The sequence below is a fragment of the Pseudonocardia asaccharolytica DSM 44247 = NBRC 16224 genome, assembly GCF_000423625.1.
GTDB lineage: Bacteria > Actinomycetota > Actinomycetes > Mycobacteriales > Pseudonocardiaceae > Pseudonocardia > Pseudonocardia asaccharolytica.
Genome location: NZ_AUII01000005.1, coordinates 226,370 through 281,191, shown reverse-complemented (window position 1 = coordinate 281,191; position 54,822 = coordinate 226,370). Strand labels below are relative to the sequence as shown.

The following is a 54,822-nucleotide window of genomic DNA, read 5'->3' as shown; positions in this document are numbered from 1 at the left end:
CGTAGGTAGCGGTGCTCGAATTGGGTGAGGACGAGGGCGGCGTGGACGATGTCGCTGATTCGGCCAGGGCCGGCGGTGATGTGGTGGAGCGCTCTCCAGCGTCCGACCAGCAGGGCGAAGCCGCGTTCGCCGCGGGCGCGGGCGCCGCGCAGCAGGGCGTTGTAGGTCTGGTTGTCGGCGCCGAGGGCCTGCCCGTCGCCGGGTTTCCCGACCGGGGTGTGGACGCCCCGACCTGCGCCTTCGTAGCCGCCGTCGGCCAGGGTGGGCAGGTGCAGCCGGGACGCGGCCCAGTACAGGGCGCCCAGGATGTGGTGGTCGCGGGCGGCGGTGAGGTCGTGGGTGTGGCCCTCGGTGACCGCGGAGGTCCAGATCGGCAGGCCGTCCGGGCGCATGACGGCCTGGATGTTGCCGCCGAAGCCGTGGTGTTTCCCGGAATACCAGGCGTGGATGGTGGTCCCCTTCGTGCCGGTGGTGGTCGCGGCGACCCGGTCGGTGCCGAACAGCTTCCCGTCGAGGATCACGTGGGACCAGCCCTCCTCGGCGACCCGCTGCAGCGCCTCGTGCAGGTCCGGCGCCTCGGCGGCGAGCACGGTGACCCCCTCGGCGAGGTAGCGGTAGCTGGTTGCCCGAGAGATCGTGAACCCGGCGCCCAGCAGCGCGATGTCCTCGCGCCTGCGGTACCAGGCCAGCACGAGGATCGCCTGGTACCAGCAGGTCAACGCCCTGGTCTTGGCGCGGGTACCGCGCCGGCGGCGTTCGGCGCGCAGCAGCCCGGCCAGCATCGAGACCAGTTCCCGGGGGACGTCGAGCATGGCACGATAGGCGATCACGTGGGGTCCTCACACACGGTCGGGTTCTTGTGGTGAGAGCTGCTCTACCGGAGGGCCCCACGCCCGCCCCGGACCGTCCGGATCATCCCGAATGTGCGTGTCGCCGCACCCACGCACCGCTTCTTGCTGAGATCACTTCACTGGCCGCGCCCGAGCTGCGGAGGCTGGCCTGCGACGCCGCGGTGATCCCCATCGTCATGAATGGCGCCGGGCAACCGCTGGACGTGGGCCGGTTGACCCGCACCATTCCCGACGGGCTGCGCCGGGCGGTGGCCGCCCGCGACGGCGGCTGCGCCTTTCCGGGATTCGGGAGCACCCCGTCCTGGTGCGAATGCCACCACATCCTGCCCTGGGAACACGGCGGCCCCACCGAACGCGACAACCTGGTTATGTTGTGCCGGGTCCATCACCGGATGATGCATTCCTCCGGCTGGATGGTGCGCATTCGCGACGGCCTACCCGAGTTCATTCCCCCGAAGTGGATCGACCCGGAGCAGACCCCCCGCCGAGGACCACGACCACATCTGATCACATGAGCCACGAGGCCGCTCCGGCCCGGCCGCAGGGTCGTGCCCGGCCCGCCGGCATTATGTACCGGCCGCCCTCAGGTGGCAGTCGAAGAATCCGACGATGCGGCGCCTCGCGTCCCGGATGGCGCCGGGGTCGGGCTGCGTGCGGTGCTATGCCGCTGTGGCGGCCCATCCGTCCGGTGCCAGGTCATATGCGGCTGCCCGTTCGGCCCGATCCCGGATCCCGCGCAGCATCTTCTGATGCATCACGGAACTGACGATCTCGACCGGTTCGACGAGGATCGGCGCCCACCACCGCGTGTAGGTCCAGCGCTCCCGCACGAGCAGCCTGCTCGACCCGTCCGGCCGCTCCCGGACGACGAAGGCCCAGGTGAAATCGTACGGGGGCGGGATGGCATCGATCGGAACCCCGCCGTGGAGGACGAGCGACCGCGGCGCCTCGATCGCGGCAACCCGCAGCGCCATATCGGGATGCAGCGAGACGGGGTCGCCGACCCGGAGGTCCTGCCATTCGGGAACGACGCGGTCGGCGCTGCGGATATCGCAGCCCACGAGGTTCTCGAGGGCTGCGTAGCTGTAGAACCAGCCTCGCCCCTGCCCGATCTGCGCGACCCACGGCCACACCCGATCCGCCTCCTTCCACATTCGGAGAGGTCGAGGCTCGCCCGGGCCGGGCCGGGAAACAGGGCCTGAGATTCACGTGAAGACGGTCGTGAAGGCCTCGTTCAGCTCCCTGCTGATGTACACGATGCCCTTGGCCAACTGGTCCTCCGTCCAGTTCACCGTGGGGAAGTCCGGGAAGGTCCGATATCCCAGACCCGCGAACACCTCGTTGCGGTTGCCCGACGGGTCGAAGAAGTAGATCGTCGTGCCCCGCGTGATGCCGTGCCGGGTCGGGCCGATATCGACGGACACGTCGTCCATGCTCATGATGTCGCCCGCCCGGAGGATGGCGTTCCAGTCCTCGAGGTGGAACGCGAAGTGGTGCAGTTTCGCGTCCGGTCCCTTGATCACGGCGATGTCGTGCGGGGACTCCCCGCACGCCATCCAGGAGCCCAGCACCTCGGGGTGGCTGATGTTCGTGATGGCGCGCTCGGCGACGTGGAAGTCCAGCGCCTCGGTGAAGAACCGCTCCAGCAGGCCCGGGTCGTCGGCGGCGACCAGGGCGTGGTCGATCCAGTGCGCGGCGATCCCGCGGCCGTCGCGCGGCCATGGGTCGGGGTTGAGCGCACCGGTGTCGGTGCCGACGTACTCGATCTCGTCGTAGAGCTCGACCCGATGCCCCGACGGCACCGAGATCGCCACGCCGTCGCCGACCGTGAGGTTCTCCCCGGCGCTGACCCGGCCAGTCGTGCAGCCGAACTGCTGGGCGCGCTTCTCGTAGCGCTCCAGGTCGTCCTTGGTCTGGACCTTGTAGCCGAGCTTGACCAGCCCGACCCCGCCCTCCTCGAGGACGAGGGAGTGGTGGTCGTACTCGTCCCAGCACTTCAGCCACAGCTTGCCGGGCTCCTCATGGACGACCTTCATCCCCATCGTGTTGGAGTAGTGGTTGCGGGCCTCCTCGAGGTCCGTCACTCGGATGTGGACGAACCCCAGCCGCATGACACTCATTTCGGTGTTCCTTCCGGTCCCGTTGTTATCTCGATGCCCGCGTCTATGCGGGGAAGGCGAATCCGAGGACCTTCCTGAGGCGGTCCCCCTCCTGCAGTTCGATGGCGATGCTGGTGATCGGTATGGCCCTGCAGCTCAGGCAGATCCCCTCGATCCGCTCCTCGTCGGAGAGCACGGTGGTGGCGATCGGCCGCTCGTAGGCGACCTCGCCCAGCACGAGCCGCACCTTGCAGATCCCGCATCCACCGCGCCGGCAACCGACCCGGTAGCGGAGGCCTGCGCGGCTCAGCGCGCGGAGCACGGTCTCGCCATCCTCGGCGTCGACGCTCACGCCGTCGGGGAGAACCGTCACCTCCGCGCGCTTTTGCCCTGGATCTTGGCTGATGGGCACCTCCTTTCACCGGCAATGCGCCACGACGGATCCCAGCCCGTCGAACTCGGCCGTCACCACCCCGTAGGTCAGCAGCGGCACCGAGGCGGTCAACCCGCCGGACAGCACGACCGATCCGGCCTCGAGACATTCGCCTCTGGCGCCGAGCGTGTGCACCAGCCAGGCGACCGCGGCTGCGGGATGGCCCATCGCGGCCCCACCCGCGGCGGTCGTGAGCCCGTGCCGATGCCGGAACAGGCAGCCGAGCACGCACAGGTCCTCGAGCTCGTTCGGGCGCCGGGCGTTGCCGCCGAGGACGACGCGGGCGGCACCGGCGTTGTCGGCGACGGAGTCGGGCAGCCGGAACGGCTGGCGGTATCGGGAGTCGCCGACCTCGACGGCGCCGAGGACGGCCTCGGTGGCGGCGAGTACCCCCGCGACCGTGGTCGGCGCCTCGATCCGCCGTCCGATGAGGAACGCGATCTCCGGCTCGGCATGCGGGTGGATGAGTTCGTCGAGCCGCACCGGCTCGCCCGGAGGGATCATCATGCCGGAGGTCAGCCGGCCGTGGACCGGCTCGTCGATGCCCAGGGCGGTGCGCTTGACCTTGCTGGTCAGGCCCAGCTTCGCGCCGATGAGCCGCTCGCCCGCCTGCAGGCGGTGGTCGACCATGATCGTCTGGGCCTTGTATGCCGTCTCCGCGTCCAGGAACGGCAGGGTCCGGGTGAAGGGCGTGATCGGCGTGCGATCGCGTTCCGCCGCGATCAGGGCGTCGGCGATGGCCTGGGGGTCGGTCATGCCGCGCTCCGCTCGCCGAACTGCACGGTCACCGAGCCGAGGTGCGCGAACTGCGCGTGGAAGATGTCGCCGGGGCGGACCGGCACCATCCGGTGCAGCGCGCCCGGCAGCACGATGTCCCCGCGACGCAGCCGCTCGCCGATCGAGCCCAGCCTGTTCGCGAGCCAGGCCACGCTGCGGGCCGGGTTGCCGAGTACGGAAGCGCCCGCGCCGCTCTCGATCGGGGAGCCGTTGCGGTAGAGGAGCATCCCGACCAGGCGCAGGTCGATCGCGGCCACCGGGGTGACCCGGCCGCCGAGCACGACCCGGCCGCAGGATGCGTTGTCCGCGACGCTGTCGACGAGCTCGATACGCCAGTCCGCGATGCGGCTGTCGACGACCTCGATGGCGGGTAGCACCGCGCTGATCGCGATGAGCGCATCCGTGGTCGTGACGCCGGGGCCGGCGAGATCGGTCCCCATCACCAGAGCCGTCTCGGACTCGATGCGCGGCTGGATGAGCGCGTCCGCGGCGATCTCGTCGCCGTCCTCGACGAACATGTCGTCGAGCAGGACGCCGAACCCCGGTTCGTGCACTCCGAGCAGCTCCTGCCACGCCCGCCAGGTCACCCCCGCCTTCCGCCCGCGGGCCACGCTGCCCGTGGCGACGCGGCGCGCGACATTGCGGGCCTGGATCGCGTAGGCCTCCTCGAGGGTGAGGTCCGGTCGGGTGGCGGCGAGGGGCTCGACGGGCGTGCGTTCGTGCTCCGCCTCCCACAGCTGGTTGGCGACCTCGGCGACGGTCGTCGGCTCGTTGCTGCTCATCGATGGGTGATCCCGCCGGCGGTCTTGGGTAGTGGATCGAGCGTGTCACCACCGTGCCCCGTGCGGCGCCGGCCGGCGGTCCGATTCCGCCCAGCGGGAGGTGCACAGGAAAGCACCGAGATCGGCCTACCGTTCGAACCGACCGAAGGACTCGGCCATCCGAAGGACTGCCCGTATGAGCACCACGTTGGACGGGGTCAGGACGAAGATCGAGAATGCCTTGGAGGAGGATCCGGAGCGGGGCATCTACCGCGCACGGCGCGATATGTTCACCGATCCGGAGTTGTTCGAGCTCGAGATGAAACACATCTTCGAGGGCAACTGGATCTACCTGGCACACGAGAGCCAGCTACCCAACAAGAACGACTACCTGACGACGTGGATGGGCCGCCATCCGGTGATCATCTCCCGCACCCGCGAGGGCGAGCTCGCCGCGATCATCAACGCGTGCGCCCACCGCGGCGCCATGGTCTGCCGGCGCAAGAAGGACAACCGGTCGACCTGGACCTGCCCGTTCCACGGCTGGACGTTCAGCAACTCGGGCAAGCTCCTCAAGGTCAAGGAGGCGAAGGGCGCAGGCTACCCGGAGCAGTTCAACACGGACGGCTCCCACGACATGACCAAGGTCGCGCGCTTCGAGTCGTACCGAGGATTCCTCTTCGGCAGCCTCAACCCCGATGTGCTGCCGCTCGAGGAGTACCTCGGGGAGGCCGCGAAGCTCATCGACATGATCGTCGACCAGTCGCCGGAGGGTCTGGAGGTCTTGAAAGGGTCCTCGACCTACACCTTCGACGGCAACTGGAAAGTGCAGGCGGAGAACGGCGCCGACGGCTACCACGTCGCCTCGACCCACTGGAACTACGCCGCGACCACCGGCCGGCGCTCGACCGGTGAGTCGACCACCGAGACCAGGGCGATGGATGCGGGGAGCTACGGCAAGACGAAGGGCGGCTTCTACGCCTTCGAAAACGGGCACGTCCTGCTCTGGACCAGGCGGGCCAATCCCGAGGACGAGCCGCTGTACGAACGGCGCGACGAGTTGATCGAGCGGATCGGTCAGACCAAGGCCGAATGGGCGATCGAGTACGCGCGGAACCTCTGCCTCTACCCCAACGTCTACCTGATGGACCAGTTCAGCTCGCAGATCAGGCACTACCGGCCGATCTCCGTGGACAAGACGGAAGTCACCATCTACTGCGTCGCCCCGAAGGGGGAGAGCGCGCAGGCTCGCGCCGCCCGAATCCGCCGGTACGAGGACTTCTTCAACGCCACCGGCATGGCCACCCCCGATGACCTGGAGGAGTTCCGGTCCTGTCAGCGCGGCTTCCTCGCCGCGAAGGCCCCATGGAACGACCTGAGCCGCGGCGCGACGCACTGGGTCACGGGACCGGACGAGGACGCCACGGCGCTCGGGATCAACCCTGTGCTCAGCGGCGTCCGGGTCGAGGACGAGGGCCTGTTCACCATCCAGCACGGCTACTGGGTGAAAGCGATGCAGCACGCCGTGGACGCCGAGTCGAAGGCACGCGCTCAGTAGCGGATGCCGGAGGTACGCCGATGACTATTTCTCTGCACGACGTCGAGCAGTTTCTCTACCGCGAGGCGCGGTTGCTCGACGACCGGGACTTCGAGGGATGGCTGGAATGCTACGCGCCCGATGCGGAGTTCTGGATGCCGGCCTGGGACGACGACGACACGCTGGTCACGGACCCGCAGCGGGAGGTATCGCTGATCTGGTACCCGAACCGTGGCGGGCTGGAGGACCGGGTCTTCCGGATCAGGACCGAAAGGTCGAGCGCGACGAGCATTCCGGAGCCACGGACGGGGCACAACATCAGCAATGTCGAGATCACCGACCAGCGGGACGACGAGTGTGACATCCGGTTCAACTGGTTCACGCTGTACTACCGGTACCAGAGCGTGGACCTTTACTTCGGCACCTCGTTCTACACGCTGGACACCTCCGGACCGCAGCCGCTGATCAAGAAGAAGCGGGTCATCCTCAAGAACGACTTCATCCACAACGTCGTCGACATCTACCACGTATAGCGGCGACCGAGAAGGCCTCGGGTGGAGAGATGAGCTATCAGATCGCGCTGACATTCGAGGACGGGGTCACCCGCTTCATCGAGTGCAACGACGGGGAGATCGTCTCCGATGCCTCGTACCGTTCTCGCATCAACATCCCGGTGGATTGTCTCGATGGGGTCTGCGGGACCTGTAAAAGCTTCTGCGAGTCGGGCGCGTACGAGCTGGGAGACTACGTCATCGACGAGGCGATGACGGAGGATGAGGAGGCGGCGGGCTACGTCCTGACCTGCCAGATGACCCCGCAATCGGACTGCGTCATCCGGATACCCGTCACCTCGGACATCGCCAAGGTCGCCGCGTCCGCGCACGTGGGCGAGATCAGCTCGATCGACTGGTTGTCGGAGACGACGCTCGGTTTCTCCATCGCGCTCGACAGCCGAGACTCTCTTGGTTTCATCCCGGGCCAGTATGTGAACGTCTTGGTCCCGGGGACCGACCAGACCCGGTCGTACTCGTTCAGTTCGGGACCACGCGCGTCCGACGTCGGATTCCTGCTGCGCAACACCCCCACGGGTGCGCTCGCGACCTATCTGCGCGACACCGCTCAGGTGGGAGACCGCGTCGACTTCACCGGCCCGCTCGGCAGCTTCTACCTGCGCGAGGTCAGGCGGCCACTGCTGTTCCTGGCGGGCGGAACCGGCCTTGCCCCCTTCCTTTCCATGCTGGAGAAAGTCAGCAGCAACGGCACCGAAAATCCCGTTCATCTGATCTACGGCGTGACGAGCGACCCGGATCTGGTGAAGGTCGACGAGCTCGAGGAATACGCCCGACAGCTGCCCAACTTCACCTTCACCTGCTGCGTGGCCGACGAGTCGAGCACACATCCGAACAAGGGCTACGTCACCCGCTATATCGAGCCGGAACACGTCAACGGCGGAGATGTCGACATCTATCTCTGCGGTCCGCCGCCAATGGTGGAGGCCGTTCGCCGGCACCTGGAGAGCAACGGGATCGCGCCGCTGAACTTCTACTACGAGAAGTTCACCAGCACCGGGCTCGTCACCGAGACCGGCGCGATACAGGTGAAGGTCGGTGACTCCGACGAGGCGTTCGACGCCCGCATGGCCTTCGAGCTGGGTGCGGCTCATATCGTGCTGGGACGGCTGGGCCCGGAACAGCTGGCGGAATACCGCAGGCTGGCCGAGGCGACCGGCGCACATATCAAGGACGGGCACTTCGTCGACCCGGCCGGCTTCCGGGACGCCAACACGGCGTTCCACATGTTCCCGATCGAGGCGACGGGCAACGCAACGCTGGCCGAGGCCTACCAGCGGCTGCTGGTGCACGAGTACATGAGCCAGGTCCTCACGCCGTCGGTGACCCTGGTGGGTGATATCACCAAGGACCATCTCGACATGGTCGAGGCGTTCGAGCGCGGCGATATGGAGCGGTTGCGGGCGGTCATCGTCGAGCACACCGAGCACGCGAAGGCCACGATGCGGGCCGGGATCGGGATGTCGGAGAGCGCGGGCTGAGATGGTCTTCGCAGGTCGCTTCGACACCAAGGTCCTGGTGGTCACCGGCTCGGCACAGGGTCTCGGAGAGGCGGTCGCGACCAGGGCGGCAAAAGAGGGAGGGCGGGTCGCGCTGGTCGACCGCTCCGAGATCGTCCACGAGGTGAGCGAGAAGCTGACCGCCGAGGGAGCGCAGGCCATGTCGCTGATCGCCGACCTCGAGCAGTACCCCGACTGCGCGGCCGCCATGACCGCGGCGCGGGAGAGGTTCGGCCGGATCGACATCCTGGTGAACAACGTCGGCGGCACCATCTGGGCCAAGCCGTACGCGTACTACGAGGAGAGCGAGATCGAGGCCGAGATCCGGCGCTCGCTCTACCCCACGCTGTGGTGCTGCCGCGCGGTGTTGCCGCATATGCTCGAACAACGGCAGGGAACGATCGTGAACGTCTCCTCGGTGGCGACCCGAGGGATCAACCGCGTCCCGTACTCCGCGGCCAAGGGCGGGGTCAACGCCCTCACCGCGGCGCTCGCGTGGGAATACGCGGGCCACGGGATCCGGGTCGTCGCCACCGCTCCGGGCGGCATCGAGGCGCCGGAGCGGCGGATCCCGCGGGGGCCCACCGCCCAGCGGTCCGAGCAGGAGAAGCAGTGGTCCCAAGCGGTGGTCGACCAGACCGTCGACTCGTCGCTCATGCACCGCTACGGGACCCTGGCGGAGCAGGCCGCGCCCATCCTGTTCCTGGCCTCGGACGAGGCGTCCTACATCACCGGGACGCGGCTTCCCGTGGCAGGGGGAGATCTGGGCTGACCCGTTGGCCTCCGTGGCCCGCACCGATCGGGAGGAACCGATGGCAGGATCGTACGTCGCGTTCGAACTGGACGATCTCGAGACGAAGCACGCCGCAGCGGCCGGTCCGTACTCGGAGTTCCTGCGGCGCCGGGGAATGTCGCTGGGGATGTTCACCCTGTCGCCCGGCGACGAGGACACCCAGCACCCACACATGGCGGACGAGGTCTACATCGTCCTGAAAGGCCGGGGCACCCTCCGGGTCGTCGACGAGGACGTCGAGGTGAAGGCGGGCAGCCTCATTTCGGTCGACCACGGCGAGGAACACCGCTTCGTCGATATCGCCGAAGACCTGGAGATGCTCGTCGTCTTCGCGCCGCCGGACACGGAGGACTAGCCATGTCCGACAGCACCTACGTCGTGAACGAGATCGTGGGAACCTCGAGCGAGAGCGTCAGCGACGCCATCACCAACGGCCTCAAGCGCGCCTCGTCGACGATCCGCAACCTCGACTGGTTCGAGGTGGTCGAGGTCCGGGGCGCCATCGCCGACGGGAGCGTCAGCCACTTCCAGGTCACGATGAAGGTCGGGTTCCGCCTCGAGGAGAGCGGGCAGTAACGCGGCCCGTCGGGCCGCTTCCGCTGGACGGGACGGTGTTGGCCCCCGCCCGGGCGCTGAGCAGCCTTACAACGGGATGCCTGCCCACGACTCTCCACCAACCCGATGTCCGGCCATCCGCCGGCGGGCCGGCATCCGGCGTCGCGCCCGATCGCGCTGCCAGGGCTGCAGAGCTCCTGTTCCGGTGCGGGTGATGTGCACGGCCGAGAGGAGTGGGGCATGGGGTATGAGTTGCGCACGAACGTCGTGGAGCCGGTGCGGAACGGCTTCAGCTACCTGACGGAGCGGTTCGGTGACCGGCCCGCGACGCGGTACCAGGAGGCGTCGTTCAACGTCCAGCCGATGGAGAACTTCCAGTACCGGCCGACCTGGGACGCGGACCACGAGCTGTACGACCCGAACTACTCGGCGCTCAAGCTGACCGACCCGTACGGCTACACCGATCCCCGCCAGTACTACTACACCCCGTACGTCGCGAACGCCGCCGACCGCCATGAGTCGTTCGCGCAGACGCTCAAGTACATCGAGGACCGCAGGCTGCTGGACAAGCTTCCGGAGAACTGGCACACGGTGCTCACGGGCTTCGTGCTGCCGCTGCGCCACTACGAGCAGGGCGCGCAGCTGATCAGTACCAACGCCAGCCGCTTCGGCTACGGCACCACCGTCACGCAGGCCGCCTGCTTCGCGAGCTTCGACCGGATCGGCAACGCGCAGCTGCTCAGCCTCATCGGCCTGGCACTTGCCAGCGGTGCGGCCGACACGCTGACCGACGCCAAGAAGAACTGGCTCTACGCCCCGCATCTGCAGGGCCTGCGCCGGATGGTGGAGGAGCTGCTGGTCGAGCCCGACTGGGCGGCCGGGCTGATCGGGCTCGACCTGCTCGACGAGCAGCTCTACCCGCTGCTCTACGAGCACCTCGACGAGCGGTCGCTGTTCCGGAACGCGGCGGCCTACAGCCTGCTCGCCCGTCACTTCAACGACTGGTACGCGGGCCACCGCAAGTGGCTCAACGCGCTGATCAAGGCCTGGACGAAGGATCCGCAGCACAGCGACGCGAACACCAAGGTGCTCGGGGAGGTCGTCGACCGCTGGTACCCGCGGGCCTGCGGGGCGGTGCGCGAGTTCGCGCGCGGCCTGGCGGACTCGGCGGGCTCGGTCAGCGTCGCCGGGGCCGCCGAGCGCGGCGTCGCCGAGCTGGCCGCGTCGCTGACCAGAGCCGGGATCCCGGTGAACGCACCCGAGGGAGTCACCGCATGACGAGCAAGCCGAACGTCCGCCAGGTGGGAGTGGACCTGCAGGACTCTGAGGACAGCCGGGCCCTGGTGGAGGCGATCGAGGAGGACAACCCCGACGTCAACCTCATCCGGATGCCGGGTCTGGTGAAGATGCAGATCCCGGGGCAGTTGGTGATCCGCCGCGAAACCGTCGAGCAGCGGATGGGCCGGGAATGGGAGACCCACGAGTTCCAGATGAACATCGTGTCCTATTCCGGGAACATCTCGGAATGGGATGACGACCAGATCGTCATCAAGTGGGAGCACTGAGCTGCGAACGCGGCCCGAATCGTCGGTACTCAAGGAGAAGACGTGGCAAAGGCGAAGCTGTCGATGCGGGAGCGTTACCGGCTGCTCACCCGCGATCTGGACTGGGAGCCCACGTATGTGGACCCGAAGAAGGTCTACCCCTACACCCGCTACGAGGGCATCAAGATTCACGACTGGGATGCGTGGGACGATCCGTTCCGGCTGACCATCGACTCGTACTGCAAGTACCAGGCGGAGAAGGACAAGAAGCTCTACGCCGTCATCGACGGGTTCGCCCAGGGCCAGGGGCACCTCTCACTCACCGATGCGCGCTACGTCAACTCCCTGAAGCTGTTCCTCCAGGGTGTGACGCCGCTGGAGTACCAGGCGCACCGGCACTTCGGCTACCTGGCCCGGCACCTGGACGGGCCGGGCGCCCGGTTCGCCGCGCTCTGCCAGAGCATCGACGAGCTGCGGCACACGCAGACCGAGATCCACACGATCAGCCAGTACAACAAGTACTACGGCGGGCTGCACAACTGGTCGCGGATGCACGACCGGGTGTGGTACCTGAGCGTGCCCAAGTCGTTCTTCGACGACGGGCTCTCGGCCGGCCCGTTCGAGTTCCTGACCGCGATCTCGTTCAGCTTCGAGTATTTCCTGACGAACCTGTTGTTCGTCCCGTTCATGAGCGGGGCGAGTTTCAACGGCGACCTCGCCACCATGACGTTCGGATTCTCCGCGCAAAGCGACGAGAGCCGGCACATGACGCTGGGGCTCGAGGTGCTGAAGTTCATGCTCGAACAGGACGAGGACAACGTCCCGATCATCCAGGACTGGGTCGACAAATGGTTCTGGCGCGGATACCGGTTGCTCGGGCTCGTCGCCGCGATGATGGACTACATGCTCCCACGCAAGATCATGAGCTGGAAGGAGGCATTCGAGCTCTATCTGGAGCAGCAGATGCTCGAGGGTCTCTTCCCCGATCTGGAGTACTACGGGATCCGGCCGCCTCGGCACGTGGAGCAGGCGATCACCGAGAAGGAGTACATGAGCCACCAAGTGTACTGGATTCTCTACCAGTTCAGCTTCGCCGCGTCGTTCAACACGACGGTGCCGACGGACGAGGAGCTCGACTGGATGTCGGGGGCGTACCCGGAGACGTTCGACCGGTTCTACCGGCCGCTGTGGGAGCGCGCCCGGCGGCTCGAGGAGGAGGGCAACCGCTTCTTCTTCCGCGGCCTGCCGATGCTCTGCCAGACCTGCCAGATCCCGATGGGCTTCAGCGAACCCGGCGACCCTTCGACGCTCAGCATCCGCACCAGCCAGTTCCGCGGTGAGCGGTTCAACTTCTGTTCCGACGGCTGCAAGTGGATCTTCGATCGGGAGCCAGAGAAGTACGTCCAGGCCTGGCTGCCGGTGCACCAGATCTACCAGGGCAACTGCGGGGGGACGACGATCCCCGAGGTGCTGAACTGGTACGGCATCCAGGACGGCGTCGACAACGGCGAGTACCTGACGTCTCCGGACAAGGCCAACTGGGACAAGTGGCACACCGGCGCCGTGGTGGGAGGCGCGTGATGACCGCCGACGTCCTTCTTCCCGCGGAGGCGGAATCATGACCGTCAAGGCGCTCTACGACTACAACTACCCTTCGAAGGACCGCCCGGAGTTGTTCGGCGACGACATGCTGGTGCATGTCATGTGGGCGAACAACATGATGTTCTGTTCGGCGGCGTGTTTCCGGGCGCCGAAGGCGATGTCCTTCGCGGACTTCAAGTCGCAGATGGTCGACCCGTGGGCCGCGTCGGATCCCGACTACGACCCGTCGAGCGCACGCGAGTGGCAGGTCAACGGCGAGCCCTTCGGTGCGGACTCCGATGTGTCCCTGGCCGATACCGGCGTCGGGCACAAGGGCCTGTTCAGCTTCCGGACCTGAGGGCGGCCGAGGAATGACCGAGACGTTCACCGTCACCGTCGAACCCCTCGAGCGCGAGGTCGAATGCCGCGCCGACCAGCCGATTCTCGACGCGTGCCTGCGCGCGGGCGTGTGGCTGCCGCACGCCTGCACCCACGGCACCTGCGGCACCTGCAAGGTCGAGGTGCTCGACGGCGACGTCGAGCACAACGACGCGTCGGACTTCGCGCTCATGGAGTTCGAACGCAACGAGGGCAAGACACTGACCTGTGTGGCCACCCCGACCTCCGACGTCATCATCGAGGCGGACGTCGAGGTCGAGGAGGGTGTCGTCCACCACCCCGTGCAGGACTTCGCCGGGCGCCTGGTGTCGATCGAGGACGTCGCCAGACAGACTCGCAGGCTCGTGATCGACCTCGACCGCGAGATGGCGTTCAACCCCGGCCAGTACGTCACGATCGAGGTGCCCGGCACCGACGCCACCCGTACGTACTCGATGGCCAACCCGCCGAGCGAGCCCGGCCGCATCGAGCTGCAGATCCGGCGCACCCCGGGCGGGCTGGCTACCGACGGGTGGATCTTCAAGGACCTCGGGGCCGGCGAGACGTTGCGCCTGTCCGGGCCGTATGGGCGGTTCTTCCTGCGTGAGGCGCGGACCGCGCCGGCGATCCTCATCGGCGGCGGCACCGGGCTGGCGCCGCTCAAGTCGATCGTGCGCCATGTGCTGGAGGGCGGCCTGGCGCATCGGCTGTACCTCTACCAGGGCGCCCGGATGCAGGCCGACCTCTACGATGTCGACTTCTTCCGGGGGCTGGAGGCCGATCATCCCGAGCAGTTCACCTATCGGCCCTGCCTGAGCGACGAGGAGTGGGACGGCCCGCACGGCCTGGTCACCGATGTGGTGGACGCCGACTTCCCCACCTGTCGCAAGCACATGGCGTACCTTTGCGGGCCGCCGCCGATGGTGGAGGCGGCGCTGAAGACATTGATGCGCAAGCGGCTGTTCCCCCGCGACATCTACCGGGAGGACTTCTTCGATGCCTCGGACAAGGCCACCGGCGGCGTCCGCAGCCCGCTGCTGAAGGCGTGAGGACGATGAGAGAGGCTGGCCAGCGCGACGTCGTCTTCACCCCGTTCATGCTCCGGACCCGTGACGTGCTCGACGGCGAGGACCGCTCGACGCCGCTGCGCCTGCGGCCGAGCTGCCTGCACCCGGTGGCGCGGGCCACCGACGAGTGGTTCTACCTGCGCGCCCGGTCCGAACAGGTCATCGCCGAGGCCAACGCGATGCTGCGCGGCCGGGCGGCGCCGGTGGATCTGCTGGACGAGTACGGGACCGGGGAGCTGGGCTTCGTCCTGCGCCGCGGTGACCGGTCCGCCCGGATCCGGCTTGGCCAGGCCGGCCGCCAGGCCTGGGTGGAGCTGCAGCGGCCCTACGTCGCGGATGCGCGACCGGTGGAACCGGAGGACCCGGCGGTGCTCGAGGACCTCGTCGTCGAGCTCCTCGCCGATACCCGCGCGCACCAGGAGGGACGGCCATGAGCTCGGTGATGGCGGTGTTCGACTTCCACGGCGAGAGCGAGCAGCTGGCCGCCCAGTACGACGCCGCGATCCGCAAGGTCGTTGCGGTGTCCTCGGCGCGGCCCGTCGTCCACCTCGCTGTGCCCCGCGAGTACGGCTTCATGGTGGTGGACGTGTGGAGCTCGGAGGAGACGTTGCGGGCGTTCGAGCAGTCCGAGGACTTCCGCCGGGTGCTCCGCGAGGCCGGTCTGCCCGAACCCCGGGTGCGGGTCTACCCGCTGCACAACCTCGGCTGGCCGGTGGACGCGATGCCGCTTTACCGCTGACCGGAGGACCGCGGCCGGCAGGTGCGCCGCGCCGTCCGTCGTCGGCCGCTGCCGCTGTCCCTGTCGCTGCCCTCGGCGCCGTCGGACATCTGCACAACGAAGGGAGCACGCGATGTGCGATGTCGTCGCGCATGCCGTGGCACTGTCCCGCCGGAGGTTTCTCGCCGGTACCGGCGCAGTCGCAGGGGCCGTCGCGGCCGGGTCGCTGCTGCACAACGGCATAGCGTTGGCGGGTGGGCCCCCGAGCCCGCCTCCCGCCCAGGAGGCCAGCAGGTTCCGCAGCAGGCTGGTGCTGCTGGGCACGGCCGGCGGACCGCCCTGGTGGCCCGATACGACGCGCGCGGGTATCGGTTCGGCGGTGACGGTCGAGGACGACGTCTACGTGGTGGACTTCGGTGATGGCTCGGGGAAGCGGTTCAAGGAGGCCGCGCTCGTCCCCCGGGATCTCCAGACGCCGGGCGGCCTGTGGGGCGAGGAGACCATCCGGGCGATGTTCCTGACCCACCTGCACTCCGACCACGTGGGCGATTACTTCAACTACTTCATGCTGGGCTGGTACAACGGGCTGACGTCGAGGAAGACCAAGGACAAGATCCAGGTCTTCGGGCCGGGCCGGCGCGTCGACGACGCCGGGAACATGGTCATGGAGCCGATCTTCCAGCCGCCGGGGCAGCCTGCCCCCGATATCCCGGTGATCAATCCGGAGAATCCGGTGCCGGGAACGGTCGATATGACGAACTACCTCTACCAGGCCTTCGCACTGGACCTCAATGATCGTATGCGGGACAATTTCAAACCAGATCTGCGCAGCCTCTTCGATGTTCATGACATCGCGATCCCGAAAGGTATCGGCTACCACCCCAACGACAATCCGTCTCCGGCGGGAATGGCGCCTATCCCGATCTACCAGGACGACAAGGTCAAGGTGGGCGCAACTTTGGTGAACCATTTTCCGATCGTCCCCACCTTCGGTTTCCGATTCGACACCGCGGACGGGGCCGTCACGTTCTCGGGCGACACGGCGCCCAACGACAACCTGGTCGCGCTCGCCACGGGCTCCGACATTCTCGTGCACGAGGTCATCGACCCGGCCTGGGTGGATGTGCTGTTCCCGCCACCGGTCAGCCCGGCGGAGGAGGCGCTGAAGAACCATCTCGTCACGGCCCACACGCTTCCGGAGGACGTCGGCCGCGTCGCGCAGCGGGCCGGGGTGAAAACCCTGGTCCTTTCGCATCTCGTTCCGGGCAACGCGCCGGCCGATCACTGGCTCGCCGCCGGAAAGACCTTCTCCGGGAAACTGGTCGTCGGCAACGATCTGATGCAGCTCCCGGTCGGCGCGACGCCCCGGCCGCGCTGACCGCAATGATGCCGGGCCGGAGGGGCCGCCGTGACCTACGTGGTGTGGTTCGAGGACTTCGACCGCGAGCTCGCGCCGGGGATGGGGGGTAAATGCGCCGGGCTGGGTGAGATGACCTCGAGCGGGCTGCCGGTCCCGCCCGGGTTCGCCGTCACGACCGATGCCCATCGGGCCGCCTCGCGGTCGCTGCGGGACCAGCTGAACGGGCTACTTGCCGAGTGCGAATCGAACGCCGCCGCGGTGGCCCGGACCAGCGCCGCGATGCGGGGGCTCGTCGAGGCCACCCCGCTGACCGGCGACGTGCGAGCCGCCGTCGCCGCCGCATACGCGCAGCTGTGTCGGCGGTGCGGGATGGACGACGTGCCGGTCGCCGTGCGTTCCTCGGCCGCGGGCGAGGACGCGCCCGGTGCCAGCTTCGCCGGCGAGTACGACAGCTACCTGTGGGTGCGCGGCGAGGCCGACGTACTGGCGGCGGTGCGGCGCTGCTGGGCCGGCCTGTTCACCGAGCGGGCGATCGCGTACCGGCAGCGGATCACCGCCTCCGACGATCCGGTGACCATGGCGGTGGCCGTGCAGCGCATGGTGCTCGCCGAGGTCGCCGGGGTGGCGTTCACCCTCAACCCGCGCAACGGGGACCGGTCGCAGATCGCCGTCGATGCCTCGTGGGGTTTCGGTGAGGCGGTCGTCTCCGGCGAGGTCACCCCGGACAGCTACCTGGTCGACAAGGTCATGGGTGAGATCACCCGGCGGTCCGTTGCGGACAAGGCCATCGAGTACCGGTTGACCGCTGAGGGGCGCGGGATCCGTCGGTCTGTGGTGCCCGAGGACCGGCGCGGCGTGCCGTGCCTGCGCGACGAGCAACTCATGCGGGTGGCTCGGCTGGCCCGGCAGGCGGAGCGGCACTACGGCTGCCCGCAGGATGTCGAATGGGCGATCGAGGCGGATCCGGCGGGCGGGGACCGGGTGTTGTTGCTGCAGAGCAGGCCCGAGACGGGGTGGAGCAGGCGCCCGGCCGGACCGGTCGCGGGGGCAGCGCCGTCCGGTCATGCCGGGGTCGTCGCCGCCCTGCGGCCACGACCGGTGCGCCGGTCCTCCGCCCGCCTGCGCAGCCCGTTCGAGGTGGCGACGCCGTCGGGAGCCGAGGGCTGGGAGGACCTCTACACCGAATCGTCACTGTTCTCGCCGGAGCGCAGATCCTATGAGGAACAGGTGTTCTGGTTTCAGGATGCCGTCCACTGGCCGCGGCCGCTACCGCCCTGGGACGCGACATTCTTCGAATACGCGCTCGCCACCCTTTCGCAGTACAACACCCGACACTATATGATTCCAGCGGCGCGCGGCGTGGACTATCGGATATTGCACGGATACGCCTATCTCTCGCCCATCTCGGTCACCGATCCGGCCGAGGTCCAGGCTCGTTCGACACAGTTTCTCGAACGGGCTGGATTCTACTTCTCGAACTGGGACGAGCTGTACACCAAATGGTTGGCCAAGGTCCGGGAACTGATCGGACAGATCGAGCGGACCCGTTTCGACCCGCTGCCGGAGAAGGAAGAGATGACGGTCATCACCGAGGGCCACGGAACCGGCTCCGGGCTGGCCATCGTGCAGAACTATCGGGCACTTCTCGACCTGTGCCTGACACTGTGGATGCACCACTTCGAGTTCCTCAACCTCGGCTATGCGGCGTATCTGGACTTCTTCGGCTTCTGCAAGCAGGCATTCCCAGATATCCCGGACCAGGCGGTCGCGCGGATGGTCGCCGGGATCGAGGTCGACCTGTTCCGGCCGGACGAGGAGCTCAAGAAGCTGGCGCGACTGGCGGTCGAGCTGGACATCGACGCCGCCTTTGCCGATCCCGACCCGGACCGCGTCGACGAACGGCTGCGGGGCACCCCTGAGGGCCGGCGCTGGCTGGACCGGTGGAGCGAGGTCAGCGAGCCATGGTTCAACTTCTCCTCAGGTTCGGGTTTCTACCACTGCGACCACATCTGGATCGAGCATCGGGAGATCCCGTTCGGCTTCGTGCGCGACTACGCGGCCAAGCTGCGCCAGGGCGTGGACCTGGCGCGCCCGCTGCGGCGGCTGCGCGCGGACCGCGAGCGGATCACCTCGGAGTACGCCGGGCTGCTCCCGACCGACGCCGACCGGACCGCGTTCGAGGAGAAACTCGGCCTGGCCCGCGTCGTGTTCCCCTACGTGGAGAACCACAACTTCTACGTCGAGCACTGGGCGAACTCCGCGGTCTGGCGCAAGATGCGGGAGCTCGGCCGGTTGCTCGTCGACTCGGGATTCCTCGCCGAGGAGAACGACGTCTTCTACTTCAGGCGCAACGAGATCCCGGACGTGCTGTGGGACCTCTACAGCTCCTGGGCGGTGGGCGCGCCCGCTCGCGGCCCGGGCCGCTGGCCCGCGGAGATCGAGCGCCGCAGGCGCATCCTCCACGCGCTCGGGCAGCAGCGGCCGCCACCCGCGCTCGGCGTGCCTCCGGAGCGGATCACCGAACCGTTCACGATCATGCTGTGGGGGATCACCGACGAGCGCATCGCCCAGTGGCTCCCCTCCGATGACGACGGTGAGCAGCCGGGCGACCTGACCGGGTTGGCGGCCTCGCCCGGCGTGGCGGAGGGCCCGGCGCGGGTCCTGTCGAGTCCCGCGCAGATCGACCAGGTGCGGGAGGGCGAGATCCTGGTCGCGCCGATCACCGCCCCGAGCTGGGCCCCCATCTTCGCCAGGATCAGGGCGGCCGTGACCGATATCGGCGGGATCATGTCGCATGCCGCGATCGTCTGCCGCGAGTACGGCCTGCCTGCGGTCACCGGAGCGGCAACGGCCACCACCCGGATCCGGACCGGACAACTGATCAGGGTGGACGGCGGCGCGGGCACGGTGACCCTGCTCGACCCGGCGGTCAGCCGGACCGCACGTCCCGCTCCGGCTCCGCCGTGATCGCCGTGGCCAGCTGGCGCGACAGGCTGGCCGCGGCGACCATGAGCGCGCCGCGCACCCTTTCGAGGCCCGACCGCAGATCGGGTATCGCGACTTCCATGGCGGCGCGAGCCGAGCCGCCGGTACCGAACACCGGCACCGCGACCGCACCCTCGCCGATCTTGTACTCCCCGCGTGACACGGCGAGCCGGGTCAGCCGGGTGATGGCAAGGGCGCGGCGGAGCCGGTCGGGGTCGGTGAGGGTGTGCTCCGTGAACCGGGTCAGGCCGGCGCCGAGGATCTCGTCCACGACGGCGACCGGGCTGAACGCCAGCAGGACGCGCCCGAGGGCCGTCGCGTGCGTCGGCACCGCTGGTGCATCGAATCCATGGACGAGACCAGCTCCGGGGCGGGTCTCCGCAACCGCGACGCGAACCCCGTCGAGGACGCCGAGGCGTACCCGGCTGTCCGTCGTCGCGGCCAGGTCGGCCATCATCCCGGCGGCCCGCCCCAGCAGCGGGGTCGACCGCCGCGGCCCGTTCACCGTGCCCATCATGCGCAGCGCGAGACCGGCCCGGTAGCCGTCGCCGGTGCGCTCGAGGACACGCCGGGAGACGAGCTCATAGGTGAGCCGGTGGGTCGTCGACACCGGCAGCTGGGCGAGCCGGGCCAACTCGGTCAGCGAATGCGTGTCGCCGCTGTGAAACGCCATGAGGATCGCGGCCACCCGGCTCGTCACCGACCGCCCGCTGTCCGCCGAACCACCTGCCATCCAGACCTCCTCGTCCGCCACGAGGGTCACCGAACCCGGGCGGCGGCGGAGGGTCAGGGCTCTCACTCAGCGGGAACAGGTGCGCAAGCTCTCACCGGATGCTCGGCAGGTACCGCGAGTCGGGACTGCTCCTCCAGCGCGCGGGACACCGAGATCGTCGCCGTTCGCACCGCGAGACCGAGTCGGCGCAGGTCGGCACGGCGCCTCGAGCGCAGCACCACGGACAGTGCGGCGACCACGGTGCGGTCGGGCCCGGTGATCGGTGCGGCCACCGACAGCGAGCCGAGGGTCATCTCCTCCCGGGCGTAGGCGATGCCGGTGCGGCGCACCTCGGCGAGCGTTCGGCGCAGGTGCCCGGGTGCGACGACGGTGTATGGGGTGTAGCGGTGCAGCCCGGCCTCGATGAGCTCGGTCAGCAGCTCCGGCGGCGCGTAGGCCAGCAGTACCTTTCCCACGCCGGTGGCGTGCAGCGGCAGCCGGCCGCCCGGCCGCGACCGAACCGGTACCGACTCGTGCCCGGTGATGGTGTCGATGTAGAGCGCCTCGTGGCCGTCGCGCACCGCGAGATGAACGTTCTCGTGGGTGGCCTCGTAGAGGTCCTGCATGTACGGCAGGGCGACGGTGCGCAGGGTCTGGCCGCGCGGGGCCAGCGTGCCCACCTCCCACAGCCGCATCCCGATGCGATAGCCCGCGCCGCCGGCCCGTTCGAGACCCCCCCACGCGACGAGCTCGGAGGCCAGCCGGTAGGTCGTCGAGAGGGGCAGGCCCGTGATCCGGGCGAGCTCACCCAGGGAGAGCTCGGGTGTGCCCGGGCTGAAGGCATCGAGCAGCGAGACGACCTTGCTGATCACCGATCGCCCACGCCACTGCGTGCTGCCGCCCGCCATCGGCTCATCGTGCCCTCGTCGGGGGGTCCGCTGACCGGTCGCTCCCACTGAGCAGGAAACCGCCCTCCGCGCCCGCCCGTCGCCCGACGCCGATGCTTGACTCGCCGGGGGCAGCGACAGCGGGCGGCCGACTTCGTGGCCCGCTGATCCGAACTGCGGGGACTGAACTGCGGGAACCGAGCTGCGGGCACGGCAGACAGGGATGGAGTTTCTCGATGACCACGACCGAGAAGCCGGAGATCGGCCGGAGCGCGGAGGCGAACGGGATCCGGACGAACTATCTGGAGGCCGGCACGGGCGAGCAGCACGTGGTGCTCGTCCACGGCTCGGGCCCGGGCGTGACGTCGTATGCGAACTGGCGCCTCGTGCTCCCGGCGCTCGGGCAGCACTTCTATGTGGTCGCGCCCGACATGGTCGGCTTCGGGTATTCCGACCGGCCGAAGGGCGTCGACTACAGCTTGGACACCTGGGCCGACCAGACCGTGGGGCTGATGGACACCCTCGGGATCGACAGGGCGCACCTGGTCGGCAACAGCTTCGGCGGTGCGATCGCGCTGCGCATCGCCACCCAGCATCCCGACCGGGTGGACAAGCTCGTGCTGATGGGCAGCATGGGGGTGGACTTCCCGATCACCGAGGGTCTCGACGCGGTCTGGGGGTATGAAGGCACGGTCGAGGACATGCGCAGGGTGATGGGCTTCTTCGCCTATGACAAGGCGCTGACCAGCGACGAGCTGGCCAAGATCCGTTACGAGGCAAGCGTCCAGCCCGGCTTCCAGGAGGCCTTCTCGGCGATGTTCCCCGCGCCTCGGCAGCGGTGGGTGGAGGCGATGGCGATCGCGGAGGACGAACTGCGCAGGCTCCCGCACCGGACACTGATCGTGCACGGGCGGGAGGACCAGGTGATCCCGCTGTCGAACTCCTACCGGCTCGAGGAGCTGCTCGACAACGCCGACCTCGCCGTGTTCTCGCACTGCGGGCATTGGTCGATGATCGAGCGGACGGACGATTTCAACCGCCTCGTGCGCGACTTCTTCCTCGGCGACTAGAGGGCGTCGGTCATGGCCACCCGCACGAACAAGCGCAAGACCGAGGAGGCCGGAGCCATTCCGGTGTCCAAGCGCGACCCGGAACTGCTGCGCCGGATGTACCGGATGATGGTGCTGACCCGGGCCGTGGAGGACCGGATGGTCGCCATGTACCGGGGCGGGGATCTGCTCGGCTCGCTCTACACGGGGCACTGGCACGAGGCGATCTCGGTCGGCGCCGCGGCGACGCTGCGGGCCGACGACTACATGGCGCCGCTGCACCGCAATGCCGGGGCCCATCTGTGGCGCGGCATGGAGGCGTGGCAGATCATGGCGAGCTTCATGGGCAAGGCCACCTCGCCGACCGGCGGCCGCGACGGCACCCTGCACTACGGGCGGCTCGATCTGGGCAGCTACAACCCGCCCAGTCATATCCCGGCCAACTTCCCGGTGGCCACGGGAATGGCCTTCGCCGCGAAGTACCGGGGCGAGGACCGGGTGGCGCTCGCCTTCTGCGGGGACGGCTCGACCTCTCGCGCCGACTTCCACGAGTCGCTGACGATCGCGAGCGTGCAGAAGCTCCCGAACGTCTTCGTGATCGAGAACAACCAGTGGGCCTACTCGACCCCGCTCTCGCTGCAGTCCAGCTCGGAGACGTTCGCGATCAAGGCGGTCGCCTACGGCATCCCTGGGGTGAAGGTCGACGGGATCGACGTCCTCGCGGTGTACGACACGGTCGCGCAGGCGGTGGCGCGGGCCAGGGCGGGCGACGGGCCGTCGCTCATCGAGGCCGTGACCATGCGGATGCACGGACACGCCGAGCACGACCCTGCCGACTACGTGCCGCGCGCGATGTACGACGAGTGGTCCGAGAAGGACCCTGTCGAGCGGTTCGAGAACGTGCTGCTCGAGGCCGGTGTGATCGACGCCGACACGGCGAAGCAGGTCAGGGAGGAGGCACGGCAGCACGCCATCGCGGCGCGCCGCAAGGCGCTCGCGGACCCGATGCCGGACCCGAGCAATATCGAGGAGGGCGTGTATGCCGACTGAGCGGAGCTCGCGGAGCGAATATCAACACTGAGCGGAGCTCGCGGAGCGAATATCAACACTGAGCGGAGCTCGCGGAGCGAATATGGCTACTGACGATGGGCAGGTGACCTACCTGGAGGCCGTCGCGCTGGCCCTCGACGCCGAGATGGAGCGCGACCCCGACGTGTTCATCATCGGGGAGGACGTCGGCCAGTTCGGCGGCGCCTTCAAGGTGACCAAGGGGTTCCTGGAGAAGTTCGGGGCGCGCCGCGTGGTCGACACCCCGATCGCCGAGACCGGGTTCACCGGGCTGGCCGCGGGCGCGGCGCTGGTCGGGCTGCGGCCGGTGGTGGAGTACCAGTTCGCGGACTTCATCTCGTGCGCCTTCGATCCGATCATCAACGTGCTGGCGCGGCATCACTGGCGAACCGGTGACGCGATGCCGGTGACGCTGCGGGCGCCGTTCGGCGCTCGGCTGCGGGCCGGCCCCACGCACTCCCAGAGCGTGGAGAGCTACTTCGCGCACGTGCCCGGCCTCAAGATCGTCATGCCGGGCACCCCCGAGGACGCGGCCGGGCTGCTCGTCAGCTCGATCCGCGACAACAACCCGACGCTCTACCTGGAGAACAAGTACCTCTACCGGCGGCTGCGGGTCGCGGGGCCGATCTCGCTGGAGCCGATCCCGTTGGGGGTGGCGAACGTGGTCCGGGAGGGGCGCGATGTCTCGCTGATCACCTACTCGGCCGGTGTCTCGCAGGGTCTGGAGGTGGCCGACGAGCTCGACAGGGACGGGATCTCGGTCGAGGTCGTCGACGTGCGCACGCTCGTCCCACTGGATGTCGAGACGATCGTGAACTCGGTGCGGAAGACCTCCCGCGCGGTCGTGCTGCACGAGGCCGCGAAGCGGCTGGGCTACGGCGCCGAGATCGCCGCGACCATCCAGGAAGAGGCGTTCTGGCACCTCGACCAGCCGGTGGTGCGGATCGCGGCCAAGAACACGCCGACGCCGACCAGCCCGGCGCTGGAGGACGCCGTCGTTCCGCAGCGGGCGCAGGTTGCCGAGACGTTGCGGAAGGTGGTCCGAGCATGAGCCCTGCTTCCGACTACGACCTCGTCATCCTCGGCGGCGGCCCCGGGGGCTATGCGGGCGCCCTCTACGCCGCGTCGGCGGGGCTGTCGGTGGCGATGGTGGAGAAGGACAAGGTCGGCGGCACCTGTCTGCACCGCGGCTGCATCCCGGCGAAGTCGCTGCTGCACGCCGCCGAGGTGTTCCGCACCGTCGGCCATGCCGGCGAGCATGGCGTGCGGCTGCCCGAGGGGTTCACCCCCGCGCCGGACTGGCCCGCGGCCAACCGGCGGCGCGCCGGCGTCGTCGGCCAGTTGCACCGCGGGCTGTCCGGGCTGCTCAAGCGGCGCAAGGTGACCGTGGTCGACGGTCGGGGCAGGCTCACCGCGGACGGTGCGGTGGCGGTCGGGGGCGACACCCTGCGCGGCCGGGCCACGATCATCTGCGCCGGGTCGGTGCCGCGGACCATCCCCGGCATGGAGATCGACGGCCAGCGGGTCGTCACCTCCGACCACGCCACCAACGACGACTCCGACCGGCTCCCCGAACGGATCGCCGTGATCGGTGGCGGGGTGGTCGGCTCGGAGTTCGCGTCCGTCTACACCGACCTCGGCGTGACGACGACCCTGCTCGAGGCCCTGCCGCACGGGGTGCTCCCGATCGGGCCCGACCGCGATGTGGCCGACGTGCTGGCCCGCTCGCTCGCGAAACGCGGCACGGCGGTGCATGCCGAGGCGCGCGTCGGCGCGCTCGAACCTACCGGAAGCGGCGTGCTCGTGCCCTTCGAGACGCCGACGGTCTCGGAGAAGATCGAGGTCGACCAGGTGCTGGTGTCGATCGGCCGCCGCCCGGCGACCGAGGACATCGGCGCCGAGCAGGCCGGCGTCCGGATCGACGAGCGCGGGTTCGTCGAGATCGACCCCGCGACCATGCTGACCTCTCGGCCCGGGGTCTACGCGGTGGGCGACTGTGTGGCCACCCCGGGCCTGGCCCACGTCGCCTACGCGGAGGCGATCGTCGCGGTGCGGCATTTCCTGGGTGAGGGCCCGGTGCCGGTCGACTACGGCAAGGTGCCGTGGGTCGTCTACACCCACCCCGAGGTCGCCTGGTCGGGGATGACCGAGGCCGAGGCCCGCACCGCGGGCCACGACGTCGACGTGCACTCTCACGCCATGGTGGGCAACGGGCGGGCCATGATCCTCGGCGAGACCGAGGGCCTGGTGAAGGTGGTCGCGCAGCGCGACGGACCGATCCTCGGCTTCCACATGGTCGGCGCCTGGGCCAGCGAGCTGATGCACGAGGGCTACTACGCGGTGAACTGGGAGGCGCTGCCGAGCGACGTCGGTCAGCTCATCCATGCCCATCCCAGCCTCTCCGAGGCCATCGGCGAAACCATGATCACCTTCTCTGGCCGTTCGTTGCACGGCTGAGACCACGGGAGAGCCCGAATGAGCGACGAAGACGTCGTCGTGACGATGCCCAAGCTGGGCGAGACGGTGACCGAGGGCACGATCGGATCCTGGTTGCGGCAGGTCGGTGACGAGGTCAAGTTCGACGACCCGCTGTTCGAGGTCTCCACCGACAAGGTCGACTCGGAGATCCCCAGCCCAGCGGACGGGGTGATCGGCGAAATTCTCGTCGCGGCGGGCGAGACGGTGCCGGTCGGCACCCCGCTGGTGCGGATCAACCCCGTCGGGGCGGTCGTGGAGGGCCGGATCCCGGCCGCCTCCCACCGGGTCGCCGCCGCGGGCGGGCCGGCGCTGGGGGATCCTGCGGCCCCGCAGATGGGCGGCTCCGAGGGCATGGCGGGCGACGAGCCCGGTGTGGCGGCGCCCACCGCCGAGGTCGGCGAGGTCCACGACATCACGATGCCGAAGCTCGGCGAGACCGTCACCGAGGGAACGGTCGGGAGCTGGCGCAAGGAGGTCGGTGACCACGTCGAGTTCGACGACCCGCTGTTCGAGGTCTCCACCGACAAGGTCGACTCCGAGATTCCGAGCCCGTACGACGGAATCCTGCTGGAGATCCTCGTGCCTGAGGGGCAGACCGTCCCGGTCGGCACGGCGCTGGCCCGGATCGGGGAGCACGCCGCCACCGGGGTCCCGGCGGGCGGGTCGGCGGCCGCAGCGACCGGGGCACCGACCGTGCCCGCGGGCGGGCCGCCGAGCGGCGGCGCCCCGGCCGGTGCGGCCGCACCGGTCCCGGGTGCCGTGGATCGCGACGGGCGGATGCTGTCCCCGCTGGTGCGCAGGCTCATCGCCGAGGCCGGCCTGGAGGTCTCGGCGATCGAGGGGACCGGCGAGGGCGGGCGGATCCGGCGCGAGGACGTAGAGCGGGCGATCGCGGCCGGGACGGGCCGTGCCGCGCCGGCCACGCCGGCGGCTCCGGCCGCGCCAGCCGCTCCGGCGGCACCCGCGCCCGCGGCGGCCCAGGCCGCTCCGGCCGACGAGCGGGTGGCCGTGGAGCAACTGCCGCGGATGCGGCTCGCGATCGCCGAGCGGATGACCCGGTCGGTGCGGGTCGCCCCGCACGTCTGGACCTCGGTCGAGGTCGATCTCGAACGCGTCGAGCAGGTCCGCAACAAGCACAAGGCCCGCTTCCGCAAGGAGGAGGACATGTCGCTGACCTATCTCGGCTTCATCGCCCGCGCGGTCTGCGACGCGCTGCGCGCCTTCCCGTACGTCAACTCCGCGATCGACATCGAGGCCAAGACGCGGACGCTGCACCGATACGTCAACCTGGGCATCGCCGTCGACCTCAACGAGCAGGGCCTGATCGCGCCCGTCATCCGCGACGCGGACGCGCTGAACCTGCGCGGCCTTGCCCGCGCCATCAGGGCCGCGGCGACCAAGGCGACCAGCGGCAAGTTCACCGCCGACGATCTCGCAGGCTCGACGTTCACGATCACCAACCCGGGGCCGATCGGCGACTACGCATCGGCACCGATCATCAACCAACCCAATTCGGCGATCCTGTCCACCAACATGGTGGCCCGGCGACCCACTGTGGTCGGTGACGCCCTCGCCATCCACCACATGACGATCCTCGGGTTCTGCTATGACCACCGGGCGTTCGACGGGGTGACCGCGTCGCGGTTCCTCGCCGTCATCCGCGACGCACTGCAGGAGCGCGACTGGGAGGCCGAACTCGGATAGCCGATCCGACACGATGGCGAACAGGATGGCCGCGTGGAGATGAGCGAGGACGAGCCGGGCGGCACCCCGGACGAGCTGGCGCGCCGGCTCCGGGAGACCGCGGACCGGTTGACGAGGGGGTGGACGGACGCGCTGCGCGTCGGACCGCCCGCGCTGCCGGGGCTCCCGGCGGCCCTGTCGGCCCGCCAGCTCCAGATCGTCATGGACGACATCGCGGCGCGGCGCGCCCAGGTGCAGGCCCTGCGCACCCAGCTCGAGGCGTTCGACCAGCAGCTCGGGTCGCTCGAGACGAACCTTCGCCCGCTCCTGGAGTGGGCGCACACCTGGGCCGACCTGGAGAAGGCGGTGACGAGCTTCTGGCGACCGCCGCATTCCGGACAGGGCTCCGGAGCCGACGGATAGTCCCGGCGTCCGGTCCTCCCGCCGCCTTCCCCGCTCGGCTACTCGCGCACGAGCCCCGCCCCGCCCGCCCGCTGCCGAGCCGCGGCGCGCGCCTCGTCCACCTGTGCCGACGCGACGGCCCGGCGCGGGCCGGGCAGCCGCACGCCGTCCAGATGCAGGGTGATCCTGACGCTGTCGGGTTCCCGGACCGGCGTCGTCGGGACACCGGCCGTCCGCAGCAGCCGCAGCATCGGTGCGTTCCTGGTGAGCACGTCGGCGACGAGCGCGGCCAGTCCGCGCACGGCCGCGACCTCGATGAGCCGGCTCAGCATCGCCCGACCGACCCCACGGCCCTGCAGCGCGTCGTCGACCACGAGCGCAAGCTCGGCCACCGCGCTGCCCGGGCTGCCCTCGTACCGGGCCACCGCGGCCAGCTCCCCGGACTCGCGCACCCCGACCAGGGCGAACCGCCACTCTTCGTCGATCGTGGTGAAGTGACGCACGTCGGTCGGCGAGAGATGGGGCCGGGCCCCGAAGTAGCGCCGGTAGATGCTGTCCGCGGACAGCCGGGCGTGCATGGCGACGAGGCTGGGCGCATCGGTTGTCCGGATGGGCCGGACGTCGAGGCGTTCCCCGCCGGACAGCAGGATCTGATCAATGGGCGCGCCCATCGCGGTCGCCTTCCTGCGCGAACCCTGCTCCAAGGACCGGGAGGCCGGGCACCTGAGCGTAGGGCTGTCGGTGCGCCGCCGGCCGCGCTTCCACCGAGCGGGAAGGCGGGCCGCGCCCGCCCGCACCGGCCGATGATGATCGGTGTGACCGTGCAGAAGGCGATCGACCTGATCGGTACCGGCGACTCGATCCAGGACGCCGTCACCGATGCGCTCGATCGCGCCCGCCTGACGTTGGAGGGCATCAGGTCGTTCGAGGTGCAGCGCATCACCGGCGCCGTGGACGGCTCCGCCGCCGCCTACCAGGTGGAGCTGCGGATCTGGTTCACGCTGCTCGAACGCATCCACGAATGACCACCGTGACCAGCGACCCGGTTGCGGGCCTCACCCGGGTCGCGCTGCCCGTCGGGGTCAATGCCGTCGAGAGCGTGAACATGCACGTCCTGACCGACGGCGACCGCGTCACGATCGTCGACTGCGGGGTGTGGCGGCCGGATCTGCCGGACGGCGGGCTCGACGCCGTCGAGGCGGGCCTGGAACGCGCCGGGTACGCCCTGCGCGACGTCTCGCGGATCGTGGTGACGCACGCGCATATCGACCACTACGGTCTCGCCGGCCGGCTGATGGAGCTCACCGGGGCCGAGCTGCAGATGCACACGATGACCGACCTGGACTGCGAGAAGTACCGCCACCCCGACACCGCGCGCGCCCGCCGCCGCGACACCTACGCCGACCACGGCGTGTCCGAGACCGAGCGCACCGACCTGGCCGACCACCTGACCCGCTGGATGCCGTACCTGCACACCGTGGTGGAGGCGTCGCGGCGGCTGCGCGGCGGCGAGCAGCTCGCCATCGGCGCGGACCGATGGGAGGTCGTGCACACCCCGGGGCATTCGCTCGGGCACGTCTGCCTGTGGTCGCAGGCGCGCCGGGTGCTGCTGTCGGGCGACCACCTGCTGCCGTCCATCACCCCGCCGGTGACGTTCGAGCGCGGGTTCGACGCCGACCCGCTGCGTAGCTACCTCGACTCGCTGCGCCGGGTCGCCGAACGCGGTCCGGAGCACGTCTACCCCGGGCACGGCCGGCCCTTCGGCGACGCGGTGGGCCGGATCGAGGCCATCCTGCGTAACAAGATCCGTCGGCTGGAGAAGATCAGGCGGGCGATCCAGGAGCGGCCGTCCAGCGTCACCGAGCTGGCGGATCGGCTGGTCGCCAAGGCGATCCTCGCCCACCAGCGCCAGCTCGCGCTCAACGAGACGCTGGCCCATATCGCCTACCTGAGGTGGTCGGGTCTGGTGGAGCGACGCGCCCGCCCGGACGGGGTGTACGAGTGGTATTCCACGAGCGACGCCCCGCTGGATGTCCACGGGCGACTCGCCGCGAGCTGAGCATCCGCGGTGTGCTCACTGCCCGAGCGCGTCCGCGCCGTGCGGGACCTGGGTCGGAATGCTGTGCCGGCCGATCCGCTTGCGGAAGACCCAGTAGGTCCACCCCTGGTAGGCCAGCACGAACGGCAGCGCGATCAGGGCGATCCAGGACATCATGCGCAGCGTGTACGGGGTGGAGCTCGCGTTCTGGACGGTCAGGCTGAACGCCGGGTCGGTGGTGGAGGGCATGACGTCGGGGAACAGCGCCACGAACAGCGTCGCGACGAGCCCGATGACGCTCGCCCCGGTCGAGGCGAACGCCCACCCCTCCCGTTCGCGCGCGTTGGCGACCAGCCCGGCCACCAGGGCCATGGCGGTGAGCACCCCGAGCGCCCAGCTGATCGGGTCGCCGTGCCCGAGCAGGGTCCACAGCAGGAAGGCCCCGGTGAGCACGACAGCCGCTATCCCGATCCACCCGGCGAGCCTGCGGGCGTCCCGCCGGATCCGCCCCAGGGTCTTGAGCGCGACGAAGATCGCGCCGTAGACGCAGAACAGCGCGACCGCGGCCACCCCGCCGAGCAGGCCGTACGGGTTGAGCAGGGTGAGCAGGCTGCCGGTGAAGTCGCCCTCCGCGTCGATCGGCACCCCGCGGACGATGTTGGCGAACGCCACGCCCCACAGCAGGGCCGGCACGTAGGAGCCCACGATGATGCACAGGTCCCACCGGCGCCGCCAGGCGTCCTCGTCGACCTTGCCCCGGTACTCGAACGCCACCCCGCGCACGATCAGGGCGAGCAGGACCAGCAGCAGCGGCAGGTAGAACCCGCTGAACAGCGTGGCGTACCAGTCCGGAAAGGCCGCGAACAGGCTGGCGCCCGCGACGATCAACCAGGTCTCGTTCAGATCCCAGACCGGTCCGATGGTGTTGATCATCGTCCGGCGGTCGATGTCGTCGTGGGCGAGCACCGGCAGCAGCATGCCGACGCCGAAGTCGAAGCCCTCCAGGAAGAAGTACCCGGTGAACAGGAACCCGATCAACAGGAACCAGAACTCGGCGAGTGTCACGTCGGCTCCTCGGCACGGTCGGCGGGTATCGGGTCAGTAGGCGAAGGGCAGCGGGCGCTCGTCCTGCCGGGCCGCGTCCGCGCCGGTGTCGCCGGGTTCCTCCGGCCCGGCTCTGGCGTAGCGGATCAACAGGCGGATCTCGACGACCGCGAGCACCAGATAGAGCAGCGCGAGTCCGAACACCGACGTCGCCGCCAACCCGGTTCCGATGCTGGTCGAGACGCCGTCGCGGGTGAACAACAGGCCGTAGACGACCCACGGTTGGCGGCCCATCTCGGTGAACAGCCAGCCGAAGGAGTTGGCGATCAGCGGGAACGGGATCGTCCAGACCGCGATCCGGTAGAACCACGGCGACTCCGGCAGCCGGCCGCCCCGGATCAGCCACAGCCCGACCAGCGCCAGCAGCGTCGTGACGATGCCGAAACCGATCATCAACCGGAAGCCCCAGTACGTCACCGGGATGATCGGGCGGTAGTCGCCAGGGCCGAACCGCGCCTCCGCGTCGCGCTGGACGTCGTTGATGCCCTCGACCTCGGCGTTGAGGTTGCCCTCGGCGAGGACGGACAGCAGATGCGGGATGCGGACGGAGAAGACCTCCTCCCGTCCGTCCAGCGAGCCGATCGTGAAGACCGAGAAGGAGGCGGACCCCTGCGTGTCGTAGATGGCCTCGGCCGCGGCCATCTTCATCGGCTGCTGGTCGGTCATGATCTTTGCCTGGATGTCGCCGGTGACCGTCACCAGTACGCCGAAGAGCAGGGCGACGACACAGCCCATCCTCAACGACTCGCGCATCACCTCGACGTGTCTCCTGCGCCGCAGGTGCCACGCGGCGATGCCGATGATGAAGGCGGCCGCGCTGATGAAGGCCCCGGTCAGCACGTGCAGGAAGGCGACCCGGTTGGTCACGTTGTCCAGGACCGCCCAGAGGCTGGTGAGCTCGGCCCGGCCGCGCTCCGGGTTGAACCGGAAGCCGACCGGGTGCTGCATCCACGAGTTCGCCGCCAGGATGAAGAACGCCGACAGGTTCGTCCCGATCGCCACGGCCCAGATGCAGCCGAGGTGGATGAGCTTCGGCAGCCGGTCCCATCCGAAGATCCACAGGCCGAGGAACGTGGCCTCCAGGAAGAACGCGACGATCGCCTCGATGGCCAGCGGCGCGCCGAAGACGTCGCCGACGAAGCGGGAGTAGGCGCTCCAGTTCATCCCGAACTGGAACTCCTGCACGATGCCCGTGACCACGCCCATGGCGAAGTTGATGAGGAACAGCTTTCCCCAGAACTTCGTCATCTGCAGGTACTTCGGGGTGCCGGTGCGGTACCAGACCGTCTGGGTCAGCGCGATCAGCAACGACAGCCCGATCGTCAGCGGCACGAACAGGAAGTGGTAGGTCGTGACGATCCCGAACTGCCATCGCGCGAGATCGAGGACGTTCATGTCGGCGGGTCCCCTCGAGGTGACGGCCTCCCCACGTGCCTGCGGATCCGGCTCACTGTCACCGCGGGCCGCGGGCCGGGCCACCGCCTCTCACTGGTCGGAAGGCGGTCGTCCGGACGGGGGGCGAACCGTCGCCACATGCGAACCTGCGGGAAGCGGGTGAGTCGACGAGAGGAGCCGCTCGGATGAGCACACCTGACACCACCGACGTGGAAGCCGCGACGCAGCGGGTCCGCGAACTGAGCGACCAGGTCATCACCCAGGCCAAGCAGAACGGCCTCGCGTGGCTCGAGGGCTACGAGAAGGTGCTCCAGAACCTGCTCGATCTCGAGGAGCAGGCGGCGAAGGGAACCGGCATGGAATGGGCGAGCGCGCTGGCCACCACGCACGCGAACTTCGTGCGGGAGACCTCGGAGGTGTTCTTCAACGCGCTGCGGCAGCAGTTCAAGAGCTGACCGCACCCGCTCGAGCAGGGACTGACGGCGGTGGCGAGACCGGAACCGGCAGCCGAGGTGGCCCCCGATGTGTATCGGCTCGCCCTGCCACTCGGGATCCACGGCGTGCCCACGCTCAGCGCGTACCTGATCCGGGGCGACGACGGCGACACCCTCGTCGACTGTGGAATCGCCGCGGGGGCAGGCCACGGCGGGGATGCGGAGCCGGACGGGACCGGAGCACTGGCCGCCGCGCTGGCCGCGGTCGGCGGATCGCTGGGGCGGCTCGAGCGCCTCGTCGTCACCCATGCCCATATCGACCACTTCGGGCTGGCCGGTGAGGTGGTGCGGCGCAGCGGTGGTGAGCTGTGGATGCACCGGCGCACCGAGCTCGACCTGGCCAAGTACGCCGATCCGGAGGAGGCCGTCGACCGGCGCACCCTGATGCTCGCCGATCACGGTCTCTACGGTCCGGAACTGACCGAGGCCTCCGAGGGTCTGCGGGACTGGATGCCGGTGATGCCCTCGATCGCGCAGCCGACGAGGTTGCTCGACGGCGGCGAGTACCTCACCGCGGGCGGCCGGACCTGGCAGGTCGTGCACACCCCCGGTCACTCGCCCGGCCACGTGTGCCTGTGGAGCGCGGAGGACGGGCTGCTGTGCTCCGGGGACCACCTGCTGCAGGTCGTCACGCCGCCGGTGACCTTCGAACGCGGCTTCGAGCGCGACCCGATGGGCTCCTACCTCGCATCGCTGGAGCGGGTCCGCGCGCTGGAGCCGGACCTCGTGCTGCCCGGGCACGGGCCGCCGTTCCGGGACGGGGCCCGGCGCGCCGAGGCGATCGCCCGTGGGAAGCTGCGGCGGCTGCGGCAGGTCCGGGAGCTGGTCGAAGACCGCGACCACACCGTCACCGAGCTGACCACCTCGCTGTTCGGTTCCGCGACGCTCACCGGCCCGCAGCGGCACTTCGCGATGGCCGAGATCCTCGCCTACCTCGCCTACCACGAGGTGCGGGGAGCGCTGGAGCGGACCAGACGGCCGGACGGCGTCTTCCGGTGGCGGCCGACCGGGAAGAACGGTGATGCCCCGTGACGGGGGACCGACGGCATCAGGTCGTGGTGGTCGGCGGTGGGTTCGGCGGGCTCAACGCCGTGCGGGCACTGGCCGAGGCGGACGCCGAGGTGACCGTTGTCGATCGCACGAACCACCACCTGTTCCAGCCGCTGCTCTACCAGGTCGCGGCCGGGATCCTGCCGCCCGGCTTGATCGCCCCTGCGCTGCGCAGCGTCCTCAAGGAACAGCGCAACAGCCGGGCCCTGCTGGCCGATGTGCACGAGCTCGACCTCGCGAACCGGCTGGTCCGCGCGCAGGGGCCCGACGGGAGGCCGCTGGAGCTGCGCTACGACAGCCTCGTCGTGGCCGCGGGGGCCACCCATTCCTACTTCGGCCACGACGAGTGGGCGGCGTTCGCGCCCGGTATGAAGACGGTGGAAGACGCCCGGCTCGTGCGCGATCACATCCTCTCGGCGTTCGAGATGGCCGAGCTTGCCACCGACCCGCGGGAGCGCGCCGAGTGGCTGACGTTCGTGGTGATCGGCGCCGGGCCGACGGGTGTGGAGCTGGTCGGGCAGGTCGCCGAGCTCGCCCATGACGTGCTGCCGCGCGACTACCGCTCGGTCGACACGACCGAGGCGCGGATCCTGCTGCTGGAGGGCGCGACGGCGGTGCTGCCGCCCTTCCATCCGCGGCTGCGGCGCTGGACGCACCGCCGGCTGGAGCAGATGGGCGTGCAGATCCGTCTCGACACCATGGCCGTCGCGATGGACGACGAGTCGGTGACCGTGCGGGGTCCGGCCGGGGAGGAGACGATCCGGGCCCGCACCCGGATCTGGGCCGCGGGAGTGCGGGCCTCGCCGCTGGCGCGGATGCTGGCCGAGCAGGTGGATACCGAGACCGACCGGGCCGGACGGGTCGCGGTGAACCCCGACTGCACCCTGCCGGGCCATCCCGAGGTCTTCGCGGTCGGCGACATGGTGTCGCTGCACGAGCTGCCCGGGGTCGCGCAGCCGGCGATCCAGGAGGGCAAGTACGTCGGCAGGGTGATCACGGCGCGCCTGGCGGGCGACGAACGGGTCGAGCCGTTCCGGTACGTCGACCGGGGCAGCATGGCCACGATCGGCTACCGGGCCGCCGTCGCCGACGCCTTCGGCGTGCGGGTCACCGGCTGGGTCGGCTATCTCGCCTGGGCGTTCATCCACGTGCTCTACCTGATCGGATGGGGCAACCGGCTCGGCACGCTCTACACCTGGGCCCGCGCGCTGGTGTTCTCCAACAACCGTGGTCACCGGATCATCACCTTCGAAGAGGCCACCGACCAGTGCCTGCATGCGCAGCGCGCTGGGCAGCGGGCCGCACCGAGCCTCCGACCAGCGGGAGGAGCGGCGGGCGCCGCGAGGCGGCAGAAAGGATGAGGACGTGGTCAACGAGCACTTCGAGTCGTCACGCGAGGTGGCCGAGCGCGCGGCGAGCGTGCTGGGACCCGAGACCGACCTGTTCGAGAACCTGGACGCGGCCGGGTTCGGCGCGGCGCTGGCGCGGGCGGCACGGGCGAGCCTGTCCAATCCGGTGAAACCGACGCTGGCGGCGTTCCGCCTCGCGGGCGATCTCGCCAGGATCCCGTTGGTCACCGCCACGCACTGGCTCGGGCGGGAGATGGAACCGCCGGTGCCTCCCGACCCGAAGGACCGTCGCTTCGCCGATCCGGCGTGGAACGTGAACCCGGCGTTCTACTCGATCCAGCTCGCCTACCTCGCGGCGTGCCGCTTCGCCCGCGACGTGGTCGGGTCGGCGGCGCTGGAGGCCGAGACCGCCCGCAAGGCCGCGCTCGCGCTGGATCTTGCCCTCGACGCACTGGCCCCGACGAACTTTCTGGTGGCCAACCCGGCCGCGCTCAAGCGCGCGTTCGACACCGGCGGGGTCAGCGTGGCCAAAGGCGCCCGGAACTTCGTCGACGACCTGTTCCGCAACGAGGGACGGCCCCGCCAGGTCGACACCAGCGCGTTCGAGGTCGGCGGCAACCTCGCCGTGACGCCGGCAAAGGTCGTCTACCGCAACGAGCTGATGGAGCTGCTGCAGTACGAGCCGCAGACCGAGCAGGTGCATGCGGTTCCGCTGCTGTTCAGCCCGCCGTGGATCAACAAGTACTACATCCTGGACCTTTCGCCGGGCCGCAGCCTCATCGAATGGGCGGTGAAGCACGGCCGCACGGTCTTCGTGATCAGCTACCGGAACCCGTCGAAGGAAATGGCGGGTACCACGATGGACGACTATCTGGTGCACGGCCCACAGACGGCGCTGGATGTCATCCAGCAGATCACCGGCGCCGAGACCGTCGACATCGTCGGGCTGTGTCTCGGTGGGGCGCTCACCGCGGTCACCGCGGCGTATCTGGCTCAGCCGGATGACGGACGGATCGGCACGCTGACCCTGCTCAACACGATGCTCGACTACTCCGATCCGGGCGAGCTCGGCGCGTTCACGGACGTGCGCACGGTGGAGCGGCTGGAGAAGCAGCTGCGCCGCGAGGGCGTGCTGAAGGGCAAGTCGATGGCCGGGACGTTCGACGTGTTGCGCGCCAACGACCTGATCTTCAACTACGTGGTGTCGAACTGGCTGATGGGCCAGGACCCGCCCGCGTTCGACATCCTGGCGTGGAACGCCGACAGCACCCGGATGCCGGCCGCGATGTACACGTTCTACCTGCGGAACTTCTATCTGGAGAACAATCTCGCCGCGGGCGCCCTGGAGATCGGGGGGAAGCGGATCGACCTGAGCATGATCAAGCATCCGACCTATGTCGTCAGTGCGATCAACGACCACATCGTGCCGTGGCAGTCGGCGTACAAGACCGTCGGGCTGGTCAGCGGGCCCGTTCGGTACGTGCTGAGCAGCGGCGGACATATCGCCGGGGTCGTCAACCCGCCGGGGCCGAAGGCCTGGCACATGGTCGCGGAGTCCGAATCGGCCCTGCCGGCCACCGCGGCGGCCTGGCACGGCGTCGCGCAGCGGCGTCGAGGGTCCTGGTGGGAGGACTGGGCGCGCTGGCAGGAGGCCAACGCGGGCCCGCTGCGAGAGCCACCGTCGATGGGTAGCACGCGCTTCCCCGTGCTCGGCGACGGCCCCGGCGACTACGTCCGGAGCTGACCGGCCGGGCCTCAGCCGGTCGGGGCCGCGGACTCGGGGACGGTCATCAAGGGGTGTCGCGGGCGGTAGGGCTGGGCCGGGCGCGCTTCACCGGCGAGCTCGCGCGAGAGGCTGCGCGCCGCGATGGATAGCGCTGCCATCACCGGCTGCAGCTCATGGGCGAGGCCACGGATCGAGAGCTCGATGGCGGCAACGACCTCACCGCCCGGCCCAAATACCGGCATCGCCGCCCCCGACGTACCCACCTCGAGCTCCCATCGGGTGACCGCGACGTGTGTCAGCCGCGTGACCGCCAGCGCGCGGCGGAACCGGTCGGGTGAGGTCACCGTGTGCGGGGTGTAGGGGCGCAGGCCACGGAGGATCACCATCTCGACCGTGCTCGGGGGAGAGAACGCCAGCAGCGCGCGGCCGACGGCGGTCGGGTGCGCGGGCAGCGTCGCGGCGGGCATGAACGCCGAGACCGGGTGCGGCCCCGGCCGCTTCTCGATATAGGCCACCTCCAGCTCCTGAAGCACGCCGAGGCGCGCGCGGCAGCGGGTGGCGGCCGAGAGGTCGTCGACCACACAGGGCGCGCGCTCCTGAAGGCTGGGCGGGCAGGCGTCGGCCGCCCCCATGGTGCGCAGCGGAAGCCCGGCCCGGTACAGACCGTCCTCGGTCCGTTCGAGCAGGCGCCAGGAGGCCAGCTCCGACGTGAGCCGGTGAGCGGTGGATATGGGGAGGTTGGCGAGCCTGGCGATCTCGGTGAGCGAATGCTCGCTGCCCTCGGTGAAGGTCAGAAGAATTGAGGTGATCTTGCTGGTGACCGATCGCCCCACCTCGGTTGAGTTTCCCGCCACGGCACACCCCCTGTGACCATCAGCCGGGTGCGTGACGACCGGCACTCACCCGGATACTGGGTCACGTCAAGGTAAACGCAACCGAGAAGCCGCGGCAGTGTGTTACCCACGGACATCCATCCAAAACACCATATGGGCGTATCCGTTCCGGAGATCCTGGCGTGGCGCTCGGGTTCGCGGCTGGATGCCACCCGATGGAGGATCCTTCACTCGATGAAGCTCGACGTGCGGCTGATCGACCACGCTCACCGTCCCGCCACCGCGTTGCCCCGCGCCGTCCTGGAGGCGCCGCTCCCTCCGGGCGCCGTACCGATCGATCTCGCGGCGCCGCGCAGCGCGCCCGGCCGGATGCGGTAGCTCGGACGCGCCCCATTTCTCACTGCGCGGAAGCGCCCTGCGGGGCCGTTGCCCCGTCCCACGGGTGGCGGTGAACCTGCTGTGGTGCAACCCGCCCTGCATCGCGACCTGGCCGACGAGCTCTGGACGGCCGACCAGACCGCGACGCCCGTTGCGCCGCTGACCGACCGCCACCCCGACCTGGACATCCAGGACGCGTACGCGATCCAGACCATCAACATCGAACGCCGTACCGCGGCGGGCCAGCGGGTGGTCGGCCGCAAGGTGGGTCTGACCTCGCGGCCCATGCAGGCGATGCTCGGGGTCGACGAACCAGACTTCGGCGTGCTCACCGACGCGATGGTGGTCGAGGACGGCGACCTGATCCCGATAGCGCGGCTCGTCCAGCCCCGGGTGGAGGCCGAGCTCGCGTTCGTCATGGAGCGCGATCTCGCGGGCCCTGGTGTCACCGCCGCCAACGCGCTCACCGCGATCGCCGGGGCGCTGCCCGCGGTGGAGATCGTCGACAGCCGGGTCGCGGACTGGAAGATCAAGCTGGTCGACACGGTGGCGGACAACGCGTCCTCGGGCCTCCTGGTGCTCGGTGGGCGGATGCGCCGGGTCGAGGAGCTCGATCTGCGGCTGCTCGGGGTGGCCGTCTCGCGGCACGGGGAGCTGATCCACACCGGAGCCGGCGCCGCCGCGCTGGGGAACCCGGCCCGGTGCGTGGCGTGGCTCGCCAACAAGCTCGGCAGCTTCGGCGCCGAGCTGCGGGCGGGCGACGTCGTGCTGCCCGGGGCCGTCCACGCGATGGAGCCGGTGCGCCCCGGCGATGTGTTCCGGGCCGAGTTCGCCCACCTGGGGGCCGTGACCGTGCGCTTCTCGAACGGGGGTTCCGCAGCGTGATGGACGCCCAGGACATCGCCAACGATCTCGTCGCCGCCGAACGCGAGCGGAAGGCCATCGCGCAGTTCAGCGACCAGCACCCCGAGTTCGACCTCGCGACCGCCTACCGCGCCCAGAAGGCGTTCGTGCAGGCAAAGCTCGACGCAGGTGAGCGCCTCGTCGGCTACAAGCTCGGGCTGACCAGCCGCAACAAGCAGCAGGCGATGGGCGTCGACGCCCCGCTGTACGGCCGGGTGACCAGCGGCATGATCTCGACCTACGACGAGCCGGTGCGCCTCGACCGATTCATCCATCCCCGGGTGGAGTCGGAGATCGCGTTCCTGCTCGCCCGCGACGTCTCCCCGCCCGCGACCGTGACCTCCGTGCTCGCCGCGACCGATGTCGTGTTCGGGGCCGTCGACGTGCTGGACTCCCGCTACGAGGGCTTCAGGTTCACGCTGACCGACGTCGTCGCCGACAACGCCAGCGCAGGTGCGTTCTACCTCGGCCCGGTCGCCCGCCGCCCCGACGAGTTGCCCGACCTGCGACTGATCGGCTGTGTGGTCCGGGTCGACGGCGAGGTCGCGATGACCGCGGCCTCCGCGGCCGTGATGGGCCATCCCGCGGCGTCGGTCGCCTGGCTGGCCAACCAGCTCGTGGCCGAAGGGGAGACGCTGCGTGCGGGGCAGTTCGTCTTCTCCGGCGGGGTGACCGCCCCGGTCCCGGTGGTCGCCGCCGGGAGCGTCACGTTCGAGTTCGACGGCCTCGGCGCGATCGAGGTTCGCGGCGCGTAGGGCCTGCACCGTCGCTGGCCGCTGACGCGACGGCCCGGTCCGGTCCTCCGACTCGCGGATCGAAGGCTGGAAGTCCCTGCCGTGATCCGTCGTGCCCCGGCAGCCTCGAACGCGATATCAATGGGAAGCTTGGTCGTGGCGCCGGAGGTGGAGCTCACCGGGCCTGGGAGGGCAACCATGGCGACACAGGCACCCGCGCCGGTGGGTACCGCGCTGCGGGCGCTGGTCCGGTGCGTCGTGGCCACCGCGGTGTTGCTGGCCCGGCGCCGCGTTCACCTGCCCGCCCGGTATGTGGGCAGACGGCTCCGGTTCGCCGACGGGACGTCCGCGGTGGTCTATCGGGAGACCGTCGTCGACCGGGGCGAGACGGTGGAGCCGTGCGTGCTGGTGGTGTCGTTCCGGCTGCGGGGCATCCGCGGCCGGGGGCACGCGGCGTTCCGCCGGGAGAGCCTGTTCAACACGCCGCTGTTCGTCGGCTTCGCCGGCTTCGTCTCGAAACTGTGGCTGGCCCACGACGACCACGGTGACTACCGCGGCCTGTACGAGTGGGACGGGCCCGGCGCGGCCGTAGCCTACGTGCGGGCGCTGTGGCGGGTACTGGCGCTGGTGAGCGTGCCGGGCTCGATCCGGTACACGGTTGTGCCGGGCCTGCGGCGTGCCGATCTGCTCGACGACCCGCAGGCCATCGCTGGCCCGGCGGCGCCGGGCTGGTCGCGGCTCGTCGCCATGACATGACCGCTCGCCCGGACGTGTTGGTGGTCGGAGCGGGCCCGGCCGGCCTGGCCCTGGCCCTGCAGGCCCACGCCCACGGGGCGCGGGTGCGGATCGTGGAGCGGCGGCCCGAGACCTTCCGGCCGTCGCGGGCGCTGGTGGTCCATCCCCGCACGCTGGAGGTGCTCCGCCCGCTCGGGGTGGTGGACGCGCTGCTCGCGCGGGCCGACCGCGCCCCGCGGGCGCAGCTGCATCTCGGTTCCCGGGTGGTCGATGTCCGGCTCGCCGACCTGGCCATCCCGGACACCGCCTATCCCCATCTGTCGCTGCTGCGCCAGGCCGACGTCGAGGCCGTGCTGGGGGCCGCGCTCGCCGAGCGGGACGTCATCGTCGAGCACGGCATCGAGCTCCTCGGGCTCCGCGACAGCGCCGACGGGCCGGTGGTGACGCTGCGTTCGGCCGCGGGTGTGACCGAGACGGTCTGCCGATTCGTCGCGGGCTGCGACGGCGCGGGCAGCACCGTGCGCTCCGCCACCGGCATCGGCTGGCGGGGCGCACCCTACCGGGAGGAGATCGTGCTGGCCGATGTCGAGCTCGCCGCCGACCTCACGCCGGACGTGGTGCATGTCGTGGCCGGAGGGCACGGGCTGCTGTTCGTCTTCGCGATCGGGGAGCGGGCGACGTGGCGGCTGCTGGCCACCCGGCCCGCCCGGGCCGAGACGGCAGATCCTCGCGTCCCGGTCACCGAGCTGCAACGGCTGCTGGACGAGGCGGGGCTCGACGGTTCGATCACCGAGCTGGCCTGGTCGAGCCGAGTGCGGGTGGCGCATCGGCTGGCCGACCGGTACCGCCGAGGCGCGGTGTTCCTCGCCGGGGACGCCGCGCACACCCACTCCCCGGCGGCCGCGCAGGGCATGAACACCGGCATCCAGGACGCGGCCAACCTCGGCTGGAAGCTGGCGTACGCGGCGGACAGCATTCGGCCCGAGGCGCTGCTCGACTCCTACGGCCACGAGCGGCGGCCGGTGGCCCGGCAGGTGCTGGCACTCACCCACCTGGTGTTCTGGGCCGAGGCCGCCACCAACCCGGTGGCGGTGTTCCTGCGCGGCCGGCTCGCCCCGGGCGCGGCCGGGTTGCTGCCGACGGTCCTGCGCCGCCGCAGGCTCATCGCCGAGGCCGTCCGGGTGCTGTCCGGGCTGCGCGTCGGCTACCCGCGCAGCGCGCTGTCGGTGACCGGGACACCGCCGCCGCGCGGCGGGCCCCGGGCCGGCGACCGGCTTCCGGACGCCGCTGTGAGCTGCGAGGGCCGCCGGACGCGGCTGCACGAGCTGACCGCCCGCCCCGGCGTGCACATCCTGCTGCACCGCGACGCCGCGCCGCCACGGGTCGGCGGCCCACGGCTGCACGTGCACCGGCTGACGAACATGCCGGGGCGCGGGCTGCTCGCCGTCCGCCCGGACGGATACGTCGGGCTGTGCACCGGCGAGGCCGACGACGCCGGGCTGAGCGGCTGGCTCGCCCGCATCGGAGCCGGTGGCGGCTGAGCCGGCGTCGTTCGATGGGCCGTCGAGGGTCTTCGGTCCCTACCACGGGCGGGCAGGGACGCGCACCCTCGCCGGATGACTGATACATGGGCGTATCGGACTGATCCGGTCCGGCTCGAGGGCCGGCTCGAACCCGACCTTTCCCGAGGGCTGTGGCTGATCAAGTGGCTGCTGCTGCTGCCGCATCTGGTGGTGCTGGCGTTCCTGTGGTTCGCCTTCTGGGTGCTGACCGTGATCGCCTGGTTCGCGATCCTGATCACCGGTCGCTATCCGCGCGGGCTGTTCGAGTTCAATCTCGGCGTGCTGCGCTGGTCCTGGCGCGTCCACTACTACGGCTACGGCGCGCTGGGCACCGACCGCTACCCGCCGTTCACCCTGGCCGAGGTGCCGGACTATCCAGCGCGGCTGGCCATCGCCTATCCCGAGCAACTGTCCCGCGGTCTGGCGCTGGTCAAGTGGTGGCTACTCGCGGTGCCCCACTACATCGTCGTGGGGTTCTTCGTCGGCGGCGCGGGGACGCTCGCCTACCGATACGGCGAGACCGTCATCAGCGTCGGCAGCGGCCTCGTCGGGCTGCTCGTCCTCTTTGCCGGGGTGGTGTTGCTGTTCACCGCGCGCTATCCCCGCGGGATCTTCGATCTCGTGCTGGGGATGGACCGCTGGGCGCTGCGCGTCCTGGCCTACGCCGCGCTGATGACCGATCGCTACCCGCCCTTCCGGCTGGACCAGGGCGGCGCCGAGCCGCAGCCGGTGCCTCCTCCGGTCCCGCAGCAGGACTCCGCCCGAGCCGCGGCGACACCCCGGTGACCGGTCAGCCGGCCAGCCCGGGGATCGACACCAACTACGTCGACACCCACGGCGCCAGCGTGGTCGGGTTCGCCTTCACCGAGCTGCTCGGGTTCCGGCTGCTGCCGAGGCTGAAGACCATCGGGTCAATCCGACTCTACCGGCCCGACGAGCAGCAACGTCACGCCACGCTCGGGCCGGTGCTGACCCGCCCGCTCCGCTGGGACCTGATCGCCCAGCAGTACGACCAAATGATCCGCTACGCCACCGCGCTCAGGCTCGGCACAGCCGAGTCCGAGCAGGTCCTGCGCCGGTTCACCCGTGGTGGCCCCAAACACCCCACCTACGCCGCGCTCGAAGAGCTCGGGCGCGCGGTGCGCACGATCTTCGCCTGTGACTAGCTCGCCAGGCCCGAGCTGCGCCGGGAGGTCCATGGCGGGCTGCAGGTGGTGGACCCCTACGGCCGGTTCCGACTCGACATGAACACCCGCCTCGACCTCACCGCCCCGCAAGGGAGATCGATGTGTGGCTCGGACCGTGCTGCGTCAGGAGATTCTCGAAAAAGATGTGGCGAGGATGTCGAGACCGGCCCGGCGGCCCCGTCCCAGGGCCAGATGCGGCCACCGTGGCCGCACCGCACCAAGGAGGCCCAGCATGACGAAGTACCTGCTTCTCAAGCACTACCGCGGCGCCCCCGAGGCCGTGAACGCCGTCCCGATGGACCAATGGACCCCGGAGGAGGTCGAAGACCACCTGCAGTTCATGGCCGACTTCGCCGCCCGGCTCGAGAGCACCGGTGAGTACGTCGACGGCCAGGCGCTCTCGCCCGAGGGCACGTTCGTCCGCTACGACGGGGAGGGCCGACCGCCGGTCACCGACGGGCCCTTCGCGGAGACCAAGGATCTGATCGCCGGCTGGATGGTGATCGACGTCGACACCTATGAGCGCGCGCTCGCGCTCGCCGGCGAGTTGTCGGCAGCCCCCGGAGCCGGCGGCAAGCCGATCCACGAGTGGCTCGAGGTGCGCCCGTTCCTGAGCGCACCGCCGACGGTCACCGAGTGACCGGACCGGCCAAGGCAGATCAGGTGATGGACGAACTGCTGCTGCGGGAGCTGACTCCCGCGGTGATCGGCGTCCTCGTGCAGCGCGGAGTTGACTTCGCGACGGCCGAGGACGCCGTGCAGGAAGCACTCATCCAGGCCGCGCTGACCTGGCCGGACCGGCAGCCCGCCGACCCGAAGGGCTGGCTGGTCACGGTTGCCTGGCGCAAGTTCCTCGACGCCCGCCGCTCCGAGGTCTCGCGCCGCGACCGGGAGCAGCGGGTCGAGGCCGAGCCGCCGCCCGGACCGACCGAGACCGCAGACGATACGTTGCAGCTCTTCTTCCTGTGCGCCCATCCGTCGCTGACCCCGGCGTCCGCGGTGGCCCTCACGCTGCGCGCCGTCGGTGGCTTGACCACCCGGCAGATCGCCCAGGCCTACCTCGTGCCGGAGGCGACAATGGCGCGGCGGATCAGCCGGGCCAAACGCACGGTCGGTGACGTGCGGTTCAAGGAGCCAGGCGACCTGGCGACGGTGCTACGGGTGCTCTACCTGGTCTTCAACGAGGGCTACACCGGCGACGTCGACCTGGCGGCCGAGGCGATCCGGCTCACCCGGCAGTTGGCGTCGATGACCGATGACGAGGAGACCGCGGGGCTGCTGGCGTTGATGCTGCTGCACCACGCTCGGCGACCGGCGCGGGCCCGGCGCGACGGCAGCCTGGTCCCCCTGGCCGAGCAGGATCGCTCCCGCTGGGACACCTCGCTCATCGCCGAGGGCGTTGCGATCCTGCAGACAGCGCTGGGTCGCGACCGACTCGGTGAGTTCCAAGCACAGGCCGCTATCGCCGCCCTGCACGCCGACGCGCCGCGCGCCGAGGAGACCGACTGGGTGCAGATCGTCGGCTGGTACGACGAGCTGCTCCGGCTCACCGAGAGCCCGGTCGTGCAGCTCAACCGGGCCATCGCGATCGGCGAGGCCGATGGCCCGGTGGCCGGCCTCGCGGCCTTGGCCACGGTGGACCCTGGCCTGCCTCGCCACACCGCCGCCTCGGCGTACCTTCACGAGAAGGCGGGCGACCTTCTGACCGCGGCACGGTTGTATGCCGACGCCGCCCGGTCCGCACCCAACCTCGCCGAACGTCACCACCTCAGCCGGCAGGCAGCGCGGATCAGTCAAGCACTGCGTGGGTGAGTCTGTTGGTCAACCACTCCCGCAAGACGAACCCCCACCGGCACTCCCGCCGGCCAGCCACTGATGTCAATGTCCGAAGTCGGCTGCACGGCTGTCCGAACTCGTGTGCACCCCGACCGGGAGTCGCTGCTCGCCGAGTGTCCGGATGCCGTTCCATACTGCAACAGTCCTGACTTGCTTGGAACTGGCGCCAGGGGGTTCGACGTCGCCGGCTATCGACCGGGGTGGGTTCGTCGAACGGCGGTGAGTCCAGTCCCCGGGCGCACGCCTGCCGCCTCGACCACCGACGTACCGTGAGCAGCGTGCCGGGACGTAGGGTCCGGGGCTCAGCCTCGGGTCGCGGCGCATGGTCAGGCGCTCGTCCGGTCCGCCGAATACGACCTCGGTGGTGACCACGAAGCTGGGCAGGCGCACCGAGTGGATGCGGGTGTCTGCCGCCTCTGCGCCTCGTACCTCGACCGGCCATGCAAGGGCGATGTCGCGGAGCTCGTCGAGGGACGGATCGGGGGCGACTCCGAAGTAGTAGCGGGCCTCGGCGGCCCTGCCCTGGGATCGGCCACGACCGTTGCCCAGGCGGCTCGCGAAGTCGCGCAGCGCGGAGGCCGTACCGGTGGTGAGCGGGCGTCCGTGGCCCGGTCCGAGGGTTATGGGCTCCAGCGTGGCGAGGGTCGCGATCGACTCCTTCGCCGCGGTCCAGCGCCAGGTCGTGTACCGGGGCGGCCTCGCGACCTGCCGCTTTCGGCTGATGAGGCCGATGACGGAGTTGAGGTCGACGGTCAGCGGAGTCACCACTGATTCAGACGTTCCTGTTCACCGCCTACGCGCCTATGCGGTCTCGGCCGAGAGTGGCCTGCCCCGCCTCCGGGGTCAGTCGCCGTTGCGCCGCGACCGGCTGTCGAGCGCGCGCATGCTGGCGCCCAGCGCGGTCGAGAGGTTCGCCGTGGCGCGCCGCGCCGAGGCCTGCACCTGCGGGGACCGCAGCCGGTCGCCGAACGCGGTCATCGCCTGGTCCGCGGCCTGCAGGGGCGGGCGGGCCGACTCGGACGCCGGTTGCCCGGTCCGGGTCTCGTCCGGCCGGGGCCGACGCAGTTCGTCCGCGAGCGTCCGCAGCTCGCCGCCGACGGCGTTCCAGGTCGCCCGCACGTCAGTGTCCGCGGCGGGTGGTGCGGGGCCGCGCTCGATGTCCGGCTCCGGCTCGTCGGTCGCCGCCGGGATGAGCACCCACGCGACGAGGTAGGCCGGCGCGGCCGTCCCGGCGGACACGATCGCCAGCAGCACCGCGGCGAGGCGCACCAGCAGCGGATCGACCCCGATGGAGCGCGCGATTCCCGCGCAGACGCCGCCGAGCACCCGGTCCCGCCCGCTGCGCAGGACTCTTCCCTCATGTCGATCTGGTCGGTTCGTCGTCATCGCTCGACCCTGCCCCGGCGCGCCGCGCCGGTCCAGAGGCCGAAGGCCCTCGCCCACCGGGTCCTGTGCCGGTCGCGCCGACGGATCTCCGGAGATTTCATCGAGGCCGGTCGCGGTCCCGCCGCCGCATTCCGGGCCCCGTATCCGCGCCACGCGGAAAACAAAAAACGTTCTGGATTCCCGTTCTTGCTATTCTTCAAACATCGATGTGTGACACGTCACAATACTGGGACGTTTCTCCTGGTCGAGCCGTCAAGAATGGTGCGGCTGTCCGGCGCGCCTGTTATGTTCGGTCAACATGGTCGCTCCCCAGGCCACAACTGAATATCAACCATGTCCGCACTCCGATGTATCGATCGTCCCGCCTGCCGTCGAAGACGGCGTTGAATTGTGGCGGCTGGCGACCGAATCGCAGGTGCTCGATGTCAACTCCCGGTACGCCTATCTGCTGTGGTGTCGGGACCATGCCCACACGTCGGTGCTCGCCCGGCGGCACGGCGCCGCCGTCGGCTTCGTGACCGGCTACCGGCGGCCTGCCGAACCCAACACCCTGTTCATCTGGCAGGTGGCGGTGTCCGCGGCCGCCCGCGGCCACGGAATCGCACTCCGCATGCTCGACGCGTTGTTCGACCGGGTGGACGGTGTCGATCACCTGGAGACCACGATCACGCCGGACAACGAAGCGTCCGTGCGACTGTTCACCGCATTCGCCGAGCGGCGGCGCGCCGGAATTGTCCGGTCAGAATTGTTCGGACGCCCGCTGCTGGGCGGAGATCATCAAGCCGAGATTCTCCACAGGATCGGCCCGATAGTACGAGGAAGTGGAAATAAATGACCATCTTCGACGAGCTGGAGTCCGAGGTCCGAAGCTACTGCCGAAGCTGGCCGGTGGTATTCGACACCGCCATCGGCAGCCGGTTGACCGATGTCGACGGCAACTCCTACCTGGATTTCTTCGCCGGCGCCGGGACACTCAACTATGGACACAACCCGCCGGCCCTGAAGAAACCCCTGATCGACTATCTGCAACGCGACGGCGTCACGCACGGCCTGGACATCCACACCACGGCCAAGGCCGAGTTCCTGCAGACCTTCCGCGAGGTCGTCCTGGAACCGCGTGGCCTGGACTACAAGGTGCAGTTCCCCGGGCCGACCGGGGCCAACGCCGTGGAGTCCGCGCTGAAGCTGGCCCGGAAGATCACCGGCCGGGAAGCCGTCATCAACTTCACCAACGCGTTCCACGGGATGACGCTCGGTGCGCTCTCGGTGACGGGCAACTCGATGAAACGCGGCGGGGCGGGCGTCCCGCTGGTGCACGCCACGCCGATGCCCTATGACAACTACTTCGACGGCACGGTGCCCGACTTCCTGTGGTTCGAACGTGTGCTCGACGACCAGGGATCGAGTCTCAACGACCCCGCCGCGGTGATCGTCGAGACGGTGCAGGGTGAGGGCGGGGTCAACCCCGCGCGTGCCGAGTGGCTGCACGGCCTTGCGGAGCTGTGCAAGCGGCACGGCATCCTGCTGATCGTCGACGACGTGCAGATGGGTATCGGCCGCACCGGCCCGTTCTTCTCCTTCGAGTTCGCGGACATCCAACCCGATATCGTCTGCCTCTCGAAGTCGATCTCGGGTTACGGGCTGCCGATGGCGCTCGTGCTGATGAAGCGCGAGCACGACGAGTGGGACCCGGGCGAGCACAACGGGACCTTCCGCGGCAACAACCCGGCGTTCGTGACCGCCACGGCGGCACTGCGGGAGTACTGGACCGACGACATGCTGGAGAAGGGAACCATCGCCAAGGGCGAGCGAATCGAGGAGCACCTGAGCCGGCTGGCCGAGGCGGCCTCCCCGCTCGAGCTGACCCCCAAGGGCCGGGGGCTGGCGCGCGGGCTCGCCTTCGGACAGGCCGAGCTGGCCGGAAAGGCCTGCACCGCGGCGTTCGAACGCGGGCTGCTGATGGAGACCGCCGGGCCCTGCGACGAGGTGATGAAGCTGATGCCACCACTGACGATGACCGAGGACGAGCTGGACGAGGGGCTGGCGATCGTGACCGACGCCGTTCACTGCGTCGCGACGGGAGCGTGACCACGAGATGATCGTCCGGACGCTTGCGGAGATCACCGACACCGAGCGCGACGTCAAGACGCCGAACTGGCGTAGCAAACGGATCGTGCTGGCCGGCGATGGGGTGGGTTTCTCGGTGCACGAGACGGTGCTCGACGCCGGCTCGGTCAACGACTTCTGGTACGCCAACCACATCGAGGCCGTCTTCATCGTGGAGGGCGAGGGCGAGCTCTACGACAAGGACAACGACGTCACCTACGAGCTCGGGCCGGGTTCGATCTACGTGCTCGACGGGAACGAACACCACCAGCTGCGGCCGCGCACCCAGCTGCGGACCATCTGCGTGTTCAATCCGCCGGTGACCGGGCGTGAGGTGCACGACGAGAACGGGGTGTACCCGCTGATCACGCTGAGCCAGACTGACCTCGAACCCGAGATGACCGAGAGCATTACGGGAGCGGAAACCGAGAAGGAGGCCTCCTGATGACGGCCGTCGTCGGCAGCAAGACGAGCGACCGGTACCAGACCCGCGTGTCGGCTACCCCGACGCTCATCGAACGTACCGAGCCCGCCGTCTGGGGTGACCCCGCGGGCGCGGGCCCGCTGGACGCGCAGGATCTCGCCGCGCACGAGCGGGACGGATTCGTGACGGTGCCGCAGCTGCTCACGCCGGAGGAGGTCGGGCGGTACGTGGCCGAGCTGCACCGGCTCGCCACCGATCCGGCGATCCGCGTCGACGACCGCGCCGTCATCGAGAAGACCTCCGACGAGGTCCGTTCGATCTTCGAGGTGCACAAGATCAGCGAGGTCATCGGCGCGCTCGCCGCCGACAAGCGCGTCGCCGGGCGGGCCCGGCAGATCCTCGGGTCGGACGTCTACATCCACCAGAGCCGGGTGAACTACAAGCCCGGGTTCGGCGGGGGCGGCTTCTACTGGCACTCGGACTTCGAGACCTGGCACGCGGAGGACGGCATGCCGCTCCCGCGCGCGGTGAGCATCTCGATCTCGCTGACCGACAACTACCCCTACAACGGCTGTCTGATGATCATGCCGGGCTCGCACAAGACGTTCGTTTCGTGCGTCGGGGAGACCCCGGAGGACCATTACCGGGAGTCGCTGCGCGAGCAGGAGATCGGCACCCCCGACCCGGAGAGCCTGACGATGCTGGCCGACCGCCACAGCATCGCCATGCTGACCGGGTCCGCCGGGTCGGCGACGCTGTTCGACTCCAACTGCATGCACGGTTCGAGCGACAACATCACGCCCTATCCGCGGTCGAACATCTTCCTCGTGTACAACAGCGTGGAGAACGCACTCGTCGAGCCGTACTACGCGCCCAAACCGCGTCCGGGGTTCATCGCGGCCCGCGACTTCACCCCTGTGCCGGGGTGAACCCGGTCCCGCGAACGGACCGCGGGGAGCCGTCCAGCGGCAGCAGAGGCGCGAGCTCGGGGCGTTTGGGCAGGTAGCCCTCGCCGGTGTGGGCGCCGCGCAGCCGCCGGTGCACATACGGCATGACGTGTTCCCGGACCCAGCGCAGGTCCGCGAGCTGGCGCGCCCGCCACGGCATCTGCTCGATCGCGGGCCACGGGGTGCGCCAGTCCGCGGGCACCGGCTCGCCGAGAACCTCCAGCACCCGCAGGGCGACGCGCTCGTGGGCCTCCGGGTTCAGATGCAGCCGGTCATGGCTCCAGGCGCGGGGATCGGCGAGCACGTCCATGGCCCACAGGTCGACGACCCGGCAGCCGTGGCGCTCGGCGCTGGCGCGCATCAGCTCGTTGAAACACGCCACGCGCCCGCGCAGGCGACGCAGCAGCAGATGCATCTTGCGGAGGTCGAAGCCGGTGAAGATGAGCACCTCGGCGCCGGTCGCGACGAGCCGGGCCAGCGCGGCGTCGAAACGGGCGGCGAGGTCGTCGGTATCACACTGGAACCCGATGATGTCGTTGCCGCCGGCGCAGAAGGTGATCAGATCGGGTCGCAACTGCTCGGCGACCGGGATCTGGTCGGCGACGACCCGGTCGAGCATCTTCCCGCGGACCGCGAGGTTGGCGTAGGCGAAACCGGGACGGCCGACGGCCAGCCGCTCGGCGACGCGGTCGGCCCAGCCGCGCGGCGACCCGTCGGGACGGCAGTCGTCGAGCCCCTCGGTGAAGCTGTCGCCGATGGCAACGTAACTGTTTCTGGCGCGCACGACCGCCTCCCTCGTTCACGTCGACGTCACCCGCCCGTCCCGACGGTGATCTCCCAGGATCACCCAGCGTGCCCGGAGCCCGCCAGCCCCCGAGGTCGAACGGAAGCCATGAGGCACTCTTAGCATGTGAGCCCGTCAGACCGTCCCTCGACCGTCCAGCGGGCGGAGCCGACCCTGCGCGAGGTCCTGGGTGGCCGCCGCGGTGCGGTGGATGCCACCGCACCGGTGGTCGCGTTCGTGACCGGTTGGCTGGCCGCCGGCTGGCTCGGCGGATCCTCCCAGGTCGTCTGGGGTGGCGCGGCGGCCGTGCTGGTGGCGCTGGTCGTCGCCGTGGCGCGGCTCGCGACGGGCAACCGGCCCCGGAGCGTGCTGGTCGGGCTGCTCGGCGTGGTGGTGGCCGTGCTGGTCGCGCTCTACACCGGCCGGGCCGTCGACTTCTTCCTGATTCAGCTCCTGGCGAACGCGGCGAGCGCGCTGACCTGGGCGGTGTCGATCGTCGTGCGCTGGCCGCTGCTCGGGGTCGTCGTGGGCCTCGTGCTCGGCCAGCGGACGCGCTGGCGGCGGGATCCGGACCTCATGCGCGGCTACCAGCGGGCCAGCTGGTTCTGGGTCGGCCAGTACCTGCTGCGGCTGGCAGTCTTCCTGCCGCTGTACTTCGCGGACGCCGTCGTGGCACTCGGGGTGGCCCGCCTCGCGTTCACCTGGCCGCTCATCATCGCGTGCATCGGGGTGTCCTGGCGGGTGATCCGACGGACCCTGCCCGGTGATCATCCGGGGCTGCGACACCCTCGGGTTCCTGAACCACCACGGATCTCGCGCTAGTATCGGCGGCTCCGCCACGTTCGAGTGACGTTGCTCAACTTGGGTGATCAACAGGCGTCGATCCGGCGCGCGCCCACGTTGACGCGATGAGTACACGCCCCGACGTGATCGTGAACAGGAGCCATGCGCCATCAGGAGTTCCCGCCCCGGCAGCAGTCTCCGCGTCCTGCGCCCCAGCCGGTTCGCCCGCCCGAGTCCGACGCCCCCGAACCGGAGGAGGCTCCGAAGAAGGGCCTCGACCTCTCGATCAACAAGGTGGTCGCGGGGGCCGGCGCCGCAGCCACCTCCGCGTTGTTCGGCTCATTCTTCGGCGTGTCGGGAACGGTGGCGGGAGCGGCGCTCGGCTCGGTCATCATCACCGTCGGCTCGACGATCTACCAGCGTTCGCTGGACCGCACCCGCGACGAGGTCAAGGCACGGATCAAGCTGCCCAGCGGCCGGACCGTCGATGTCAAGCGCGATGCGCCCACGAAGGCAATCGATCTTTCCAAACAGATCACCATCCCGCTGCAGCGCACCGGACCGGGCGGAGTGCTGCGCCCGGTGTCCCAGCACGCGTCGGGGCAACCCACCCAGCACAGCGCACCGCCGACGTCCGCCCGCAGGCTGAATCCGCGCCGGGTCCTGGTGCTGTCCGGTGTCACCGTGGTGATCTTCGTGCTGGGCCTGCTGGTGGTCACCGGCATCGAATGGGCGAAGGGCTCGCCGATCTCCGGGGGTGACGCCGGAACGTCGGTCGGCCGGGTGCTGGACCGCTCGGCGGCCGCGGACACCGACCGCGGCGCGGATCCCGGATCCGATTCCGGGATCACCGGTAGCAGCGAGACGACCGAGGCTCCGGCCTCGAGCGAGCCGCCGACCTCTCCCACCGCCTCCCGGGTGCCGGCACCCTCCCGCGAGCCGGGCGCGACCGGCTCGGAGAACTTCCAGCGCCGCCCCGAGACAACCGGGTCCGAGGCGCCGCAGCCCACCCGCGAGCGTGTGGCCCCGACCGCCGGGGCGTCGGCGCCCTCCGGCGGCTGAGCCGTCTCGCGGCCGTCGCGCGGACGGCTCAGGACCGCAGCCGGTCCGCCAGCGCGGCGGCCGCGGCGCGCGGGTCCTCGGCCTCCGTGATCGCCCGTACCACCACGATCCGGCCGGCCCCCGCGGCCAGCACCTCGTCGAGGCGGTCGCGATCGATGCCCCCGATGGCGAACCACGGCCGGTCGGGCCGGCGGTCGGCGACCGTGCGGATCAGGTCGAGGCCGGGTGCGGCCCGGCCCGGCTTCGTCGGCGTGGGCCAGCACGGCCCGGAGCAGAAGTAGTCGACGTCGGGCTCCCGCGCCGCCGCGGCGGTCTGTTCGCCGCTGTGTGCCGACCGCCCGACCACCACCTCGTCACCCACCACCCGCCGCGCCCAGGCCACCGGAAGGTCTTCCTGACCGAGGTGCAGCACGTCGGCGCCCGCGGCGAGCGCGACGTCCGCGCGGTCGTTGACCGCCAGCAGCGCGCCGTGCCGCGCGCACGCCTCCGCCAGCACCTCCAGCGCCGCGAGCTCCGCGCGCGCCTCGAGCGGGCCGTCCGGGCCCTTGTCGCGCAGTTGCAGGATGTCCACCCCGCCCGCCAGGGCCTCCTCGGCGAACTCGGCGAGATCGCCCTGTCGGCGTCGGGCATCGGTGCACAGGTACAGGCGCGCGTCGGCAAGCCGGGCGCGCCGGGAATCACCGTCCAGTCCGGGCACGCCCCAAGACCTTACGGCGTAGAGTCGATCGGAGGTGACGCACGGGAGCCCGCTGTGGGCTGAGAGGGGACGGGGAGCCGTCCCGACCGTCGAACCTGATCCGGGTCATGCCGGCGCAGGGAGCGGATGGTGACGATGAGTAGTGAACGGTTGGCCGTCATCGGTGGCGGCGTGATCGGGCTGAGCTGCGCCTGGCGGGCCGCGGCCGACGGCTGGACGGTCACGGTGGTCGATCCGGCGCCGAGGTCGGGCGCATCCTGGGTCGCGGGCGGCATGCTGGCCCCGGTGACCGAGGCCTGGCCCGGCGAGGAGGATCTGCTCGCCCTCGGTGTCGAGTCGGTGGCGCGCTGGCCCGCGTTCGCGGCCGCGGTCGCCGAGGCCGCGGGGCAGCCGGTCGGGCTGCGCGCCGACGGGACGGTCGTCGCGGCGACGGGGAGCGGCGACCGCGACGAGCTCGACGCGCTCGCCGCGCACCTGGCCAGGCTGGAGCGGTCCGTCGAATCGCTCACCGGGCGCGCGCTGCGCAGGCTGGAGCCCGCGATCGGTCCGGATGTGCGGGCGGGGCTTTCGGTGCCCGACGATCTCGCCGTCGACAACCGGATGCTGCTGGCCGCGCTGGTCACGGCCGCGGAGAAGACCGGGATCGAGTTCGACGCGCGCTCGGCCGACGGGGTCGCGACGGAGGCCGGGCGGGTCACCGGGGTGCGCTGCGCCGAGGGCCCCGACATCGCCGCCGACGTGGTGCTGGTCTGCGCGGGCGCCCACTCCGCCGCCCTGCATCCCGCTCTGACCGGCCTGGTCCGGCCGGTCAAGGGGGAGATCCTGCGGCTGGCCCGGCGGCCAGGGGCGTTCCCGGCGCCGCGACGCACGGTGCGTGCGCTGGTCGACGGCAGACCGATGTACGCGGTCCCGCGCGACGGTGACGGGCTCGTCGTCGGCGCGACCCAGGCCGAGCAGGGCTTCGATACAACGGTGACCGTCGGCGGGGTCCGCGACCTGTTGCGCGACGCCGAGCGGGTGCTGCCGGGGGTGGCTGAATACGCCCTGCTCGAGGTGGCCGCGGGGCTGCGTCCCGGCAGCCCGGACAACCTGCCGGTGATCGGGGCCCTCGGTCCGGACGGCTTGCTCGTGGCCACCGGGCATCACCGCAACGGCATCCTGCTGAGCCCGATCACGGCGGATGCGGTGGCGGCGTTGCTGCGTGACGAGCCGGTCCCGGAACCGGTCCGGGCCGCCGACCCAGCCCGTTTCACCCACGGAGAGGAGAGTCCGGGTGCACGTGTGGATCAACGGTGAGCGTCATGAGCTGGCCGTCGGCGCGAGCGTGCTCGACGCGCTCGATGCGCTAGGCGCACCGCGCACAGGGGTGGCCGTCGCGGTGGACGGCGAGGTGATACCGCGGGCCGACTGGGCGTCCGCGCGGCTGGCCGCCGCGGCGCGTATCGAGGTGCTGACGGCGGTGCAGGGAGGATGACGATGCCGACCGACGATCCACTGGTCCTGGGCGGACACAAGATCGCCTC

At 70.1% G+C, this 54,822-nt stretch carries 61 protein-coding genes, 1 pseudogene and 1 riboswitch (2 of these 63 only partly in view); of the genes and pseudogenes, 46 read left to right on the top strand and 16 right to left on the bottom strand.

Annotation, left to right across the window (positions count from 1 at the left end; genetic code table 11):
- On the bottom strand, positions 1-830 hold the 5' portion of the coding sequence (locus G567_RS0108800) for a transposase family protein (protein ID WP_028929704.1). The gene continues 13 nt to the left of window position 1, outside the view; 830 of the gene's 843 nt are visible here — the first part of the coding sequence; the start codon lies at positions 828-830; its stop codon lies off the left edge, out of view.
- Positions 831-859: 29 nt separating this feature from the next.
- Between G567_RS0108800 and G567_RS27620 the strand changes: the two genes are divergently transcribed.
- The gene (locus G567_RS27620) at positions 860-1,366 is read left to right on the top strand and encodes an HNH endonuclease signature motif containing protein (protein ID WP_342662913.1); all 507 of its coding nucleotides are present in this window, start codon (positions 860-862) and stop codon (positions 1,364-1,366) included.
- A 144-nt stretch (positions 1,367-1,510) separates the two neighbouring features.
- Here the strand turns inward: G567_RS27620 and G567_RS27615 are convergent, their stop codons facing one another.
- The 5 genes from G567_RS27615 to G567_RS0108770 all read right to left on the bottom strand — a co-directional run bounded on the left by G567_RS27615 (position 1,511) and on the right by G567_RS0108770 (position 4,942).
- Positions 1,511-1,984 (bottom strand): hypothetical protein, encoded by a 474-nt coding sequence (locus G567_RS27615; RefSeq protein ID WP_147201103.1) that lies wholly within the window; start codon positions 1,982-1,984, stop codon positions 1,511-1,513.
- A gap of 72 nt (positions 1,985-2,056) precedes the next feature.
- Positions 2,057-2,971: a catechol 2,3-dioxygenase gene (locus G567_RS0108785; protein WP_028929702.1), complete on the bottom strand. Its 915-nt coding sequence runs from the start codon at positions 2,969-2,971 to the stop codon at positions 2,057-2,059.
- A gap of 43 nt (positions 2,972-3,014) precedes the next feature.
- On the bottom strand, positions 3,015-3,323 hold the full coding sequence (locus tag G567_RS27610) for a 2Fe-2S iron-sulfur cluster-binding protein (protein ID WP_037056344.1): 309 nt from the start codon (positions 3,321-3,323) through the stop codon (positions 3,015-3,017).
- 45 nt (positions 3,324-3,368) lie between these two features.
- Entirely contained in the window at positions 3,369-4,139 is a 771-nt protein-coding gene (locus tag G567_RS0108775) for a 2-keto-4-pentenoate hydratase (protein WP_028929701.1), read from the bottom strand.
- Positions 4,136-4,942 (bottom strand): 2-keto-4-pentenoate hydratase, encoded by an 807-nt coding sequence (locus tag G567_RS0108770; RefSeq protein ID WP_028929700.1) that lies wholly within the window; start codon positions 4,940-4,942, stop codon positions 4,136-4,138. The genes G567_RS0108775 and G567_RS0108770 overlap by 4 nt, the downstream gene beginning before the upstream one ends.
- 175 nt (positions 4,943-5,117) lie before the next feature.
- Between G567_RS0108770 and benA the strand changes: the two genes are divergently transcribed.
- The 15 genes from benA to G567_RS32970 all read left to right on the top strand — a co-directional run bounded on the left by benA (position 5,118) and on the right by G567_RS32970 (position 19,489).
- Positions 5,118-6,479 carry a benzoate 1,2-dioxygenase large subunit gene (benA, locus tag G567_RS0108765; protein WP_028929699.1) on the top strand — a complete coding sequence of 454 codons (1,362 nt, stop codon included), beginning with the start codon at positions 5,118-5,120 and terminating at the stop codon, positions 6,477-6,479.
- 20 nt (positions 6,480-6,499) lie between these two features.
- Positions 6,500-6,991, top strand: a complete 492-nt coding sequence (gene benB / locus G567_RS0108760; protein WP_028929698.1) for a benzoate 1,2-dioxygenase small subunit — start codon at positions 6,500-6,502, stop codon at positions 6,989-6,991.
- Between the two features lie 29 nt (positions 6,992-7,020).
- Positions 7,021-8,508, top strand: coding sequence for a benzoate 1,2-dioxygenase electron transfer component BenC (gene benC / locus G567_RS0108755; protein WP_028929697.1), 1,488 nt, complete (start codon positions 7,021-7,023; stop codon positions 8,506-8,508).
- A 1-nt stretch (position 8,509) separates the two neighbouring features.
- Entirely contained in the window at positions 8,510-9,298 is a 789-nt protein-coding gene (locus G567_RS36090; RefSeq protein WP_028929696.1) for a 1,6-dihydroxycyclohexa-2,4-diene-1-carboxylate dehydrogenase, read from the top strand.
- 40 nt (positions 9,299-9,338) lie between these two features.
- The gene (locus tag G567_RS0108745; protein ID WP_028929695.1) at positions 9,339-9,674 is read left to right on the top strand and encodes a cupin domain-containing protein; all 336 of its coding nucleotides are present in this window, start codon (positions 9,339-9,341) and stop codon (positions 9,672-9,674) included.
- 2 nt (positions 9,675-9,676) lie between these two features.
- Entirely contained in the window at positions 9,677-9,895 is a 219-nt protein-coding gene (locus G567_RS0108740) for a dodecin (RefSeq protein WP_028929694.1), read from the top strand.
- A gap of 219 nt (positions 9,896-10,114) precedes the next feature.
- Positions 10,115-11,152, top strand: coding sequence for a ferritin family protein (locus tag G567_RS0108735; protein WP_028929693.1), 1,038 nt, complete (start codon positions 10,115-10,117; stop codon positions 11,150-11,152).
- Entirely contained in the window at positions 11,149-11,439 is a 291-nt protein-coding gene (locus G567_RS0108730; RefSeq protein ID WP_028929692.1) for an MmoB/DmpM family protein, read from the top strand. The genes G567_RS0108735 and G567_RS0108730 overlap by 4 nt, the downstream gene beginning before the upstream one ends.
- Before the next feature lie 42 nt (positions 11,440-11,481).
- Positions 11,482-12,999: a YHS domain-containing protein gene (locus G567_RS0108725; protein ID WP_028929691.1), complete on the top strand. Its 1,518-nt coding sequence runs from the start codon at positions 11,482-11,484 to the stop codon at positions 12,997-12,999.
- Between the two features lie 37 nt (positions 13,000-13,036).
- Positions 13,037-13,357, top strand: a complete 321-nt coding sequence (locus tag G567_RS0108720; protein ID WP_028929690.1) for a phenol hydroxylase subunit P4 — start codon at positions 13,037-13,039, stop codon at positions 13,355-13,357.
- Between the two features lie 13 nt (positions 13,358-13,370).
- A complete protein-coding gene (locus G567_RS0108715; protein WP_028929689.1) occupies positions 13,371-14,426 on the top strand; it encodes an NADH:ubiquinone reductase (Na(+)-transporting) subunit F in 1,056 nt (351 codons plus the stop codon).
- Between the two features lie 5 nt (positions 14,427-14,431).
- Entirely contained in the window at positions 14,432-14,878 is a 447-nt protein-coding gene (locus G567_RS31920) for a hypothetical protein (protein WP_051232593.1), read from the top strand.
- Complete coding sequence (locus tag G567_RS27600; protein WP_037056342.1) at positions 14,875-15,183, top strand: hypothetical protein; 309 nt, start codon at positions 14,875-14,877, stop codon at positions 15,181-15,183. The genes G567_RS31920 and G567_RS27600 overlap by 4 nt, the downstream gene beginning before the upstream one ends.
- Before the next feature lie 112 nt (positions 15,184-15,295).
- Complete coding sequence (locus tag G567_RS0108700) at positions 15,296-16,540, top strand: MBL fold metallo-hydrolase (protein ID WP_028929688.1); 1,245 nt, start codon at positions 15,296-15,298, stop codon at positions 16,538-16,540.
- A gap of 30 nt (positions 16,541-16,570) precedes the next feature.
- Entirely contained in the window at positions 16,571-19,489 is a 2,919-nt protein-coding gene (locus G567_RS32970; protein ID WP_084795975.1) for a PEP/pyruvate-binding domain-containing protein, read from the top strand.
- Here G567_RS32970 and G567_RS27595 read toward each other — a convergent pair.
- Together G567_RS27595 and G567_RS27590 are read right to left on the bottom strand one after the other, a co-directional pair.
- Positions 19,452-20,240 carry an IclR family transcriptional regulator gene (locus G567_RS27595; RefSeq protein WP_084795992.1) on the bottom strand — a complete coding sequence of 263 codons (789 nt, stop codon included), beginning with the start codon at positions 20,238-20,240 and terminating at the stop codon, positions 19,452-19,454. The two genes, G567_RS32970 and G567_RS27595, sit on opposite strands and share 38 nt — an antisense overlap.
- A 62-nt stretch (positions 20,241-20,302) precedes the next feature.
- Complete coding sequence (locus G567_RS27590) at positions 20,303-21,127, bottom strand: IclR family transcriptional regulator (protein WP_051232589.1); 825 nt, start codon at positions 21,125-21,127, stop codon at positions 20,303-20,305.
- A gap of 215 nt (positions 21,128-21,342) precedes the next feature.
- Between G567_RS27590 and G567_RS0108680 the strand changes: the two genes are divergently transcribed.
- The 6 genes from G567_RS0108680 (at position 21,343) to G567_RS31915 (ending at position 27,807) form a co-directional block, all read left to right on the top strand.
- Positions 21,343-22,176, top strand: coding sequence for an alpha/beta fold hydrolase (locus G567_RS0108680; protein WP_028929686.1), 834 nt, complete (start codon positions 21,343-21,345; stop codon positions 22,174-22,176).
- A 12-nt stretch (positions 22,177-22,188) separates the two neighbouring features.
- Positions 22,189-23,205 (top strand): thiamine pyrophosphate-dependent dehydrogenase E1 component subunit alpha, encoded by a 1,017-nt coding sequence (locus G567_RS0108675; protein ID WP_051232587.1) that lies wholly within the window; start codon positions 22,189-22,191, stop codon positions 23,203-23,205.
- Positions 23,206-23,287: 82 nt separating this feature from the next.
- The gene (locus tag G567_RS0108670; RefSeq protein WP_037056341.1) at positions 23,288-24,274 is read left to right on the top strand and encodes an alpha-ketoacid dehydrogenase subunit beta; all 987 of its coding nucleotides are present in this window, start codon (positions 23,288-23,290) and stop codon (positions 24,272-24,274) included.
- Positions 24,271-25,680, top strand: a complete 1,410-nt coding sequence (lpdA, locus tag G567_RS0108665) for a dihydrolipoyl dehydrogenase (RefSeq protein ID WP_028929683.1) — start codon at positions 24,271-24,273, stop codon at positions 25,678-25,680. Before G567_RS0108670 ends, lpdA begins: the two co-directional genes overlap by 4 nt.
- An 18-nt stretch (positions 25,681-25,698) precedes the next feature.
- The gene (gene sucB, locus G567_RS0108660; protein ID WP_028929682.1) at positions 25,699-27,405 is read left to right on the top strand and encodes a 2-oxoglutarate dehydrogenase, E2 component, dihydrolipoamide succinyltransferase; all 1,707 of its coding nucleotides are present in this window, start codon (positions 25,699-25,701) and stop codon (positions 27,403-27,405) included.
- A gap of 39 nt (positions 27,406-27,444) precedes the next feature.
- A complete protein-coding gene (locus tag G567_RS31915; RefSeq protein WP_147201104.1) occupies positions 27,445-27,807 on the top strand; it encodes a hypothetical protein in 363 nt (120 codons plus the stop codon).
- Positions 27,808-27,845: 38 nt separating this feature from the next.
- Here G567_RS31915 and G567_RS34055 read toward each other — a convergent pair whose 3' ends face one another.
- The gene (locus tag G567_RS34055) at positions 27,846-28,457 is read right to left on the bottom strand and encodes a GNAT family N-acetyltransferase (protein ID WP_028929681.1); all 612 of its coding nucleotides are present in this window, start codon (positions 28,455-28,457) and stop codon (positions 27,846-27,848) included.
- Between the two features lie 144 nt (positions 28,458-28,601).
- Between G567_RS34055 and G567_RS34785 the strand changes: the two genes are divergently transcribed.
- Both G567_RS34785 and G567_RS0108640 read left to right on the top strand, forming a co-directional pair.
- A complete protein-coding gene (locus tag G567_RS34785) occupies positions 28,602-28,811 on the top strand; it encodes a dodecin family protein (protein ID WP_161631682.1) in 210 nt (69 codons plus the stop codon).
- A complete protein-coding gene (locus tag G567_RS0108640; protein WP_028929679.1) occupies positions 28,808-29,845 on the top strand; it encodes an MBL fold metallo-hydrolase in 1,038 nt (345 codons plus the stop codon). The genes G567_RS34785 and G567_RS0108640 overlap by 4 nt, the downstream gene beginning before the upstream one ends.
- Positions 29,846-29,860: 15 nt before the next feature.
- Here G567_RS0108640 and cydB read toward each other — a convergent pair whose 3' ends face one another.
- Positions 29,861-30,889, bottom strand: a complete 1,029-nt coding sequence (gene cydB, locus G567_RS0108635) for a cytochrome d ubiquinol oxidase subunit II (RefSeq protein ID WP_028929678.1) — start codon at positions 30,887-30,889, stop codon at positions 29,861-29,863.
- 33 nt (positions 30,890-30,922) lie between these two features.
- Positions 30,923-32,323: a cytochrome ubiquinol oxidase subunit I gene (locus tag G567_RS0108630; RefSeq protein ID WP_028929677.1), complete on the bottom strand. Its 1,401-nt coding sequence runs from the start codon at positions 32,321-32,323 to the stop codon at positions 30,923-30,925.
- Positions 32,324-32,508: 185 nt separating this feature from the next.
- Between G567_RS0108630 and G567_RS0108625 the strand changes: the two genes are divergently transcribed.
- The 4 genes from G567_RS0108625 to G567_RS0108610 are packed head-to-tail and all read left to right on the top strand — an operon-like array spanning position 32,509 to position 36,960.
- Positions 32,509-32,778 carry a hypothetical protein gene (locus G567_RS0108625; RefSeq protein ID WP_028929676.1) on the top strand — a complete coding sequence of 90 codons (270 nt, stop codon included), beginning with the start codon at positions 32,509-32,511 and terminating at the stop codon, positions 32,776-32,778.
- Positions 32,779-32,808: 30 nt separating this feature from the next.
- Positions 32,809-33,849: an MBL fold metallo-hydrolase gene (locus G567_RS0108620; RefSeq protein WP_161631681.1), complete on the top strand. Its 1,041-nt coding sequence runs from the start codon at positions 32,809-32,811 to the stop codon at positions 33,847-33,849.
- Positions 33,846-35,228 carry an NAD(P)/FAD-dependent oxidoreductase gene (locus G567_RS27580; protein ID WP_084795972.1) on the top strand — a complete coding sequence of 461 codons (1,383 nt, stop codon included), beginning with the start codon at positions 33,846-33,848 and terminating at the stop codon, positions 35,226-35,228. Before G567_RS0108620 ends, G567_RS27580 begins: the two co-directional genes overlap by 4 nt.
- A 4-nt stretch (positions 35,229-35,232) precedes the next feature.
- Entirely contained in the window at positions 35,233-36,960 is a 1,728-nt protein-coding gene (locus tag G567_RS0108610) for a PHA/PHB synthase family protein (protein ID WP_211223871.1), read from the top strand.
- An 11-nt stretch (positions 36,961-36,971) separates the two neighbouring features.
- Here the strand turns inward: G567_RS0108610 and G567_RS27575 are convergent, their stop codons facing one another.
- The gene (locus G567_RS27575) at positions 36,972-37,775 is read right to left on the bottom strand and encodes an IclR family transcriptional regulator (RefSeq protein ID WP_211223870.1); all 804 of its coding nucleotides are present in this window, start codon (positions 37,773-37,775) and stop codon (positions 36,972-36,974) included.
- Between the two features lie 234 nt (positions 37,776-38,009).
- On the opposite strand from G567_RS27575, the gene G567_RS34045 reads away from it, so the two are divergent.
- From G567_RS34045 to G567_RS0108560, 9 genes and pseudogenes are all read left to right on the top strand, one after another.
- Positions 38,010-38,153 carry a hypothetical protein gene (locus G567_RS34045; RefSeq protein ID WP_154667131.1) on the top strand — a complete coding sequence of 48 codons (144 nt, stop codon included), beginning with the start codon at positions 38,010-38,012 and terminating at the stop codon, positions 38,151-38,153.
- A gap of 84 nt (positions 38,154-38,237) precedes the next feature.
- On the top strand, positions 38,238-39,038 hold the full coding sequence (locus G567_RS0108595; protein ID WP_245585585.1) for a 2-keto-4-pentenoate hydratase: 801 nt from the start codon (positions 38,238-38,240) through the stop codon (positions 39,036-39,038).
- Entirely contained in the window at positions 39,038-39,811 is a 774-nt protein-coding gene (locus tag G567_RS0108590; protein WP_028929672.1) for a 2-keto-4-pentenoate hydratase, read from the top strand. The genes G567_RS0108595 and G567_RS0108590 overlap by 1 nt, the downstream gene beginning before the upstream one ends.
- A gap of 177 nt (positions 39,812-39,988) precedes the next feature.
- Positions 39,989-40,546, top strand: coding sequence for a hypothetical protein (locus tag G567_RS0108585; protein WP_028929671.1), 558 nt, complete (start codon positions 39,989-39,991; stop codon positions 40,544-40,546).
- Positions 40,543-42,066: an FAD-dependent monooxygenase gene (locus G567_RS35430; protein ID WP_028929670.1), complete on the top strand. Its 1,524-nt coding sequence runs from the start codon at positions 40,543-40,545 to the stop codon at positions 42,064-42,066. Before G567_RS0108585 ends, G567_RS35430 begins: the two co-directional genes overlap by 4 nt.
- Before the next feature lie 75 nt (positions 42,067-42,141).
- A pseudogene (locus tag G567_RS0108575) lies at positions 42,142-42,828 on the top strand (DUF4389 domain-containing protein); the annotation flags it as partial.
- A 41-nt stretch (positions 42,829-42,869) separates the two neighbouring features.
- Entirely contained in the window at positions 42,870-43,253 is a 384-nt protein-coding gene (locus G567_RS27570; RefSeq protein WP_037056339.1) for a Tn3 family transposase, read from the top strand.
- A 253-nt stretch (positions 43,254-43,506) separates the two neighbouring features.
- A complete protein-coding gene (locus G567_RS0108565; RefSeq protein WP_028929668.1) occupies positions 43,507-43,914 on the top strand; it encodes a YciI family protein in 408 nt (135 codons plus the stop codon).
- Positions 43,915-43,940: 26 nt separating this feature from the next.
- Positions 43,941-45,086, top strand: a complete 1,146-nt coding sequence (locus G567_RS0108560; protein WP_028929667.1) for an RNA polymerase sigma factor — start codon at positions 43,941-43,943, stop codon at positions 45,084-45,086.
- 66 nt (positions 45,087-45,152) lie between these two features.
- Here G567_RS0108560 and G567_RS0108555 read toward each other — a convergent pair whose 3' ends face one another.
- Complete coding sequence (locus G567_RS0108555) at positions 45,153-45,878, bottom strand: hypothetical protein (RefSeq protein ID WP_037056338.1); 726 nt, start codon at positions 45,876-45,878, stop codon at positions 45,153-45,155.
- Positions 45,879-45,953: 75 nt separating this feature from the next.
- Positions 45,954-46,496 (bottom strand): PspC domain-containing protein, encoded by a 543-nt coding sequence (locus G567_RS32960; RefSeq protein ID WP_084795970.1) that lies wholly within the window; start codon positions 46,494-46,496, stop codon positions 45,954-45,956.
- Between the two features lie 298 nt (positions 46,497-46,794).
- Between G567_RS32960 and ectA the strand changes: the two genes are divergently transcribed.
- The 4 genes from ectA to thpD are packed head-to-tail and all read left to right on the top strand — an operon-like array spanning position 46,795 to position 49,955.
- Positions 46,795-47,331 carry a diaminobutyrate acetyltransferase gene (gene ectA / locus G567_RS0108545; protein ID WP_084795969.1) on the top strand — a complete coding sequence of 179 codons (537 nt, stop codon included), beginning with the start codon at positions 46,795-46,797 and terminating at the stop codon, positions 47,329-47,331.
- Entirely contained in the window at positions 47,328-48,584 is a 1,257-nt protein-coding gene (gene ectB, locus G567_RS0108540) for a diaminobutyrate--2-oxoglutarate transaminase (protein ID WP_028929664.1), read from the top strand. The genes ectA and ectB overlap by 4 nt, the downstream gene beginning before the upstream one ends.
- Positions 48,585-48,591: 7 nt before the next feature.
- Positions 48,592-49,047 carry an ectoine synthase gene (locus G567_RS0108535; protein ID WP_028929663.1) on the top strand — a complete coding sequence of 152 codons (456 nt, stop codon included), beginning with the start codon at positions 48,592-48,594 and terminating at the stop codon, positions 49,045-49,047.
- Entirely contained in the window at positions 49,047-49,955 is a 909-nt protein-coding gene (gene thpD, locus G567_RS0108530) for an ectoine hydroxylase (RefSeq protein WP_028929662.1), read from the top strand. The genes G567_RS0108535 and thpD overlap by 1 nt, the downstream gene beginning before the upstream one ends.
- Here thpD and G567_RS27560 read toward each other — a convergent pair.
- Positions 49,936-50,757, bottom strand: a complete 822-nt coding sequence (locus G567_RS27560) for an SGNH/GDSL hydrolase family protein (protein WP_037056337.1) — start codon at positions 50,755-50,757, stop codon at positions 49,936-49,938. The genes thpD and G567_RS27560 overlap by 20 nt on opposite strands.
- A 126-nt stretch (positions 50,758-50,883) precedes the next feature.
- Between G567_RS27560 and G567_RS0108520 the strand changes: the two genes are divergently transcribed.
- Together G567_RS0108520 and G567_RS0108515 are read left to right on the top strand one after the other, a co-directional pair.
- Positions 50,884-51,579, top strand: a complete 696-nt coding sequence (locus G567_RS0108520) for a DUF3159 domain-containing protein (RefSeq protein WP_028929661.1) — start codon at positions 50,884-50,886, stop codon at positions 51,577-51,579.
- Positions 51,580-51,702: 123 nt separating this feature from the next.
- Entirely contained in the window at positions 51,703-52,602 is a 900-nt protein-coding gene (locus tag G567_RS0108515; RefSeq protein WP_028929660.1) for a hypothetical protein, read from the top strand.
- Positions 52,603-52,630: 28 nt separating this feature from the next.
- On the opposite strand, the gene thiE is transcribed toward G567_RS0108515, so the two are convergent.
- Positions 52,631-53,299, bottom strand: a complete 669-nt coding sequence (thiE, locus tag G567_RS0108510; protein ID WP_028929659.1) for a thiamine phosphate synthase — start codon at positions 53,297-53,299, stop codon at positions 52,631-52,633.
- 31 nt (positions 53,300-53,330) lie between these two features.
- Positions 53,331-53,438, top strand: a riboswitch (TPP riboswitch).
- Between thiE and thiO the strand changes: the two genes are divergently transcribed.
- The 3 genes from thiO to thiG form a co-directional block, all read left to right on the top strand.
- Positions 53,435-54,595: a glycine oxidase ThiO gene (thiO, locus tag G567_RS0108505; RefSeq protein WP_028929658.1), complete on the top strand. Its 1,161-nt coding sequence runs from the start codon at positions 53,435-53,437 to the stop codon at positions 54,593-54,595. Its footprint overlaps the riboswitch before it by 4 nt.
- The gene (thiS, locus tag G567_RS0108500) at positions 54,573-54,773 is read left to right on the top strand and encodes a sulfur carrier protein ThiS (RefSeq protein ID WP_028929657.1); all 201 of its coding nucleotides are present in this window, start codon (positions 54,573-54,575) and stop codon (positions 54,771-54,773) included. The genes thiO and thiS overlap by 23 nt, the downstream gene beginning before the upstream one ends.
- Positions 54,774-54,775: 2 nt before the next feature.
- On the top strand, positions 54,776-54,822 hold the beginning of the coding sequence (gene thiG, locus G567_RS0108495) for a thiazole synthase (RefSeq protein ID WP_281169653.1). 727 nt of this gene lie beyond the right edge of the window; only the first 47 of its 774 coding nucleotides appear in the window; its start codon is at positions 54,776-54,778; the stop codon falls past the right edge of the window.

Excerpts from the sequence above, each read along its gene's own strand:
- G567_RS0108785 (WP_028929702.1), bottom strand. The coding sequence starts at position 2,971 with ATGAGTGTCATGCGGCTGGGGTTCGTCCACATCCGAGTGACGGACCTC.
- G567_RS0108775 (WP_028929701.1), bottom strand. The coding sequence starts at position 4,139 with ATGACCGACCCCCAGGCCATCGCCGACGCCCTGATCGCGGCGGAACGC.
- G567_RS0108770 (WP_028929700.1), bottom strand. The coding sequence starts at position 4,942 with ATGAGCAGCAACGAGCCGACGACCGTCGCCGAGGTCGCCAACCAGCTG.
- benA (WP_028929699.1), top strand. The coding sequence starts at position 5,118 with ATGAGCACCACGTTGGACGGGGTCAGGACGAAGATCGAGAATGCCTTG.
- benB (WP_028929698.1), top strand. The coding sequence starts at position 6,500 with ATGACTATTTCTCTGCACGACGTCGAGCAGTTTCTCTACCGCGAGGCG.
- benC (WP_028929697.1), top strand. The coding sequence starts at position 7,021 with ATGAGCTATCAGATCGCGCTGACATTCGAGGACGGGGTCACCCGCTTC.
- G567_RS36090 (WP_028929696.1), top strand. The coding sequence starts at position 8,510 with ATGGTCTTCGCAGGTCGCTTCGACACCAAGGTCCTGGTGGTCACCGGC.
- G567_RS0108745 (WP_028929695.1), top strand. The coding sequence starts at position 9,339 with ATGGCAGGATCGTACGTCGCGTTCGAACTGGACGATCTCGAGACGAAG.
- G567_RS0108740 (WP_028929694.1), top strand. The coding sequence starts at position 9,677 with ATGTCCGACAGCACCTACGTCGTGAACGAGATCGTGGGAACCTCGAGC.
- G567_RS0108735 (WP_028929693.1), top strand. The coding sequence starts at position 10,115 with ATGGGGTATGAGTTGCGCACGAACGTCGTGGAGCCGGTGCGGAACGGC.
- G567_RS0108730 (WP_028929692.1), top strand. The coding sequence starts at position 11,149 with ATGACGAGCAAGCCGAACGTCCGCCAGGTGGGAGTGGACCTGCAGGAC.
- G567_RS0108720 (WP_028929690.1), top strand. The coding sequence starts at position 13,037 with ATGACCGTCAAGGCGCTCTACGACTACAACTACCCTTCGAAGGACCGC.
- G567_RS0108715 (WP_028929689.1), top strand. The coding sequence starts at position 13,371 with ATGACCGAGACGTTCACCGTCACCGTCGAACCCCTCGAGCGCGAGGTC.
- G567_RS31920 (WP_051232593.1), top strand. The coding sequence starts at position 14,432 with ATGAGAGAGGCTGGCCAGCGCGACGTCGTCTTCACCCCGTTCATGCTC.
- G567_RS27600 (WP_037056342.1), top strand. The coding sequence starts at position 14,875 with ATGAGCTCGGTGATGGCGGTGTTCGACTTCCACGGCGAGAGCGAGCAG.
- G567_RS0108700 (WP_028929688.1), top strand. The coding sequence starts at position 15,296 with ATGTGCGATGTCGTCGCGCATGCCGTGGCACTGTCCCGCCGGAGGTTT.
- G567_RS27595 (WP_084795992.1), bottom strand. The coding sequence starts at position 20,240 with ATGGCAGGTGGTTCGGCGGACAGCGGGCGGTCGGTGACGAGCCGGGTG.
- G567_RS27590 (WP_051232589.1), bottom strand. The coding sequence starts at position 21,127 with ATGGCGGGCGGCAGCACGCAGTGGCGTGGGCGATCGGTGATCAGCAAG.
- G567_RS0108680 (WP_028929686.1), top strand. The coding sequence starts at position 21,343 with ATGACCACGACCGAGAAGCCGGAGATCGGCCGGAGCGCGGAGGCGAAC.
- G567_RS0108675 (WP_051232587.1), top strand. The coding sequence starts at position 22,189 with ATGGCCACCCGCACGAACAAGCGCAAGACCGAGGAGGCCGGAGCCATT.
- G567_RS0108670 (WP_037056341.1), top strand. The coding sequence starts at position 23,288 with ATGGCTACTGACGATGGGCAGGTGACCTACCTGGAGGCCGTCGCGCTG.
- lpdA (WP_028929683.1), top strand. The coding sequence starts at position 24,271 with ATGAGCCCTGCTTCCGACTACGACCTCGTCATCCTCGGCGGCGGCCCC.
- sucB (WP_028929682.1), top strand. The coding sequence starts at position 25,699 with ATGAGCGACGAAGACGTCGTCGTGACGATGCCCAAGCTGGGCGAGACG.
- G567_RS31915 (WP_147201104.1), top strand. The coding sequence starts at position 27,445 with ATGAGCGAGGACGAGCCGGGCGGCACCCCGGACGAGCTGGCGCGCCGG.
- G567_RS34055 (WP_028929681.1), bottom strand. The coding sequence starts at position 28,457 with ATGGGCGCGCCCATTGATCAGATCCTGCTGTCCGGCGGGGAACGCCTC.
- G567_RS0108640 (WP_028929679.1), top strand. The coding sequence starts at position 28,808 with ATGACCACCGTGACCAGCGACCCGGTTGCGGGCCTCACCCGGGTCGCG.
- G567_RS0108630 (WP_028929677.1), bottom strand. The coding sequence starts at position 32,323 with ATGAACGTCCTCGATCTCGCGCGATGGCAGTTCGGGATCGTCACGACC.
- G567_RS0108625 (WP_028929676.1), top strand. The coding sequence starts at position 32,509 with ATGAGCACACCTGACACCACCGACGTGGAAGCCGCGACGCAGCGGGTC.
- G567_RS34045 (WP_154667131.1), top strand. The coding sequence starts at position 38,010 with ATGAAGCTCGACGTGCGGCTGATCGACCACGCTCACCGTCCCGCCACC.
- G567_RS0108590 (WP_028929672.1), top strand. The coding sequence starts at position 39,038 with ATGGACGCCCAGGACATCGCCAACGATCTCGTCGCCGCCGAACGCGAG.
- G567_RS0108585 (WP_028929671.1), top strand. The coding sequence starts at position 39,989 with ATGGCGACACAGGCACCCGCGCCGGTGGGTACCGCGCTGCGGGCGCTG.
- G567_RS35430 (WP_028929670.1), top strand. The coding sequence starts at position 40,543 with ATGACCGCTCGCCCGGACGTGTTGGTGGTCGGAGCGGGCCCGGCCGGC.
- G567_RS0108565 (WP_028929668.1), top strand. The coding sequence starts at position 43,507 with ATGACGAAGTACCTGCTTCTCAAGCACTACCGCGGCGCCCCCGAGGCC.
- G567_RS0108560 (WP_028929667.1), top strand. The coding sequence starts at position 43,941 with ATGGACGAACTGCTGCTGCGGGAGCTGACTCCCGCGGTGATCGGCGTC.
- G567_RS32960 (WP_084795970.1), bottom strand. The coding sequence starts at position 46,496 with ATGACGACGAACCGACCAGATCGACATGAGGGAAGAGTCCTGCGCAGC.
- ectA (WP_084795969.1), top strand. The coding sequence starts at position 46,795 with ATGGTCGCTCCCCAGGCCACAACTGAATATCAACCATGTCCGCACTCC.
- ectB (WP_028929664.1), top strand. The coding sequence starts at position 47,328 with ATGACCATCTTCGACGAGCTGGAGTCCGAGGTCCGAAGCTACTGCCGA.
- G567_RS0108535 (WP_028929663.1), top strand. The coding sequence starts at position 48,592 with ATGATCGTCCGGACGCTTGCGGAGATCACCGACACCGAGCGCGACGTC.
- thpD (WP_028929662.1), top strand. The coding sequence starts at position 49,047 with ATGACGGCCGTCGTCGGCAGCAAGACGAGCGACCGGTACCAGACCCGC.
- G567_RS0108515 (WP_028929660.1), top strand. The coding sequence starts at position 51,703 with ATGCGCCATCAGGAGTTCCCGCCCCGGCAGCAGTCTCCGCGTCCTGCG.
- thiO (WP_028929658.1), top strand. The coding sequence starts at position 53,435 with ATGAGTAGTGAACGGTTGGCCGTCATCGGTGGCGGCGTGATCGGGCTG.